This window comes from Sporolactobacillus shoreae (assembly GCF_004684935.1).
In the GTDB taxonomy this organism is placed as follows: domain Bacteria; phylum Bacillota; class Bacilli; order Bacillales; family Sporolactobacillaceae; genus Sporolactobacillus; species Sporolactobacillus shoreae.
In genome coordinates, this window is sequence record NZ_SRJD01000004.1 from 173,015 (window position 1) to 222,271 (window position 49,257).

At 47.5% G+C, this 49,257-nt stretch carries 45 protein-coding genes, 1 pseudogene and 1 other annotated feature (1 of these 47 running past the window's edge); of the genes and pseudogenes, 44 read left to right on the forward strand and 2 right to left on the reverse strand.

Features of this window, described 5'->3' with window-relative positions; all coding sequences use genetic code 11:
• The 12 genes from E4665_RS05535 to E4665_RS05590 form a co-directional block, all read left to right on the forward strand.
• On the forward strand, nucleotides 1–558 hold the end of the coding sequence (locus E4665_RS05535; RefSeq protein ID WP_135347797.1) for an ATP phosphoribosyltransferase regulatory subunit. The gene continues 642 nt to the left of window position 1, outside the view; the window shows 558 of its 1,200 coding nt (coding positions 643–1,200); its start codon lies off the left edge, out of view; its stop codon occupies nucleotides 556–558.
• A complete protein-coding gene (gene hisG, locus E4665_RS05540) occupies nucleotides 558–1,208 on the forward strand; it encodes an ATP phosphoribosyltransferase (protein WP_135347798.1) in 651 nt (216 codons plus the stop codon). The genes E4665_RS05535 and hisG overlap by 1 nt, the downstream gene beginning before the upstream one ends.
• Nucleotides 1,189–2,478 (forward strand): histidinol dehydrogenase, encoded by a 1,290-nt coding sequence (hisD, locus tag E4665_RS05545; protein ID WP_422067243.1) that lies wholly within the window; start codon nucleotides 1,189–1,191, stop codon nucleotides 2,476–2,478. Before hisG ends, hisD begins: the two co-directional genes overlap by 20 nt.
• Entirely contained in the window at nucleotides 2,471–3,064 is a 594-nt protein-coding gene (hisB, locus tag E4665_RS05550) for an imidazoleglycerol-phosphate dehydratase HisB (RefSeq protein WP_135347800.1), read from the forward strand. Before hisD ends, hisB begins: the two co-directional genes overlap by 8 nt.
• Complete coding sequence (hisH, locus tag E4665_RS05555; RefSeq protein WP_135347801.1) at nucleotides 3,061–3,726, forward strand: imidazole glycerol phosphate synthase subunit HisH; 666 nt, start codon at nucleotides 3,061–3,063, stop codon at nucleotides 3,724–3,726. The genes hisB and hisH overlap by 4 nt, the downstream gene beginning before the upstream one ends.
• Nucleotides 3,726–4,484: a 1-(5-phosphoribosyl)-5-[(5-phosphoribosylamino)methylideneamino]imidazole-4-carboxamide isomerase gene (gene hisA, locus E4665_RS05560; protein ID WP_135347802.1), complete on the forward strand. Its 759-nt coding sequence runs from the start codon at nucleotides 3,726–3,728 to the stop codon at nucleotides 4,482–4,484. Before hisH ends, hisA begins: the two co-directional genes overlap by 1 nt.
• Nucleotides 4,453–5,211, forward strand: coding sequence for an imidazole glycerol phosphate synthase subunit HisF (gene hisF / locus E4665_RS05565; protein ID WP_135347803.1), 759 nt, complete (start codon nucleotides 4,453–4,455; stop codon nucleotides 5,209–5,211). The genes hisA and hisF overlap by 32 nt, the downstream gene beginning before the upstream one ends.
• A complete protein-coding gene (gene hisIE, locus E4665_RS05570; protein ID WP_135347804.1) occupies nucleotides 5,208–5,879 on the forward strand; it encodes a bifunctional phosphoribosyl-AMP cyclohydrolase/phosphoribosyl-ATP diphosphatase HisIE in 672 nt (223 codons plus the stop codon). Before hisF ends, hisIE begins: the two co-directional genes overlap by 4 nt.
• Nucleotides 5,880–6,062: 183 nt before the next feature.
• Nucleotides 6,063–6,752: a DUF2953 domain-containing protein gene (locus tag E4665_RS05575; RefSeq protein ID WP_167815121.1), complete on the forward strand. Its 690-nt coding sequence runs from the start codon at nucleotides 6,063–6,065 to the stop codon at nucleotides 6,750–6,752.
• The gene (ytfJ, locus tag E4665_RS05580; RefSeq protein WP_135347806.1) at nucleotides 6,667–7,146 is read left to right on the forward strand and encodes a GerW family sporulation protein; all 480 of its coding nucleotides are present in this window, start codon (nucleotides 6,667–6,669) and stop codon (nucleotides 7,144–7,146) included. Before E4665_RS05575 ends, ytfJ begins: the two co-directional genes overlap by 86 nt.
• Before the next feature lie 534 nt (nucleotides 7,147–7,680).
• On the forward strand, nucleotides 7,681–8,655 hold the full coding sequence (locus E4665_RS05585; RefSeq protein ID WP_135347807.1) for a class I SAM-dependent methyltransferase: 975 nt from the start codon (nucleotides 7,681–7,683) through the stop codon (nucleotides 8,653–8,655).
• 21 nt (nucleotides 8,656–8,676) lie between these two features.
• Complete coding sequence (locus E4665_RS05590; protein WP_135347808.1) at nucleotides 8,677–9,879, forward strand: acetate kinase; 1,203 nt, start codon at nucleotides 8,677–8,679, stop codon at nucleotides 9,877–9,879.
• 149 nt (nucleotides 9,880–10,028) lie between these two features.
• Here E4665_RS05590 and E4665_RS05595 read toward each other — a convergent pair whose 3' ends face one another.
• Complete coding sequence (locus E4665_RS05595) at nucleotides 10,029–11,126, reverse strand: M24 family metallopeptidase (protein ID WP_135347809.1); 1,098 nt, start codon at nucleotides 11,124–11,126, stop codon at nucleotides 10,029–10,031.
• 263 nt (nucleotides 11,127–11,389) lie between these two features.
• On the opposite strand from E4665_RS05595, the gene E4665_RS05600 reads away from it, so the two are divergent.
• From E4665_RS05600 to E4665_RS05645, 10 genes and pseudogenes are all read left to right on the forward strand, one after another.
• Entirely contained in the window at nucleotides 11,390–12,073 is a 684-nt protein-coding gene (locus E4665_RS05600) for a metal-dependent hydrolase (protein WP_135347810.1), read from the forward strand.
• 33 nt (nucleotides 12,074–12,106) lie between these two features.
• Entirely contained in the window at nucleotides 12,107–13,426 is a 1,320-nt protein-coding gene (locus tag E4665_RS05605; RefSeq protein ID WP_135347811.1) for a DRTGG domain-containing protein, read from the forward strand.
• A gap of 53 nt (nucleotides 13,427–13,479) precedes the next feature.
• Complete coding sequence (locus E4665_RS05610) at nucleotides 13,480–14,412, forward strand: DHH family phosphoesterase (RefSeq protein WP_135347812.1); 933 nt, start codon at nucleotides 13,480–13,482, stop codon at nucleotides 14,410–14,412.
• A gap of 38 nt (nucleotides 14,413–14,450) precedes the next feature.
• On the forward strand, nucleotides 14,451–17,849 hold the full coding sequence (dnaE, locus tag E4665_RS05615) for a DNA polymerase III subunit alpha (RefSeq protein ID WP_135347813.1): 3,399 nt from the start codon (nucleotides 14,451–14,453) through the stop codon (nucleotides 17,847–17,849).
• A gap of 251 nt (nucleotides 17,850–18,100) precedes the next feature.
• The gene (gene accD, locus E4665_RS05620) at nucleotides 18,101–18,973 is read left to right on the forward strand and encodes an acetyl-CoA carboxylase, carboxyltransferase subunit beta (protein WP_135347814.1); all 873 of its coding nucleotides are present in this window, start codon (nucleotides 18,101–18,103) and stop codon (nucleotides 18,971–18,973) included.
• Nucleotides 18,958–19,965: an acetyl-CoA carboxylase carboxyltransferase subunit alpha gene (locus E4665_RS05625; protein WP_135347815.1), complete on the forward strand. Its 1,008-nt coding sequence runs from the start codon at nucleotides 18,958–18,960 to the stop codon at nucleotides 19,963–19,965. Before accD ends, E4665_RS05625 begins: the two co-directional genes overlap by 16 nt.
• Before the next feature lie 28 nt (nucleotides 19,966–19,993).
• A complete protein-coding gene (gene pfkA / locus E4665_RS05630) occupies nucleotides 19,994–20,953 on the forward strand; it encodes a 6-phosphofructokinase (RefSeq protein ID WP_135347816.1) in 960 nt (319 codons plus the stop codon).
• Between the two features lie 94 nt (nucleotides 20,954–21,047).
• A pseudogene (gene pyk, locus E4665_RS05635) lies at nucleotides 21,048–22,484 on the forward strand (pyruvate kinase); the annotation flags it as partial.
• A 157-nt stretch (nucleotides 22,485–22,641) separates the two neighbouring features.
• Nucleotides 22,642–23,064: an acyl-CoA thioesterase gene (locus E4665_RS05640; protein WP_135347818.1), complete on the forward strand. Its 423-nt coding sequence runs from the start codon at nucleotides 22,642–22,644 to the stop codon at nucleotides 23,062–23,064.
• The gene (locus E4665_RS05645) at nucleotides 23,061–23,486 is read left to right on the forward strand and encodes an FxsA family protein (RefSeq protein WP_135347819.1); all 426 of its coding nucleotides are present in this window, start codon (nucleotides 23,061–23,063) and stop codon (nucleotides 23,484–23,486) included. Before E4665_RS05640 ends, E4665_RS05645 begins: the two co-directional genes overlap by 4 nt.
• Here E4665_RS05645 and ytvI read toward each other — a convergent pair.
• Entirely contained in the window at nucleotides 23,483–24,625 is a 1,143-nt protein-coding gene (gene ytvI / locus E4665_RS05650; protein ID WP_135347820.1) for a sporulation integral membrane protein YtvI, read from the reverse strand. The genes E4665_RS05645 and ytvI overlap by 4 nt on opposite strands.
• Nucleotides 24,626–24,852: 227 nt before the next feature.
• Here ytvI and citZ point away from each other — a divergent pair, with 227 nt between their 5' ends.
• The 22 genes from citZ to rplT all read left to right on the forward strand — a co-directional run bounded on the left by citZ (nucleotide 24,853) and on the right by rplT (nucleotide 48,738).
• On the forward strand, nucleotides 24,853–25,968 hold the full coding sequence (gene citZ / locus E4665_RS05655) for a citrate synthase (protein WP_135347821.1): 1,116 nt from the start codon (nucleotides 24,853–24,855) through the stop codon (nucleotides 25,966–25,968).
• 99 nt (nucleotides 25,969–26,067) lie between these two features.
• The gene (gene icd, locus E4665_RS05660) at nucleotides 26,068–27,336 is read left to right on the forward strand and encodes an NADP-dependent isocitrate dehydrogenase (protein WP_135347822.1); all 1,269 of its coding nucleotides are present in this window, start codon (nucleotides 26,068–26,070) and stop codon (nucleotides 27,334–27,336) included.
• A gap of 243 nt (nucleotides 27,337–27,579) precedes the next feature.
• Nucleotides 27,580–28,515 carry a malate dehydrogenase gene (mdh, locus tag E4665_RS05665; protein ID WP_135347823.1) on the forward strand — a complete coding sequence of 312 codons (936 nt, stop codon included), beginning with the start codon at nucleotides 27,580–27,582 and terminating at the stop codon, nucleotides 28,513–28,515.
• Between the two features lie 256 nt (nucleotides 28,516–28,771).
• Nucleotides 28,772–29,707, forward strand: coding sequence for a phosphate ABC transporter substrate-binding protein (locus E4665_RS05670; RefSeq protein ID WP_135347824.1), 936 nt, complete (start codon nucleotides 28,772–28,774; stop codon nucleotides 29,705–29,707).
• A gap of 119 nt (nucleotides 29,708–29,826) precedes the next feature.
• Nucleotides 29,827–30,789 carry a phosphate ABC transporter permease subunit PstC gene (gene pstC / locus E4665_RS05675; protein ID WP_135347825.1) on the forward strand — a complete coding sequence of 321 codons (963 nt, stop codon included), beginning with the start codon at nucleotides 29,827–29,829 and terminating at the stop codon, nucleotides 30,787–30,789.
• Nucleotides 30,789–31,676, forward strand: coding sequence for a phosphate ABC transporter permease PstA (gene pstA / locus E4665_RS05680; protein ID WP_135347826.1), 888 nt, complete (start codon nucleotides 30,789–30,791; stop codon nucleotides 31,674–31,676). The genes pstC and pstA overlap by 1 nt, the downstream gene beginning before the upstream one ends.
• A 16-nt stretch (nucleotides 31,677–31,692) precedes the next feature.
• Nucleotides 31,693–32,502, forward strand: a complete 810-nt coding sequence (gene pstB, locus E4665_RS05685) for a phosphate ABC transporter ATP-binding protein PstB (protein WP_241654703.1) — start codon at nucleotides 31,693–31,695, stop codon at nucleotides 32,500–32,502.
• A 108-nt stretch (nucleotides 32,503–32,610) separates the two neighbouring features.
• On the forward strand, nucleotides 32,611–33,306 hold the full coding sequence (locus tag E4665_RS05690) for a response regulator transcription factor (protein ID WP_135347828.1): 696 nt from the start codon (nucleotides 32,611–32,613) through the stop codon (nucleotides 33,304–33,306).
• Entirely contained in the window at nucleotides 33,287–35,002 is a 1,716-nt protein-coding gene (pnpS, locus tag E4665_RS05695) for a two-component system histidine kinase PnpS (RefSeq protein WP_135347829.1), read from the forward strand. The genes E4665_RS05690 and pnpS overlap by 20 nt, the downstream gene beginning before the upstream one ends.
• A 66-nt stretch (nucleotides 35,003–35,068) precedes the next feature.
• Nucleotides 35,069–37,699, forward strand: a complete 2,631-nt coding sequence (polA, locus tag E4665_RS05700) for a DNA polymerase I (RefSeq protein WP_135347830.1) — start codon at nucleotides 35,069–35,071, stop codon at nucleotides 37,697–37,699.
• A 160-nt stretch (nucleotides 37,700–37,859) separates the two neighbouring features.
• The gene (gene mutM, locus E4665_RS05705; RefSeq protein WP_135347831.1) at nucleotides 37,860–38,696 is read left to right on the forward strand and encodes a DNA-formamidopyrimidine glycosylase; all 837 of its coding nucleotides are present in this window, start codon (nucleotides 37,860–37,862) and stop codon (nucleotides 38,694–38,696) included.
• Nucleotides 38,693–39,292, forward strand: a complete 600-nt coding sequence (gene coaE / locus E4665_RS05710; RefSeq protein WP_174845456.1) for a dephospho-CoA kinase — start codon at nucleotides 38,693–38,695, stop codon at nucleotides 39,290–39,292. The genes mutM and coaE overlap by 4 nt, the downstream gene beginning before the upstream one ends.
• Nucleotides 39,293–39,410: 118 nt before the next feature.
• Complete coding sequence (nrdR, locus tag E4665_RS05715; RefSeq protein WP_135347833.1) at nucleotides 39,411–39,902, forward strand: transcriptional regulator NrdR; 492 nt, start codon at nucleotides 39,411–39,413, stop codon at nucleotides 39,900–39,902.
• A gap of 192 nt (nucleotides 39,903–40,094) precedes the next feature.
• Nucleotides 40,095–41,462 carry a replication initiation and membrane attachment family protein gene (locus E4665_RS05720; RefSeq protein WP_135347834.1) on the forward strand — a complete coding sequence of 456 codons (1,368 nt, stop codon included), beginning with the start codon at nucleotides 40,095–40,097 and terminating at the stop codon, nucleotides 41,460–41,462.
• A 24-nt stretch (nucleotides 41,463–41,486) separates the two neighbouring features.
• Nucleotides 41,487–42,419, forward strand: a complete 933-nt coding sequence (gene dnaI, locus E4665_RS05725; protein WP_135347835.1) for a primosomal protein DnaI — start codon at nucleotides 41,487–41,489, stop codon at nucleotides 42,417–42,419.
• A 136-nt stretch (nucleotides 42,420–42,555) separates the two neighbouring features.
• Nucleotides 42,556–43,371: a putative sporulation protein YtxC gene (locus E4665_RS05730; RefSeq protein WP_241654704.1), complete on the forward strand. Its 816-nt coding sequence runs from the start codon at nucleotides 42,556–42,558 to the stop codon at nucleotides 43,369–43,371.
• A gap of 353 nt (nucleotides 43,372–43,724) precedes the next feature.
• On the forward strand, nucleotides 43,725–43,967 hold the full coding sequence (locus E4665_RS05735) for a hypothetical protein (RefSeq protein ID WP_135347837.1): 243 nt from the start codon (nucleotides 43,725–43,727) through the stop codon (nucleotides 43,965–43,967).
• A gap of 243 nt (nucleotides 43,968–44,210) precedes the next feature.
• Nucleotides 44,211–44,795, forward strand: coding sequence for a DJ-1 family glyoxalase III (locus E4665_RS05740; RefSeq protein ID WP_241654695.1), 585 nt, complete (start codon nucleotides 44,211–44,213; stop codon nucleotides 44,793–44,795).
• Between the two features lie 81 nt (nucleotides 44,796–44,876).
• Nucleotides 44,877–45,113 (forward strand) — a binding site (T-box leader).
• 101 nt (nucleotides 45,114–45,214) lie between these two features.
• Complete coding sequence (gene thrS / locus E4665_RS05750) at nucleotides 45,215–47,146, forward strand: threonine--tRNA ligase (protein WP_135347840.1); 1,932 nt, start codon at nucleotides 45,215–45,217, stop codon at nucleotides 47,144–47,146.
• 316 nt (nucleotides 47,147–47,462) lie between these two features.
• Entirely contained in the window at nucleotides 47,463–47,966 is a 504-nt protein-coding gene (gene infC, locus E4665_RS05755) for a translation initiation factor IF-3 (protein ID WP_135347841.1), read from the forward strand.
• Between the two features lie 73 nt (nucleotides 47,967–48,039).
• Nucleotides 48,040–48,234, forward strand: a complete 195-nt coding sequence (gene rpmI, locus E4665_RS05760; protein ID WP_135347842.1) for a 50S ribosomal protein L35 — start codon at nucleotides 48,040–48,042, stop codon at nucleotides 48,232–48,234.
• 150 nt (nucleotides 48,235–48,384) lie between these two features.
• Complete coding sequence (gene rplT, locus E4665_RS05765; protein WP_135347843.1) at nucleotides 48,385–48,738, forward strand: 50S ribosomal protein L20; 354 nt, start codon at nucleotides 48,385–48,387, stop codon at nucleotides 48,736–48,738.
• Nucleotides 48,739–49,257: the final 519 nt, after the last annotated feature.

The following is a 49,257-nucleotide window of genomic DNA, read 5'->3' on the forward strand; positions in this document are numbered from 1 at the left end:
AACGCATTTATTGACTCCAGAAGGCTTAATAATGATGAGACATTGGACTATCTGGAGTCACTGACGTCCGGATCGGCGATACCTGTGCATTCTTATTATCAAAATATTTTGGAACTTGTAGATCTCCTGAAAACAGATCACCTGGAAGGGAAAATTGATCTCGATATCACTCTTGTTCCGCATTTGAACTATTATACCGGGTTTGTTTTCCAGGGTTTCGGCGGAGGTCTTGGCTTTCCGGTAGCAAGCGGCGGGCGTTATGACGATCTGCTGGCTCAGTTCGACCGTCCGTGTCCGGCGACAGGATTCGGCATCAGGATGGATCGCCTGCTCAGTGCCGCCAGGCAGTCAGGAATTCAGACGGAACCGCGCAAAAAAGCCGTTATCTTTGATCGCGCGAATGCGGGTCGGGCACTGCTTTTTGCAAATCAGGAAAGAAATAAGGGGAACGCGGTTGTTCTGCAGCATGCCGATGGTATTGATGACGCGGCTGCCTTCGCTGAACAGTTCGAAACGATCAAAAGATTTTTATCTTCAGACAGAATGGAGACAGAATGATGAATGAATCGCGTATAACAGTGGCGATGCCGAAGGGACGCATCTTTGATGACGCCTGCCGCCTTCTGAGAAACGCGGGTTTTTCTCTTCCGGATACCTTTGAATCAACACGGAAGTTGATACTCGATCTGGATGACGAACCTTTTCGCTTTATACTCGCCAAACCGGTTGACGTTCCAACCTATGTGGAATATGGAGCTGTTGACATCGGGATTGCCGGTAAAGATGTGCTGCTTGAAAGCGGACGTGATGTCTACGAAATGGTGGATCTCGGCATCAGTAAGTGCCACATGGCTGTTGCAGGGCTGCCTCAGCATCGAAGCAGCAATCCTTATCTGAAAATCGCAACTAAATATCCGCATATCGCTTCCGATTACTACCGGAAGCGCGGTGAACAGGTCGATCTGATCGCACTGAACGGTTCGATTGAACTGGCGCCAATTGTCGGGCTGGCGGATGCGATCGTCGATATCGTTTCGACCGGACAGACTCTGAGGGAGAACGGTCTGGTTGAATTTGACCGGTTGATGGATATCAGCTCACGGTTAATCGTCAATCCGGTCAGCTACCGCCTGAAGAAAAAAGCTATTGATCAAATCGTGGAAAAAATGATTCGGGCAACGGAGGGGAATAAAGTTGGAATGGATTGAAGATGGGGACCTGGATTTTCTTAAGAAAAGGAAAGTTGAAGCGAAGGAAGCGGCACAGCAATCCGTTCAATTGATTATTGAAAAAGTAAAGGCAGAGGGCGATCAGGCGATCAGAGCTTTTACAAAAAAATTCGACGGAATCGAACTGACGGATCTTCGTGTCAGTGAGAAAGAGGTAGAGGAGGCTGCCGCCCGCGTTCCTCAGGAGGTGCGCCGGGCAATCAGCCAGGCGGCAGCAAATATCCGGGCCTTTCATGAGAAACAGATGCCGGAATCGTGGACGGAAACGGTTGAAGACGGTGTTCTGCTTGGTCAAAAAGTAACACCTCTGGATTCTGTAGGTATCTATGTTCCGGGCGGCACCGCCTGCTATCCTTCCTCCGTGCTGATGGGCGCGATTCCGGCACTGGTTGCTGGTGTTGGACGTGTTGTCCTGATATCCCCACCGCAGAAAAATGGATTAATAGCCGACGGTGTCCTTGCAGCTGCCCGTGAAATCGGCATCACCGAGATCTATCAGGCCGGCGGTGCCCAGGCTATTGCCGCGCTTGCTTACGGTACCGAAACGATCCGGCCAGTTGATAAAATTGTCGGGCCTGGGAACCTGTATGTTATGCTGGCAAAAAAACAAGTGTTCGGCGATGTGGCCATCGACAGCCTTGCCGGTCCTAGTGAGATCGCAGTTCTTGCCGATGATTCGGCCCATCCCTCCTGGGTTGCCGCTGATTTGCTGTCCCAGGCTGAGCATGACAAAATGTCGATGCCGGTATTGATTACCCCTTCGCGGTCTCTTGCAGAGGAGGTCGACAAGGAAGTGGAACGTCAGCTGGAAACATTGCCGCGTCGTGACATTGCGGAACCATCGATTGAAACAGTAGGGAAAATCGTGCTCGTAAAAGATCTGAAGGAAGCCGCCGAAGCGGTGAACAAAATTGCGCCAGAACATCTGGAGCTTGCGGTAGCCGATACTGAGTCCGTTTTGCCTCTGATACGCCATGCCGGGGCAATTTTTCTCGGAATGTACAGTTCGGAACCTGTCGGCGACTATTTTGCCGGCCCGAATCACATCATTCCGACAAACGGTTCCGCTCGCTACGCGAGCCCTCTCGGAGTAGATAGCTTTGTTAAACGCTCCAGCCTGATCAGATATACAGATGAAGCACTTCAGAAAAACGGATCAGCGATCGCAGCTTTCGCCCGATATGAGGGACTGGAAGGCCACGCGAGAGCGGTTGAAAAACGTCTGAAAGGAGCTGCGGTACATGACTGACCGATCAGGAACAATTGAACGCAATACATCTGAAACACAAATCAAGTTAAACTTCTCAGTTGATGGGGACGGAAATTCAAAGCTGGAAACCGGAGTGCCTTTTCTGACACACATGCTGACGCTGTTCGCCAAACACGGACAGTTCAGCCTCACAGTAGAGGCACATGGAGACACTGAGGTTGATGATCACCATACGACTGAAGATATTGCTATCTGTCTGGGGCAGGCGATCCGTCAGGCACTTGGGGACAAGGCGGGAATTAATCGATATGGCTACGCGATCGTTCCAATGGATGAGGCGCTTTCTGAAGTGGTGATTGATCTCAGCGATCGGCCCGCCTTCGTTTTCCACGGGACGCTGCCGGCGCAGAAAGTCGGCACGTTTGATACGGAACTGGTTACTGAATTTCTTGACAAGCTTTCGATCGAAGCGCGGATGAATCTTCACGTCAACGTCCGCTATGGAGAGAATGCGCATCACGTTATTGAATCCATTTTCAAGGCCCTGGGACGCGCCCTTGACGCCGCTACCCTTAAAAATTCAAGGATTCAAGGGGTCCTTTCAACGAAAGGAACATTAGGATGATCGGAATTGTCGATTACGGCATGGGAAACTTATACAGCCTCAGCCGTGCTCTAATCCGCCTTGATGAACCCTATTTCATCAGCGACAGCGCGGAGAAGCTGGACCAGGCGGATGGGCTGATCCTTCCCGGTGTCGGCGCGTTCAAGGATGCCATGGCGCTGCTGAATGAGAAAGAGTTGACTAGGTTCCTGCGTGATTATGCGGATAAAAAGCCTCTGCTCGGCATCTGTCTCGGCATGCAGCTTCTATTTGATGAGAGCGAGGAAGGCGGACTGAACCGCGGGCTTGGGCTTCTCCAGGGGCGCGTAGTGCGTTTCAGCGGAACCGTCGGCAGCAGTGAACACTATAAAGTCCCGCATATGGGATGGAATACGCTCGATTTTAAAAATTCGGATTCACCGCTTCTGAGGGGTCTGGATCCTGATTATGCTTATTTTGTCCATTCTTATTATGCTGTCACTGACAGCCCTTCTATTCTGATCGCAACCGCGGATTATCATGGGCAGGTGCCTGCCGTCGTGGGCAGCGGCCATATTTTTGGGACACAGTTTCATCCGGAGAAAAGCGGCCCTTTTGGACAGGTTCTACTGGAAAATTATCTTCGTTTTGTCAAAAGGGCGCAAGACTCGGAGCTACTTCATGACGGCAGGGGGAATGCCTGATGTTTACGATTTATCCCGCCATTGATTTACTCGACGGGAAATGTGTCCGACTCTATCAGGGGGATTACGGACAATCCACAGTTTACGATGATTCACCGGCAGCTGTCGCCCTCGCTTTTTATGAGCAGGGCGCGGAATGGCTTCACGTCGTTGACCTTGACGGAGCGAAAGCAGGGCATCCTCTGAATCATGAAGTCATCAGGGATATTGCTTCGAAGGTTCCGATTAGAATTGAAGTCGGCGGCGGTATCCGCAGCATGGATACCGTGGACTACTATCTGAAGAGTGGGATAAAAAGGGTCATTCTCGGCAGTTCAGCGATTGCCGATCCTAAATTTACGCGCGAGGCACTCAGAAAATATCCGGATTCGGTTGCAATAGGGCTAGATACAAAAAATGGCAGAGTCGCCGTAAAAGGTTGGCTGGAGGTATCTGACCTAAGCGCCGCTGAGCTGGCAAAAGAGCTGATCCGCGCGGGTGCCCGTCATTTTATTTATACGGATATCAGCAGGGACGGTGCGCTCCAGGGTGCGAATATTGCCGGGGCAGAAAAACTGGCTGCGGACGTTGGTGTTCCTGTGGTCATTTCCGGAGGCGTCACAACGATTGAAGAACTCACAAAAATGGCCGGTGATTCATCAGGTAAAATCAGCGGTGCCATTGTGGGCAAAGCGCTGTATACAAAACAGCTTCCCCTCGGAGAAGCCATAAGGGCGGTGAAAGCACTTGCTGGCAAAACGAATCATCCCATGTCTTGATGTCAAAGAGGGGCGCGTCGTCAAGGGAAAACAGTTTGTTCACTTGCGCGATGCAGGAGATCCGGTTGAACTCGCCATGTATTACAATAATGAGGGTGCCGATGAACTGGTGTTTCTTGATATTTCTGCGACGAATGAAGGAAGAAATACGATGGTTGAAGTTGTAAAGGCGGTTGCCGCCAAACTTGCCATTCCTTTTACTGTCGGCGGTGGCATTCATTCATTGGAAAATATCAAAGCCTTGCTCCGTGCGGGGGCGGATAAAATATCACTCAACAGCTCAGCAGTCGCGAACCCGGCTCTCATCACGGCCGGTGCGGACTTTTTCGGCTGCCAGTGCATTGTCTGCGCCATTGATGCCAAGTTTGACCCTGAAACAGGTACATATCGTGTCTACACTCACGGCGGCCGTAAGAAAACGGATCTGGATGCTGTTGAATGGGCAAAGAAAGCTGTTTCTCTGGGAGCCGGAGAAATTCTACTGACCAGTATGGACAGGGACGGCGAGCAAAGCGGCTTTGAATTGAATCTGACCCGCAAGATCAGTGAGGCAGTCGATGTGCCGGTTATCGCTTCGGGCGGAGCCGGAAGAGCTTCGGACTTTTTAGACGCGTTTCGCGAAGGGAAGGCGGACGCCGCACTAGCAGCATCAATTTTTCATTATAAGGAAACTTCGGTAGCACAGGTTAAAAATTATTTAAAAAGTAAAGGAGTGCCGATCCGATGAAAGTGGAAGACGTTAAATTTGATGAAAAAGGGCTCGTCCCGGCAATTGTCCAGGATGCTCAGAGTAAAGAAATATTAATGCTGGCCTATATGAATAAGGAATCCGTAGAGAAATCACTTGAAACGGGAGAAACTTGGTTTTACAGCCGGTCGCGCCAGGAACTCTGGCACAAAGGGGAAACCTCCGGTAATACGCAAAAAATAATCGACTGGGCCGTTGATTGCGACTCGGATACACTTCTTGTCAAGGTCAATCCCGCAGGACCTGCGTGCCATACAGGAAGCTACAGCTGCTTTAAAGAAGAGAAAAGCGACAAACAGGAGGCGATTCAAAGCGGAAGCGACCGCTATAGTATCTTTGCTGAACTGGAGCATGTCATTGCCGAACGTGAAGCCGAGCGGCCTGAAGGCACCTATACAACCTATCTGTTCAACGAAGGCATCGACAAAATTCTGAAAAAAATCGGAGAAGAGACTTCCGAAGTCATCATCGCTGCGAAGAACCGGTCGGTTGCCGAGCTGGAGTGGGAAGTGTCGGACGTGATTTACCACACGCTGGTCATGCTCCGTGAGCAGAAGGTCGGCTTTGACCGAGTGCTCCGTGTCCTTGAAAAGCGCCATCGTGATAAAAGTGAATTTCAGCGGGAAAAAGCGAAAGATCTGCAGTAAACTAAGGAGATCTGCCCAAGCCCTGAAGAGCCCGATTTTGGTTCTTCAGGGCTTTGTTGTGCTTTATGTAATAAAAACGCCCGCACCGTCGTCGCAAGGATAGTTTTTGTGATCCGGCAGACAATAAAATCAGATTGAAGATCCTGATGCATAATTTGCATCCAGGAAAGGAAAATGGGACGGATGCTTATTTTCACAGTCGTATTATGCCTGGCAGCAGCCATTTTCATTATGATCGTTATCTTTCTGAAGAGCACGCTGACAATCCTTTTGTCCGGTTTTGTAAGTACGGGAAAGGTGGTACTGGAAATCAAAATTTATTTTTTGGGAAAAGAATTTTTTACATTTAAGATGGATGAAAAAAAACTCGCGGGGCTGATCGAAAGCCTGCCGGATTTTGCAGTTTCTGCTGAAATGCCCGGCTCGGGAAAAGGTGTGACACCTTTTCTTCGTGATTGGCGTCCACTCTGTTTCAAACTGGTGTCCTCTATAAAATCGCTTCACCTCACGGAAAAAATTCGTATGAGCCATTTTGTCTGGAAGACATCTTTCGGATCGGGTGACGCGGGAGATACAGCTGTTCTTTGCGGATTGATCTGGTCGACAAAGTCGATGGTCATGCCGCTGATTGGGAAAATGACATCTGATCAGCCGCGTATTGAAGTCGTCCCCCTTTTTCAGGAAAAACGCTTTACATCACAATTTTCATGCATGATGTCGCTAAAAGCGGGGGAAGCTATACGTACAATGAGAGAAATCAGAAGGCAGCTGAAAGAAGGAGAAAGAGATGGCGGATCATCCGATACAGGGTCTCATGAAAACGGCTTTGGAAAGCCTTCAGTCCATGATCGACGTCAAAACGGTCATCGGTGATCCGATTGAGACTGAAGATGGGCATATGATTATTACAATCTCCAGGGTCGGCTTCGGTTTTGTGGCTGGCGGGAGTGAATTTAATACACAGAATGAAAATTCGGATGAGCAGTCCGGGGAGGAAACTGAAGCCTATCTTCCGTTTGGTGGAGGAACGGGCGGAGGCGTGTCGATCACACCCATCGCTTTTCTCATTGTCGGGCCGAAAGGCGTGAAGACCATTCATCTGGATAATAGCACCCATATTTACGAGCGGATGATTGATCTCGCTCCACAGACCATTGAGAAGATCAAAGAGATTCTGGAAAAAACCGGTGGCGACGAAACTGAAATAAAGCCGCGCCAGTTCAGAAAAAAGCACAGAAACGACTGGCCGGATGAAGAAGAATTCTAAAATGATCCTCAGCACACTTTATTTCCCGGCAAACAGAATCGAAGTGAACCCTTCACTTCGATTCTGTTTTTATTTTGTTACTCCGCCGACTGGAGCGGAAGGGGCGCGGGTGAGCGTCTGGAGCAAAAAACAACAGACAAGCCATTTTAATTAATCCTCGGTGAAACCTATTTGAGTTTCAGTACGTAAATAAGAGCATGTTTTTTTCAAAACTTAATCATGGGAGACACGCCGTTCAAGTGCTGCTTGCGTTCTTATGGCTCTGTCGCTAAAATTAAAGTGTAAAGTTCTTAAGTGTTCCGTAAGTAACGGAATGTAATCCATGTTCCATCGATTTTGCCGGCCGGGGGTTGTCAGGAAGATGAACTTGTCATTGATAAAAGAAAAAATTGAAGGATTATCTGAACCAGTTCTTGTTTTTTTTCTGAAACCATTCGCGTCCGGTCTGCTACTAACTGAAGCGGCAACAAATCCATAACGGAATTTTTAATATGTATTTTTTGTTGTAAGCGCTTTATTCATGGGGGAATTCTTGTGCAAACAACTCTAGTGAGCGATTTGTTTTCAGTTCTTGATCGGTCTGCTTTGCTAATTAAAAATAAGGGCCACATTTCTTATCTGGAAGCGCTCTGTAAGGCCGGGCAAGATATATATAATGATAAAATAAGTGAAGCAGACTTGATCGACAGGCTCAGGCCGCTTTACGATTCTTTTTTTCATGAACAGATGACGGCGGAAGATGTCAGGCGGGCGTTCCAGCTTGCCGCACTTAAAGGCATGAAGGCCGATCCGAAACCAGGTCATGACATGACCCCGGATACTTTAGTTATTCTGATCGGACATATGGTCATGCTTCTTGCCGGGGAAAAGCCATTTTCTATTCTTGATCCCGCAGTCGGAACAGCGAATCTTCTGACCGGCATATTGAATCAGGCGAAAACGGACCATGTGGAAGCCTATGGCGCGGATACCGATGATCTGCTGATTAAGCTGGCTTATACAAATGCTAATTTACAGCAGAAGGATATTCATCTTTTCCATCAGGACGGACTTAAGCCGATACTTGCAGAACCCGCGGACTTCGCTGTCTGCGATGTTCCGGTCGGCTTTTATCCAGACCAGGAAACGGCGGAGAGCTACAAACTAAACGCGATTAACGGAAAAGCATATACGCATTTTCTTTTTATAGAACAGGGCCTGAATCATTTAAAGGAAGCGGGCTATCTTCTTTATCTGATTCCAAACCGTTTGTTTGCGGATGACAAGGATCATCGTTTCCATGACTATCTGCAGAAAAACGCGGTCGTCCGGGCGCTTCTCCAGTTGCCCATGGCTCTTTTCAAAGATGAAAAGGCGGCGAAGAGCATCCTCCTCCTTCAGAAGAAGGGGAAGGGTGTCACTAACCGCGGGCAGGCTCTGCTGGCTGAGATGCCTGATTTTATGAATGAAGTGGCAATGCGTGGATTTATGGGGCAGCTGGATCGCTGGTTTACAAGCCGCTCTGTCTGAAAGAGTGAGGGGGTGAAAGGCATGGCATTAATTCTGGCCATTAATGCAGGCAGTTCTTCGTTGAAGTTCCAGCTTCTGGATATGCCTGCTGAAAAATTGGTGACAAAAGGTTCGGTAGAGCGGATCGGTCTGTCGGATTCTATTTTCACCATTAGTGTGGGAGGAGAAAAGGTTCAGGAGATTTCGTCAATCTCTGATCATGAGGAGGCCGTAAAGGGGCTTCTGGAAAAACTGACTTCTCTCAAAATTATCCACTCACTGAAAGAAATCGAAGGTGTCGGGCACCGGGTGGTTCATGGCGGTGAAACCTTTAATGATTCGGCTCTAGTTACAGAGGAAGTCATTGAAAAAATTGAGACTCTTTCTGAACTGGCCCCGCTGCACAATCCTGCCAATCTGGTCGGAATCAGAGCCTTCCGGGAGGTCATGCCGGACATTCCGGAAGTGGTCGTTTTTGATACTGCTTTTCACCAGACAATGGGAAGCGAAGCATATCTTTATAGCCTGCCCTATGAATATTATACGGAATATGGCATTAGGAAATATGGCTTTCACGGAACCAGCCACAAATACGTGACAGGAAGGGCCGCAGAACTGCTCGATCGTCCGATTGAAAAGCTGCGTTTTATATCCTGCCACCTTGGGAACGGTGCCAGTATCACTGCGGTCAAGGGGGGGAAATCCATTGACACGTCCATGGGGTTCACACCGCTTGCCGGACTGACGATGGGGACACGGTCTGGCGACATTGACCCTGCTCTGATCCCTTTTATTATGGACAAGACAGGATTGAACGCGACTGAAGTAGTGAATGTCCTGAATAAAAAAAGCGGGCTGCTGGGACTGACCGGATTTTCGAGCGATCTTCGGGATATTGACAAGGAAGCAAGAAGAGGAAACAGGCGAGCGAAACTTGCTATTGATGTGTTCATCGAACGGATTCAGAAGTATATAGGCTCTTATGCGGCAAAAATGTCGGGGGTTGACGCTATTATCTTTACCGCGGGAATTGGCGAGCACAGTCCAATGATCCGTGAAAGAGTAATGGAGGGCTTGGAGTTTATGGGCATCTATGGGGATCATGAACGAAATAAAGTGATCGGCGAAGAAGCGCTGATCAGCGCGCCACATTCTCCCGTCAAAGTGCTTGTCATTCCGACAAATGAAGAAGTCATGATCGCGAGAGATACGGTGCGTTTGTCCCAGCAGCACCAGAAGATATGAAAAAAGTTTTTTCGAGATTCTCTTGCAAATCCAGGCATAGGATGTATCTTTGATACCTTCTACATCATAAAAAGAGGTTGCTTCCGACCGGTTTTCCGGCAAGAGGCAGCCTCTATTTTATATCAAAGCGCTAAATTAATTGCTGCGCATCAGGAAATAATCTGAAGTTCTTTCGGATAGTGAGTCAGTGTCACCGGACCTTCCTCGCTCAGGTAAACATCATCTTCAATACGCACGCCACCGACACCCGGCAGATAAATACCGGGTTCAATAGTGAAGACCATGCCTGTCTGAAGGGTCTGGTCGTTATCCGCACTCATGGAAGGCTCTTCATGTTCACCAAGTCCAAGGCCATGCCCAACACGGTGCGTGAAATACTCGCCATAGCCGGCGTCGGTGATTGCTTTTCGGGCAACTCCGTCAAGGTCTCCGATACGAAGGCCTTCATGCACTGCTTTGATCGCCTCAAGGTTTGCGCGGAGCGTCGCCTCATATATTTTTTTCTGCTCGTCAGAAACATATTTGTAGCCTACAGTCCGGGTGATATCCGAGCAGTAGCCGTCAATGACAACGCCTAAATCAAACAGGACGAAATCGCCCTCCTTAATCTGGCGGCTGCCCGGATGGCCGTGCGGAGCGGCGCTGTTTTCTCCGGTGAGAACCATCGTGTCAAAGGCCATTTCCGAATAGCCGTGCTTCGCCAGCTCGTGTTCGATTTCGGCAATAATCGCCTGTTCAGTTCTGCCTTTTTTAATCGCTTCAACGCCTAATCTGACGGCGTCGTCCGCAATCTCACCGGCTTTTTTCATGGCGGCGAGTTCGGCAGAGTCTTTTATTTTTCTCATCGAGGCAAGAAAGGCCTCAATGGAGGAAAATGAAGCGTCAGGATAAAGCTCTTTTACGGCCATCGCTTTTTTGAAGGGCAAGGTACCTGGTTCGATAAATATTTTGCCGGAAGAGAGATTCCGGCCTTCCAGTGCCTTTCCGACAAAGGTCCATGGATCCTGATCGTCCCGATAACCGATAACTTCATGCCCGAACGCTGAAGCGCGGGCCTGTCCGACTTCGAGTTCCGGACAGATCATAAAGGGCTCGGCGTCAGGAAATATAAAAAGCCCCAGAAAACGTTCATGAGGATCACATTTAAATCCTGTAAGATAGAAGACATTGGTTGGATCAGCGATATAAGCAAATCTGCTGTCATGTTTCTGAAGCCATTCTTCAATTTTTACGATTTTATCTGTCAATGAAGTCACTCCAATGAATTAATAATATATTAAATGTATCACAATCAGATCGGCAGCGGTTGTCGAAAACCGCAACAATTTAAATAATTTCGATCTTCTTCACGTTGCGGCCGCTTTCTTACGAATTCCTCTAAGGGTAGTGTATAATAAATCTATTAATATTTGTGCCGCGGATTTTAGATAATTCCAGTAACAAACCATTTTCACGCAATGAATCCATTCAGATTGCCGTGGTTTGTCAAATCGGATAGGGGGTAAACTACATGCTGATCACTTATATCGGCCATTCAACCGTACTTATTCAGACCAAAGACTCAAATCTGCTGGTTGATCCATTCATTTCAGGTAACAGCCTGGCTAAGACAACGATTCATGATCTGCCGAAAATTGATGCCATTTTGCTGACGCACGGGCATGGCGACCATACTCTGGACGTGCAGTCCATCGCGGAGCGTGACGGTTCACTTATTGTCGCAGTTGCGGAGCTTGCCACCTATTTCAGCTGGAAGGGACTTAAAACGCATGGCATGTCCATCGGAGGTTCCTATCAATTTCCTTTCGGGAGAGTGAAACTGACACAGGCATTCCACGGTTCCAGCGTTACAGAATCGGATACCCGGCAAATTATTTATACAGGCATGCCTGCGGGACTGCTTCTTTATCTTGAGGGCAAAACGATTTACCATGCGGGGGATACGGCTCTGTTTTCAGATATGAAACTGATCGGCGGGCAGAATAACATCGATCTTGCGTTCCTGCCGATCGGCGATAATTTTACTATGGGACCTGATGAAGCACTTATCGCGGCGGAATGGATCAATGCCGTTAAAGTGGTCCCCATTCATTACAATACATTTCCGGTTATCCGCCAGGATGCGGCGAAATTTGCGGACAAGTTGAGCGGAAGCGGGATTGTCCTTGACCCCGGGCAGACCCTGAAGCTTTGAAACAGTCATGCGCTGGAAAGATGGGTGAATGAAGTGGCGACGGAAACGAAACACGACCAGATCATGAAATATATACGGAGCCTGGAGACCGGGAGCCGGATATCAGTCCGGCAGACAGCGAAAAGTCTGAATGTCAGTGAGGGAACAGCTTACCGCGCGATTAAAGATGCGGAAGTGCAGGGCTTTGTCAGCACGGTCGAGCGCGTAGGGACCATTCGAATCGAAAAAAAGCAGAGACAAAATATAGAAAAACTGACCTTTGATTCGGTTGTCAAAATTGTGGACGGCCAGGTTCTGGGTGGGAAAAACGGCCTGTCGAAAACATTGAATCATTTTGTCATTGGGGCCATGGAAATCGACGCAATGAAAAGGTATATTGGTCCTAATGATCTGATGATTGCGGGAAACAGAGGAATAGTGCACCGCTACGCGTTGAACGAGGGCGCGGCTGTATTGATTACGGGGGGGTTTGAAACCGGCGATGAAATTCGCGCACTGGCCGACAAACTGCAGCTGCCCGTTATATCGACGTCCTATGATACCTTTACAGTGGCCGCAAAAATAAACCGTGCGATTTACGATCAGCTGATCAAGAAGGAGATTGTGCACGTTTCAGATATATTGATTCCGCTTTCCAGGACGCATTTTCTCCTGGGTGAAGATTCACCGGCTAGGTGGATTGAACTGAATCGGACGACATCGCACAGCAGGTTTCCCGTTGTTGATAAAAAAATGAAGGTGACCGGGATTGTCGCGATGCAGGATGTCATGGCCCATCCCGAGGCTGAATTTATTTCTGAAGTAATGACCCCGGATCCTCTGACCGTCAGCCCGACGACATCTGTTGCGGCCGCCGCGCATCGCATGATCTGGGAGGGGATTGAATGTCTTCCCGTTGTCGACGTTCAGACACACTTGCTCGGAATTATCACCCGACGCGATGTTTTGAAAGCCCTGCAGATGATTCAGCAGCAGCCTCAGATGGGTGAGACTATTGAAGATCTTGTTTCCGCAAGCCTGGAGGATCTGTCTGAAGATGAGAACGATGCCTTCCGTTTTTCAGTGACGCCCCAGATGACGGATTATCTTGGATTTCTGTCATACGGGATCATGACCTCAATGATCATCGCGGCCGGCAGACGTGTTCTGAGTCATCTGAAAAAAGGGGATCTGGTCGCAGACAATCTTTCTTTCTATTTTTTTAAACCCGTGCAGATCGAGCAGACTGTGACTGTGCTGCCCAAGGTTCTGGAAAAGACACGGCGTAATGCGAAGCTGGATATTGAACTATATGTTGACGGTCAGCTTTGCGGAAAAGCTTTGCTCACGGTTCAGTTCATTGACCGATTTTAGTTGATCGGGAAATCCTGGTTCAGAAAAAATTTTATTGCTTGGGGGAGCATCGATTGATCGATCAGATTCTTGAAGAAATTCGCCGTTATGAGACTATTATTATTCACCGCCATGTCAGACCCGACCCGGATGCACTTGGATCCCAGGGGGGGCTGGCTTCCTTGATCAGGGACAATTTTCCCGGAAAACGGGTTTATATTGTCGGCGAAGAAACAGAGGATCTGCGGTTTCTCGTGCGAATGGACGAGATCGCTGATTCTGCGTATGCAGGCGCGTTGGTGATCGTCTGTGATACGGCAAACCAAGAACGAGTATCCGATAGCCGTTATTCCTGCGGAGCACGTATCATTAAAATTGACCACCATCCGCTTGTCGACTCTTACGGGGAGCCTCAATGGGTTGAAACGAGTGCCAGTTCAACAAGCGAAATGATTACTTCCATCTATAGAAATCATCCCGAGCTTGTTCTGACCGGACAGGCAGCGAGACTGCTTTTTGCCGGTATTGTCGGGGATACAGGACGGTTCCAGTTCAGCAACGTGACGGAAGAAACTTTTCTCTCAGCCGCCGAATTAATGAAAAAGCCGTTTGACCGACAAAAATTCTTCGATACGCTTTACCAGAGAAAACTTGCAGTAGTCCGTTTGAACGGGTATGTGCTGCAGCATTTCACACTGACAGATGAAGGTGTCGGATTTATAAAACTTCCACTTGATCTGATCCATTCCTTCCATCTGCAATCGTCTGATGCATCGACACTGGTTAATTGCTTTTCAACGACCGAAGGATTAAAAGCATGGGTTCTTTTTTCAGAAGAAGAGGGGCTGATACGCGCGCGGATACGGTCAAAAGGTCCGGAGATCAATCAGCTTGCCGCTCGCTATCATGGAGGCGGCCATCCTCTGGCATCCGGTGCGACAGTGTATAGCTGGGACGAAGCAGACGGGCTGATCGCTGATTTGAAAGTTTTGTGCAGCCGAACATAAAGCTATCTTGAAAAAACCGATAGAGAGGAGCGCGCGGCATGCCTTTTGCGCATTTGCATGTTCACAGTGAATACAGCCTTCTGGGCAGCACTTGCCGAATCGGCAGTCTCGTTGAACGGGCCGCAAGTATTGGGCAGACGGCACTGGCTCTCACGGATAAAAATGTCCTGTATGGCGTGATTCCATTCTACAACGCATGTAAAAAAGCCGGCATTCATCCGGTAATCGGACTGGAACTGTCCATTGATCCCGGTTTGGGTGACGAAAACTCAGAACGAAGCGGGCAGGAGCCCGGGATTCTGATCGTGCTTGCGGAAAACCGGACCGGATATGTGCACCTTGTCAAGCTTGCGTCACTTGTTCAATGTCGGAAGGACAAGCGGGTCGGATTGAGCGCTCTTGCCGGTTATGCGGAAGGCCTGATCGTTTTATCCGGCGGCGAGGCAGGCACTGTCGATCTTCTTCTTTCCAGGGGGAAAGTAGAACAGGCAGAACTCTTTATAAAAAAATTAAGCACTATTTTTCCTAATCGATTTTATCTCGAATGTCAGCGACGGGGATCAGTCAGAGGGAGTCAGGCGGAGCAGGCAAAAATTGCATTGAGTCGGACATTGTCAGTCCCGCTAGTTGCAACAAACGGGATTCGTTATCTGGACGGCAGTGACGCCCGAGCATATTCCTGCCTGAGGTGCATTGATAAGGGCACGAAACTCGGAGACGAATGGACAGTTGAAACATCCGACAATGATTTCAAATCCACAGAAGAAATGAGCCGCAGGTTCTCCGATATGCCCGAAGCCGTTGAAGCCAGCGGACAAATTGCTGCCCGCTGTCACGTTGATTTTTCATTTGGACGAATGAGGCTTCCGGCTTTTCCCGTGCCCGAGGGAAGCACATCGGAACAAGTGCTGAGGGATCAATGTGAGCTCGGGCTACGCCGGAAGTATTCAGGGGTTACGGAACAAATCCGGATGCGTCTGGAGAAAGAATTGGCAATTATCAACCAGATGGGGTTTAATGATTATTTTCTGATTGTCAGCGATCTGATCCGTCATGCCAAAAATTCAGGCTTTACACCAGGTCCGGGCAGGGGTTCTGCAGCTGGATCGCTTGTCGCATACATATTGGATATTACAGAGGTAGACCCACTGAAATACCATTTGCTTTTTGAACGCTTTCTGAATCCGGAACGTGTTACAATGCCGGATATTGATATGGATTTTCCTGACGTGGACAGAGATAAAATGATTATTTATGCTTGCAGAAAATATGGGAAAGACCATGTTGCCCAGATCATTACCTTCGGGACGCTTGCCGCTAAAGCGGCGATCCGCGATGTCGGCCGCGCTCTCGATTCAGATCCGCGTCTTGCCGACAGAATGGCACGGCTGATTCCATCATTTCCCAAGATGACGCTTGAGAAGGCTGTAAAAGAATCGCCAAAACTGCGAGCGATGCTTCGTGAGTCCAGTGAGGCGGCTGCCCTTTTCACTCTCGCGAAACAGATCGAAGGCCTGCCCCGGCATTCTTCCATACATGCCGCGGGTGTTATATTCAGCGACAGCTCGTTGACGGACATTGTCCCGGTTCAGGAAGGACATGATGGTATTTTCGTTACTCAGTATCCGATGGAAGTCCTGGAATCGCTGGGATTGCTCAAAATTGATTTTCTCGGCCTCCGCAATCTCACTTTTCTCAGAGAAGTGATCCGCAGAGTTTCCGGAATCATCGGGAAAGAATTAACTGCAGAAGCGATTCCGGCGGATGATCCCGCAACTTTTCAGATGCTGGGAAAGGGTGACACAACCGGCATTTTTCAGCTTGAATCGGATGGAATGCGCCAGGTTTTGCGGAAACTGAAACCGACCGACTTCGAGGACATCGTTGCCGTTCTTTCTCTGTATCGCCCGGGTCCGGCTCAGTTTATCGATCTTTACATCAAACGGAAACACGGCGATGATCCGGTCGTCTATCCTCATTCTGATCTTGAAGAGATTCTCGCGCCGACTTTCGGTGTGATTGTCTATCAGGAACAGATCATGCAGATTGCAGTGAAAATGGCCGGATATTCACTGGGTCAGGCTGATATTCTGCGTCGCGCGGTTTCAAAGAAGAAGCTGGGAATGCTGGAGGACCAGAAAAAAGATTTTCTCAGCGGGAGCCTGAATCATCACTACAGCCTGGAAACCGCGGAAAGGATTTTTGATTTGATTGTCCGGTTTGCGAATTACGGATTTAACCGGTCACATGCTGTCGCCTACGGTTTTGTCTCCTATCGCCTGGCTTATTTGAAAGCCCACTATCCCCAGGCCTTTATGGCCTGCCATCTTTCAAGTGTGTCCGGTAATGCCGAAAAGGTGAATGCGTCCGTGCAGGAAATCCGCAGAACAGGAATGGCACTGTTTCCCCCGTCAGTCAATCGGAGTGAATTGACTTTTGAGCCCGAGGGGCAGGGGATACGTTTTGGTCTCATCGCTATTAAAAACCTGGGTGGGGGCGCGATTAATGAGATTGTTAATGAACGTGCAAAGGCAGGTGCGTATCGCAGCCTCTTTGATTTTTGTCGGCGTGTGTCACTGCGCCGGGTAAACCGAAAAGCTATTGAATCGATCATCTTTTCCGGAGCAATGGATGAATTAGGCGCAGACCGGGCGATTTTGCTGGCTTCACTGGATCAGGCCATCCGTTCCGGAGAAGAGGAGCAGAAAAATATTGCCGGCCAGGAGACATTCCGGTTGCCTGAAAGCGACGCAGAGGACTATACGGATGTCCCCCCACTGACTTCCAGGGAGAAACTTCATTACGAACGGGAAGCACTGGGCATGTATCTGTCCTCACATCCGTTAGAGAGATTCAGAAAAAATTTTCCACCTGGCTTTTTGACGATTGCTCAGATGAATCAGATAAATTTGTCTCATCAGGCTCAATCGGTGTTTCTGGCCGTACTGGTTGAAGAATCAAAAAATATCAGGACAAAATCAGGTCAATCGATGGCTTTTCTTTCACTGAGTGATGAGTCCGGATCGGCAGAGGCCGTCTGCTTCCCGGCACAGTTTGATAAAAGCCGTGATCTCCTCCAGAATGATCGGTTATTAGTGGTTGAGGCGCGACTGTCAGAAAAAAAAAGCGGCCGGGGCAATCAGCTTAATATTGAACGGGCGGAACCATTAAACGACTACTTTCAGAAAAAGAACGCGGTTCTGTTTGTAAAAATTGACAAAGCACACCATCATCCAGAAGTGCTGGCACGACTAAAAACAGTCATCCGGAAATTTTCAGGGACCCACAGGGTTGTTCTGCACTATGAACAGAACGGGAAAACACTTGCGCTCGCACCGGATTTTGCAGTTTCATTGAATCAAGGATTTTTAGAGGATATACGGAAACTTCTCGGATCTGAAAACGTGACAGTCAGGCCCGGCAGGATTTTTTCTTAATATTTGCGGATCCCTCTGTTATAATAATGAAGTTTGGAAGCTTTTCGATATGCAGCCGGATAGAGTGAGACCGCGATTAAAAAGCTCCCCTGGTTCATAATGCGCTCTTGCAGTCATCGATTGATTGTTGCGAAAATAGGCGAAGTGCGCAGAAAACAATCGACGATTCAATGAATAAACAGTGACTAAAAGATGAATTGTTGATCATGATGCCCGGGTTTTTGCTTTGAACAAGATAGAGGGTGATATACTTGATAAAGGATTTTTTTGTTAAAAAGAAAAAATATGCGACGGTCCCTTCGGTGCGTGCCAGACAGGATGTTCCCGAAGGTATTGTTATGAAATGCCCGAAGTGCAAGAAAATCATGTACGTCAAAGAACTGAAGAAGCACCTGTATGTCTGCCAGTCATGCGACTATCATTATCCCCTAGGGGCCTTTGACCGTGCGGAAATGATTTTCGATGACGGTACTTTTGAAGAATTTGATAAAGACATGATATCGAAAAATCCGCTTCAGTTTCCAAACTATATGAACAAGCTTGAAAAAGACAGGCTTAAAACCAAACTGAACGAAGCGGTTATGACGGGCAGGGGCAAGATCGAAGGGCTGGCTACTGCAGTTGCCATTATGGATAAAGGATTCCGCATGGGCAGCATGGGTTCCGTCGTGGGCGAAAAAATCACACGTATGATTGAGTATGCGGACAAGGAAGGACTCCCGGTGATCATTTTCTCCGCATCGGGAGGAGCGCGTATGCAGGAAGGTATGCTCAGCCTGATGCAGATGGCCAAAACGAGCGCTGCTCTGAAGACATTCAGTGAAAACGGCGGCCTTTACATCTCGGTGATGACCCATCCGACGACAGGCGGCGTCTCAGCAAGTTTTGCTTCACTTGGAGACTTTAATTTTGCTGAACCTGGGGCGCTGATCGGCTTTGCCGGGCGAAGAATTATTGAACAGACGATTGGCGAGAAACTGCCGGAAGACTTTCAAACTGCCGAGTTTCTTCTGAAGCACGGACAGCTGGATCAGGTAGTGCCGCGAAGCGAGCTGAGACAGGTTCTTTCAAAGGTATTGTCGATACATGACCAGGGAGGTGCTGCCGGTTGGGACCGGAATTAGAGTTTGAAAAGCCCGTCAATGAACTGAAGGATAAAATCTCTGAATTGAAGCAGTTCATGGATGAGAAAGATATTGACCTGTCGGATGAACTCAGCCGTCTCCAGAATCGCCTTGCAGCACTTGAAAAGGAGACTTACAGCCATCTGACCCCCTGGCAGCGTGTACAGATCGCCAGGGATCTGAAGCGGCCGACAACGCTGGATTACATTCCGCTTCTTTTTGAAAGTTTCATTGAGTGTCATGGTGACCGGCTATACGGTGATGACGCAGCAATCGTCGCCGGTATCGCAAAATTCCACGGCCGTCCAGTGACTGTGATCGGTGAACAGCGCGGACGCAACACCAAAGAGAACATCATGAGGAATTTTGGCAGCCCGAATCCTGAAGGTTACCGGAAAGCTTTACGTTTAATGAAACAGGCGGACAAGTTCCATCGCCCGATTATTACGTTTATCGACACAAAAGGAGCTTTTCCCGGGAAAACTGCCGAAGAACACGGGCAAAGCGAGGCAATCGCCCGCAACCTTTTTGAAATGTCAGGGCTGACAGTCCCGCTCATCAGTGTGGTTATCGGTGAAGGGGCGAGCGGCGGCGCACTGGCGATCGGTGTCGGAAATAAAATTCTGATGCTCGAAAATTCATGGTATTCGGTGATCTCTCCGGAAGGAGCAGCGGCGCTTCTCTGGAAGGATTCAGGCCTGGCTGAGAAAGCAGCCGAAACAATGAAAATTACCGGATCGGATTTGAAAAAACTCGGTATTATTGATAAACTAATCCCGGAGGTTTTGGGTGGTGCACATCATGACCCGAAAAAACAGTCGGAGCTAATCGGTGACGCTTTGGAAGAGACCCTGTCGGAACTTGATCATCTGACTGGGGGGCAGGTGCGTGAACAGCGTCTGGCTAAATACCGGGCGATCGGCGATTTCGACACCATTCATGGTCATGCGGCAAATCATTCAGCTTTTTCATATTCAACAATAAAACAATAAATGGGACAAAAATGAGGTGACTGTTTTGATGAAGAAGATTGGCGTTCTGACGAGCGGAGGAGACGCTCCGGGTATGAACGCGGCCATTCGTGCCGTTGTCCGTTCAGGAATTTACCGTGGCGTCGAAGTTTACGGTATTTATCACGGCTACAAAGGGTTGATCACCGGCAATATTAAGAAACTCGATGTTGCAGATGTCGGCGATATTGTGCAGCGCGGCGGGACAATCCTGTATACTGCACGCTGTGAAGAATTTAAAACAGAAGAAGGCCGTGCGATCGCGATCCAGCAGCTGAAAAAGTTTGGCATTGAAGGCCTCGTCGTGATTGGCGGCGATGGGTCTTTTATGGGCGGTGTCAAGCTGACTCAGCTGGGGTTCCCGACCATCGGCATTCCGGGAACGATCGATAACGATATTCCTGAAACAGACTTCACTCTGGGCTTTGACACGGCGCTGAACACGATTATCGATGCAATTGACAAAATCCGCGATACAGCAACTTCCCACGAGCGCCAGTTCATCGTTGAGGTCATGGGCCGCGGATGCGGGGATCTGGCTTTGTGGTCTGGTCTGGCCGATGGTGCCGAAACAATTATGCTTCCTGAGAAGAAGGAGGATCTCGACACTATTGTTGAACGATTGAACCGAGGCATCGAGCGCGGCAAAAAACATAGCATTATCGTTGTTGCAGAAGGAGTCGGCAGCGCCTACGATGTGGCAAAGGAGATAAAATCCAAAGCGAACATGGACACGCGTGTCACCGTGCTCGGACATGTCCAGAGGGGCGGGTCTCCGACGGCTTTTGATCGTGTTTTGGCAAGCCGGATGGGAAGCAAGGCTGTCGAATTGCTGCTTAATGGTGACAAGGGAAAGATGATTGCCATTCAGAATAATAAAATTGTTGCGCATGACATTCTTGATCTGTTAACCAAAAAGCATGGGTTTGATGAAAATCTTTATACGTTGGCAAAGGAATTATCCATATAAGAGAAAGTTCGGAAAGAATAAGGAGGCCGGTAACCCGGCTGCTCGTACTTGTGATATTTTGAACAATCTCAAAAAATTAGCTGGGGGTATTATGATGAGAAAAACCAAGATTGTCTGCACACTGGGCCCTGCAAGTGATTCAGTTGAAGTTCTCGTTAAATTGATCAATGCGGGAATGAATGTTGCACGTTTCAACTTTTCACACGGAGATCATGAGGAACATCATCAGAAGGTTGTCAACCTGCGTGAAGCGATGAAGATCACTGGCAAGACGATTGGTATCCTGCTTGACACAAAGGGACCGGAAATCCGCACGCATGACATGGCGACTCCCGAAGTTCTGCTGGAAGAAGGCAAATCTGTTGATATTTCGACAACCGAAGTTGCAGGCACAGCAGAAAAATTTTCGATCACCTATGCAGAATTGATCAACGATGTCAGCGTTGGATCGCGCATTCTGATTGATGACGGCCTTGTTGAACTGGTTGTAACAGGCATTGACAAGGAACAGGGACTCATTCATAACAAGATTATGAATACAGGCGTCCTGAAGAGCAAGAAAGGAATTATCGTCCCTAACGTCAGCATTAATCTTCCGGGCATGACAGAAAAAGATGCCAATGATATCGTATTCGGAATCGGCGAAGGCATTGATTTCATTGCTGCTTCGTTTGTCCGCCACGCGTCGGATGTTCTTGCTATCCGCAAACTGTGCAAGGAAAACGGTGCTGAAGATGTCCATATCTTCCCTAAGATTGAAAGCCAGGAAGCTGTAGACAACATCGATGAGATCCTTGAAGTTTCCGACGGCATCATGGTTGCCCGTGGCGACCTGGGTGTTGAAATTCCGCCGGAAGATGTTCCACTCGTTCAGAAGAGATTGATCAAGATGTGCAATAAAGTCAGCAAGACAGTTATTACAGCAACTCAGATGCTCGATTCCATGATCAGAAACCCTCGCTGTACGCGTGCCGAAGCCAGTGACGTTGCGAACGCCATCTTTGACGGTACGGACGCGATTATGCTTTCAGGCGAAACGGCTTCTGGTAAATGGCCGGTTGAGGCTGTTACGACAATGAACAACATTGCGTCGAAAACAGAAACAGCGCTTGATTATCACTCGATTCTCAGCAAACTGAGCGAATCCAGTGATGCTACAGTTACCGCCGCAATTGGCGAAGCGGTTGCGCATACGGCACTCAGTCTTGATGTGGATGCCATCATCTCGTCAACGGTCAGCGGCTATACGGCGCGCGTCGTTTCCCACTATCGTCCGAAGGCTCCGATCATTGCTGTCACGAATTCAGAACGTGTCGCTCATAAAATGTGCCTCGCATGGGGTGTGACACCGGTCTTGGCAGAACTTGCTACAACGACTGATGAAATGTTCGAAATTGCCGTTGACAGTGGCGTTAAATCAGGACTTGTCAACAATGGAGACTTGGTTGTTATCACAGCCGGACTCCCAGTTGCCGCAAAGGGCAAGACAAATGTTCTCAGAGTACACCGTGTAGGCGAAAGCCTGACGGAAGCCTAAACACTCAGATATCCCTGAAAAGTGTTTTAGGTGTTTGTCCGAGTTCAGTATAAAAATCTTTTGATTTTTCTTCATGAATAGCATGGTTTATGATAAGAGAAGGTGCGATATCGTACCTTCTCTTAAATTTTAAGGATCGGAGTGCTTTTTTTTGGAAACTTCCAGGACACGAATTGTAGCAAGATATAATGAAACAGATAAAATGGGCATCATTCATCACAGCCAGTATGTGAACTGGTTCGAGGTGGCCCGAACGGATTGGATCAGGCAGTCTGGACTTTCCTTTCGCCAGATTGAGGAAAGAGGGCTGATGATGCCAGTCATCGGTATTGAAGCGCACTACCATTTACCGGCAAAATATGACGACGCAGTGATTGTAGAAACGTCAATTCAGAGCTATGACAGTATTAAAATGAGTTTCAATTATAGGGTCATTAGAGAATCTGATGGCGCATTGCTCGTCGATGGCGTCAGCTCACATTGCTTTACAGATGATCGGATGCACCCCGTTTCCCTGAAAAAGAAAGATCCTGAACTGAACAGGCTGATCGCCGGCGAGGTTGGCCTGTTATGAATCGATATTGGGTAGAATGGTCCCGAAAATTCTGGATCTGGTTCCTGATCTATGTTCTTGCAGAAATCAGTTTGCTTATTTGGGTGGGGCGGCAGTTCGGCGTATTGAATACCCTACTGCTGCTCCTGATCAGCGCAATTTTAGGAATCTGGACCGTTCGAAAACAAGGCTTTTCAATTCTTCAGAAAATCAGGGATGATCTCAGCGAGCGCAGGATTCCCGGAAACCCGCTTCTGGACGGCCTTTGTCTGATTCTCGGAGGATTTCTGTTCGTGATTCCCGGCTTTATCAGTGACGCGGCGGGTCTGCTTCTGCTGATCCCGAGACTGAGAGTCTGTATGAGGAAAAAATTTATAATTTGGATCCAAAACAGGATCAGCCAGGGAAACGATACGTTCATTTTCTTCAGAAAAAGAATTTAGCTTGCCTTTTTTCCGATAATATAATTCCATAGGAGGCGCCACGCGCCCACCTGGTGGAGGATCCTGATCATGATCAGGACAAGAGGGCCAATGACCAGTCCGGCGAAACCGAGCCATCTGAAACCGAAGTAAAGCGCAATCAATATGACGAGAGGATCCAGCCCGATACCCGACGAAAGTATTTTCGGTTCAATAAGCTGGCGCTGGACCACTGATACAGCGTATAGTACCGTCAGAGCGATTGTCAAAAAATAGTGATGAGTCAAATATTGATACAGAATCCATGGGATAAAAATAATTCCCGTTCCGAGATATGGGATCAGATCGACGAGCGCTGAGATGAAAGCGATCGTAAACGCATATTTCGTCCGCAGAACAAGTAGTCCAATATAGATAAGTATCATCGTTAATGAAACGAGAATAATCTGAGCTCGTACAAATCCGGCACATGTTTTTTTTAGTTCCTGCCACATTTTTTTTGCAGGCCTTCTTAACGTTGAAAAAAAGGGAAGCATGGCCAGCCTTTTCTTGATTTGTTCTGAGTCCTTGGAAAGAAAAAAAGCAGCGAGAAAAACAAACACTGTTGAAAAAAGTGTATCAGGCAAGGAGGAAACAAACTGTGTCAGGCTTGAAAGCAGCCGGACGGCTATGTCATTCAGAAAATTAATCAATGTCCCAGCCATACCTTCGAAATTAACCTGAAGCATGTGCTGCTGTTCTTTTGTAAGTCCGGAAAAAATGTTGACGGTTTTTTCCCATGAAGGGAGCAAATGGGCAAAAAAGTAAGTCTGCAGGTCGCCGAGCAGTGATTCGAGCTGGCCGGGAACGGTCTTCGAGAATGAGGCAATGCCCCTTATCAGTGCGGCGGCGATAATAAGAAGCAGGCTGACTGCGATGGAAAACAGAATGAAGAGAGTGAGAAATGAAGCGAGGCCTCTTGAAAGTCCTGTTTTCTTTGCGATAAACGACACAATAGGATTTAGAAAGAGGGACAGGATGCACGCAATCAGGAATGGAAGGGCCGTTCGGACGGCAAAGTACAGAGCAGCAAGAAGTAGCACGATCATTCCAAAAACGATCACGGCGCGCAACAGTATAAGCAAATAGTTTCTGAGTGGCCCTTCTTTGCGATCGTTCATTAGCCAATCCCACCTTATTCTTTACGCTATGCTTAAAGATTCAAGATATGTCCGGGCACTCGACTTTGATTTTAATGGTCAAATCATAGAAAAGTGTTTTTTGTTCACAATATTGACCTAAACAGATATAATCTAAATAAAAGGCTGGCTATTTTGGGCCAGTAATTATTAAGCGCTTACAGTGTCAGTGATTAACAATTTAGAATTCGCTTAAGGAGGGGATTCCTTTGACAACGACCAAGGGTTTGGAAGGCGTTGTTGCAACGACCTCAGCTATCAGTTCGATCAATAATGACGTGCTAACTTATCGTGGTTACAGCATTCAGGATCTTGCTGAACATTCTAATTTTGAAGAGAGTGTTTATCTGCTTTGGAATGGCGAATTGCCCACAGAGGATCAGCTTGGTATTTTCAGGAAGAAACTTGCCGAGAATGCGGTTGTTCCAAGTGAGATTTTTGAAGTGATTAAGGCCTACCCGCTGCATACAGTCCATCCAATGGCTGTTCTCAGGACTGCTGTATCGGCTCTGGGTGTTCTCGATCCCGATGCAGACCTGATGGACGTTATGTCGAATAAGGAGAAAGCGATTCGGCTTCAGGCAAAAATTGCAACAATCGTCGCGGGGTTTGCTCGGATCCGGCAGGGTGCTGAACCCGTTGCTCCAAAAAAGGACCTTGGACTTGCTGCGAATTTTCTTTATATGCTTAAAGGCCGGATTCCCACGGACGTGGAGACCAAAGCGTTTGATACGGCGCTTGTTCTTCACGCCGACCACGAACTGAATGCTTCGACGTTTACGGCAAGGGTCTGCGTGGCGACTCTGTCCGATATTTATTCCGGTGTGACATCGGCAATCAGTGCGCTCAAGGGGCCGCTACATGGCGGGGCAAACGAGCAGGTCATGAACATGCTGGAGGAAATAAAATCCCCTGAAGATGTAGACTATTATATTGAAAACGCGCTGGCGAGCAGAAAAAAAATTATGGGTTTTGGTCATCGGGTTTATAAAAATGGAGATCCACGTGCGCGTATTCTTAAAAAAATGGCTGGTGAACTGACGAAGATGGGGGAAGATACGCGCTATTATGAAATGTCGTTGCGTATTGAAGAACTTCTCAAGGAGAGAAAGGGCCTGCTTCCAAACACGGATTTTTATTCGGCGACACTGTACCACACTCTGGGAATTGAAAAAGATCTGTTCACCCCTGTCTTCGCGATCAGCCGGACATCCGGATGGGTTGCCCATATTCTGGAACAATACAGCGATAACAGGCTGATCCGGCCCAGGGCTGAATATAACGGTCCCGGACTTCGTCCGTATTTGCCTGTGGCTGAGCGCTGAGCGTCTGGCTGCCTGATACAAATGACATCAGTGGCCTGGGACTTCAATGAAAATGTTATAATAATTAGGGAAGAGAGTCCGATGCTGGGAGGTACCGATGTGACACAAGGAGAACAAATTACAGTAGAAAACGGTGTTTTACATGTTCCTGATCATCCGATTATTCCTTTTATAGAAGGTGACGGAATCGGACCTGATATTTGGAGAGCGGCCTCAAGGGTTTTTAACGCCGCGGTGGAGAAGGCTTATGGCGATAAAAAGAAGATTGCATGGAAAGAGGTGCTGACCGGGCAGAAAGCTTTCGATCTGACCGGTGAGTGGCTTCCTCAGGAGACGCTTGACGCGATCAAAAAGTATGTGATTGCTATCAAGGGGCCGCTGACCACTCCGGTAGGAGGCGGAATCCGTTCGCTGAATGTGGCGCTCCGCCAGCAGCTGGACCTTTTCACATGCCTGAGGCCCGTCCGGTATTTTCAGGGGGTTCCCTCACCCGTAAAACATCCGGAACGCGTGGATATGGTTATCTTCCGTGAGAATACTGAAGATATATACGCAGGAATCGAGTTTGAATCCGGAACACCGGAAGCGCAGAAAGTCATAAATTTTCTGCAAAACGACATGGGCGTCCGAAAAATTAGATTTCCTGAGACTTCCGGGATCGGTATTAAACCAGTATCGAAAGAAGGAACAGACAGGCTGGTACGCGCGGCGATCCGTTACGCGATTAGTGAAGGCCGTAAAAGTGTGACTCTTGTCCACAAGGGAAATATTATGAAATTCACAGAAGGCGCTTTTAAAAACTGGGGTTACGACCTCGCGGAAAAAGAATTCCCGGACCAGACCTTTACATGGAAACAATTCGACGCGATCGCGGCAGAAAAAGGAAAACAGGCAGCCGTCGAAGCTCAGAAAGAGGCTGAATCTGAAGGGCGAATTATTGTTAAGGACGCAATCGCCGATAATTTTCTTCAGCAGATCCTGACGCGGCCTTCTGAATATGATGTGGTGGCCACAATGAATCTTGATGGAGATTATATTTCCGATGCGTTGGCCGCCCAGGTTGGAGGAATCGGCATCGCACCGGGTGCCAACATTAATTACGAAACCGGGATTGCCATATTTGAAGCGACTCACGGCACAGCTCCGAAGTACGCGGGTATGGACAAGGTCAATCCTTCATCCGTCATCCTTTCGGGTGTTCTGATGTTTGAGCACCTGAAATGGTATGAACCGGCTAAGCTCATCACTCAGGCGATTGAAAAGACGATCGAATCGAAAGTAGTAACTTACGATTTTGCCCGGCTCATGGACGGAGCGAAAGAAGTAAAATGTTCAGAGTTTGCGGATGAGTTAATTAGCCATTTGTAAAGAATCTTATAGTCACACCCGCTTTTCAAATCATATGCTATGTTAAAGTTCAATGTTGATCTTGCTCCTTTGTTGAGTGAAAAACAACAGACAAATTTTACAGAGCCAAATCATAAAATGGAAGAACGAGCCGCGCAGGCAATCCCCAGGCGGGAGTTGGCCTGCATTAGGCTTTTGAAAAGATGAAAGCGTATCCAATTTCAGAAGTGGAGTGTTGAGTCAATAATAAAGGGGGTATTTAAAATGTCGGTTAGTCGCAGAAAAGTCACTGTCGTAGGCGCAGGCTATACAGGGGCAACAACCGCTTTTCTTATCGCCCAGAATGAATTGGCTGATGTGGTGCTTGTGGATATTCCGAAGATGGACGGACCGGCCAGGGGGAAGGCGCTGGACATGCTTGAATCTGCACCGATTCTCGGTTTTGACTCAAAAATCACCGGGACTTCTGAATATGCTGAAACAGCGGATTCAGAAGTTGTGATCATCACAGCGGGAATCGCTCGAAAACCGGGAATGAGCCGGGACGATCTGGTCTCTATCAATGTGGGAATTATGAAAGAAGTGACACGAAATATTGTTAAATACTCTCCAGATTCCACTATTATCGTACTGAGCAATCCGGTGGATGCCATGACCTATACGGTTTACAGAGAATCAGGATTCCCCAGGAACCGTGTGATCGGTCAGTCCGGTGTGCTCGACTCAGCACGTTTCAGGACGTTCATTGCGGAAGAGCTGAAACTTTCTGTTCGTGATGTCACGGGATTTGTCCTTGGCGGTCATGGAGATTCAATGGTTCCTTTGGTCCGCTACTCATACGCGGGCGGCATCCCAGTCGATCGGCTGATTTCTAAAGAGCGAATAGAGGCCATCGTTGACAGAACGAGGAAGGGTGGTGGGGAAATTGTTTCTTTACTCGGGAATGGCAGCGCTTATTATGCCCCGGCGGCAGCTCTTTTCCAGATGGCGGAAGCCATACTGAATGATCAACAGCGTGTTTTGCCCGCCATCGCCTACCTTGATGGCGAATACGGCTATAGCAGCATTTATCTTGGAGTGCCTGTTGTCCTTGGAAAGAACGGAATTGAAAAGATCATAGAGCTAAGCCTGACTAAGGAGGAGAAAGCCGCCTTGGATCGATCGGTGGAGTCGGTTAAAGCGGTACTTGAACTAATTTGACAGAACGCGCAGGTGGCTGATGATTTTCACTAGATGAAAATCATCAGTTTTTTTTTGCGCAAAACCCAAGGTACACGCTATTACTTTCAAAAGGCCTATAGTAGATAAAATGTTTTTCTATTAAATCATATGAATTATTACAACGTTCTCACGCCTTTACAAAAAATTTACATTAGGTTTATATGCCTTTAAAAGTACCGCCTTATTATAAATAGTGCAATAAGGGTACGTTAAAACTGAGGGGGAAAAATTTCTTATGAAAAAGAAAAGTTTGCTTACGATCGGCCTGCTTCTCGCTTTATCTGTCATCCTGGTTCTAGGAGCATGCGGAAGCGGTAGCGCAAGCAGCTCAAGCAGTTCAAGCAGCAGTTCATCAAGCGCGTCTTCAAGTTCAGCCGCACTTTCAGGCAAGCTTACACTTGGTGGCTCCACAGCTCTCCAGCCATTGGCAGCAGAAGCCGCAAAAGAATTTATGGCACAGAATCCTAACGTTCAGATTGATGTCCAGGGCGGGGGTAGCGGTACCGGGCTGAGCCAGGTACAGGCTGGAAACTTTGACATTGGTAACTCTGATATTTTTGCTGAAAAAGGAAAGAACATTGACGCAAAATCACTTACAGACTTTAAAGTTGCTGTTGTTGCTATGACTGCTGCTGTTAACCCTAAAGCAGGTGTAACGAATCTTTCAAAAGCAGATCTTCAGAAAGTTTTCACCGGAAAAGTTACAAACTGGAGCCAGGTTGGCGGAAAAAATGTTAAAATAACATTGGTAAACCGTTCCGCAACTTCAGGTACATTTAAAACGTTTGTTCAGTTCGCTCTGGACGGCAAGACACCAGCTAACGGTATTACACAGGATTCTTCAAACACGGTTAAGAAAATTGTTGCTCAGACTCCTGGCGCTATCGGCTATCTGGCTCTGTCTTACTTCACTCCGAATGATAAATCGGTTGTTGCACTTTCTCTTGATGGTGTACAGGCAACTGAAGCCAATGTCGCTAATGGCAAGTTCCCGGTTTGGGCTTATGAACACATGTATACAAAGGGTACTCCCTCACCACTTGCTAAAGCATTCCTTGACTACATGATGGGCAGCACAGTTCAGAATAAAGACCTTCCGGCTCAGGGTTACATCGCTGTGGACAAGTTGAGTGTTCAGCGCGATGCAACTGGAAAACTGACAACAAAGTAATTAGTGAAAGCTGACTACTTGAAACAACAATAATATGTATAAAACGGCGAAGCGGGATTTGTATTTTACATCCCGCTTACCGTCGTATATATAAGCTAGTAATAAAATGAGGTGCAGAAATGAAAATCGACAAGGCGGTAATCGCTCAAACGCCGGAAAGTTCCCCAAAATCTTCATTACTAAGAGAGAAAGGGTTAATGAAAGGTTTCATTGACCATTATAGTGAGACACGAGGGAAAACAATCATCTACAGTAGCGCTCTTCTTATGATTATTGCGGTGGTAGCGATTACGCTCTTCCTGACAGTGCAAGGATTACGTTCCTTTTTTGTTGACCACATTAACTTTTGGTCGTTTATTACAGGAACGAAATGGAGTTTAGATCAGACCAATGGCGCTTCTTACGGAGCATTCCCCTTTATTTTCGGCTCACTTTCTGTAACACTTCTTGCTGCGGTTTTCGCAACACCTGTTGCAGTGGGGTGTGCCTTGTTTATGGCAGAGATTGCTAAAAAATGGGGTCAGAGAGTTTTACAGCCCATAATAGAAATACTTGTCGGAATACCTTCCGTTGTTTACGGACTCATCGGTTTGTCTGTTATTGTGCCTTTTATGAGAGTCCATTTTGGCGGATCAGGATTTAATCTGCTTGCCGGTTCGCTGGTTGTCGGCATTATGATCTTGCCGACGGTCGCGAGTATTGCTGCTGACAGTCTGCGTGCGGTTCCCGACTCATTGCGTGAAGCATCCTTTGCCATTGGCGGGACGAAATGGCAGACCATCTGGAGGGTGGTCATTCCGGCGGCTGGTTCGAGTATTGTTACGGCAATCATCCTGGGTATGTCAAGAGCCTTCGGTGAAGCTCTTGCGGTTCAAATGGTCATTGGAAATACTTTTCAAATGCCGCACTCGATTTTCGCACCCGCGGCAACTTTGACGACGGTTATTACCGGGAGCATGGGTGATACAACCACAGGAAGTGTATCGAACGATGTTCTTTGGTCACTCGGATTGATTCTGCTTGTCATTTCCTATATATTTATTTTGATTATTCGAATGCTTGCTAAAAGGAGGAATGCGTGATGAGCAGCAAGGTGACTAATAGAATTGCTCTATCACTCATTGTTCTCTGCGCCATTATTATGGCCGGCATACTTGCTGCACTGCTCGGCTACATCTTAGTCAATGGTGTGACAAGTATTTCCTGGCATTTTCTGACTTCAGAATCTGATCCGTTTCTAGCTGGAGGAGGAATCAAGGATCAGCTCTGGAATTCATTTTATGTGCTGATCATCACGATGATTCTGACCGTCCCGATTGGAACGAGCGGCGGTATCTATCTTGCGGAGTACGCCAAGCCTGGCAAACTGACTTCTTTCATCCGTTCCTGCGTGGAAGTACTTGCTTCTCTGCCTTCCATTGTCGTAGGTATGTTCGGCATGCTGATTTTTGTCAATTATTTTCAGTTTAGATTTTCTGTCCTTTCAGGTGCACTTGCACTTACCGTATTCAACCTTCCTGTCATTGTGCGTGTAACGGAAGATGGTTTCCATTCCCTGTCTTCCCATCAGAAAGAAGGGGGTCTCGCCCTCGGCCTTACTCATTGGCATACGATTAAAACGATTCTTCTTCCAGCAGCTTTTCCAAGCATACTAACAGGGATCATCCTTTCTGCAGGCAGGGTTTTCGGTGAATCGGCAGCTTTACTGTTCACTGCCGGTATGTCTACTCCAAATCTGAATTTTACAAACTGGAATCCTGCTTCACCGACTTCACCACTGAACATGTTTCGCTCGGCCGAGACACTTTCAGTGCACATTTGGGCGGTGAATACTTCAGGTATTATTCCGGATATTCAGACAGTCGCCAACGGATCGGCAGCTGTCCTTGTCATCTGCGTCCTGCTTTTCAACTTGCTCGCACGCGGCCTTGGAAAAGTAATAAACAATAAATTATCAGGTAAATCATAAGGGGGAGAATTGAATGATGATTCAACTGGACACCAATATCGCAAACTTTACCAATGATAAAGGCGAAGAGACTCCGGTACAGATAGAAGTTAAGGACGTTAATATTTTTTACGGCAGCAACCACGCAGTTAAAGATGTGAACATGCCGATACATGAAAAATCGATTACGGCACTAATTGGACCTTCTGGCTGTGGCAAATCAACGTTTATACGCACAATTAATCGGATGAACGATCTGATACCTATTGCTAGATGTGAAGGAAACATTCTTTATCGTGATAATAATATTTTAAATCCAAAAATCGATGTCGTTCAGCTTCGCAAAGAAATCGGAATGGTTTTTCAGCAACCGAATCCGTTTCCAAAATCGATCAGTGAAAATATTCAGCTTCCTTTGAAATTTGCAGGCATGCGTAATAAAAAGATTCTGAAAGAAACAACTGAGAATTGTCTGAAAGAGGTAGGCCTCTGGGATGAAGTGAAAGACAGGCTCGACCATTCGGCGACAGGGCTGTCTGGAGGCCAGCAGCAGCGCTTGTGCATTGCAAGAGCTCTTGCGCTGAAACCCAGCGTGATCCTTCTCGATGAACCGACATCAGCACTTGACCCTGTTTCTACTTCGAAGATTGAAGAGTTGCTTCTCAGACTGAAGAAAGATTATACGATTGTTATCGTCACGCACAATATGCAGCAGGCTGCCCGAATTGCCGATTATACAGCTTTCTTCTATCAGGGCGAGCTTGTTGAATTCGGGCTGACAAGAAATCTATTTACTCATCCCGAGAAAAAGAGCACCGCTGACTATATTTCTGGCCGGTTTGGATAATCCGAGCCTCGTCAAAGAGTTCGGATAAGCTGGAGACCGCAGCTTTGGCCTGCCAGCATGATTTTGAAGAACAGCGATGATTTCAGGAAACAGGCATGGAGGCGTATTATGGCAAAAAAGATTCTAGTCGTTGATGATGAACCGTCCATCGTAACATTGCTTTCCTTTAACCTGAAGAAGGCGGGTTATGATGTGATCTCGGCAGGAACGGGAACGGAAGTCCTGCCGATTGTCCAGGAACAGCATCCGGATTTAATTGTGCTGGACCTGATGCTTCCGGAGATGGATGGCATGGATGTGTGCAAAAAGCTTCGACAGGAGTTTATTTATATACCGATAATTATGCTGACAGCCCGCGATGATGAACTCGACAAAGTTCTGGGCCTGGAACTGGGCGCTGATGACTACATGACAAAACCATTTAGTCCGCGTGAAGTTGTGGCGCGTGTCAAAGCAATATTCAGACGATCGGAACTGGGTCATCAGGAGCAGAATGAGGTACTCGTGTCAGGGGATTTAAAAGTATACCCCAATAAATTTGAGGCGATGTTCAAGGACAAGGAAATGCTTCTGACGCCTAAGGAGTTTGAATTGCTCGTCTACATGATGAAGCACAAGGGCAGAGTGCTGACGCGTGAACAGCTGCTCAATGCCGTCTGGAATTATGACTTTGCCGGTGACACACGTATCGTTGATGTCCATGTCAGCCATCTGAGAGAGAAAATTGAAGACGTGACACGAAAACCACTCTATATTAAGACAGTACGAGGGTTGGGTTATAAACTTGAAGAACCAAAGGCTTGAAGTCAGACAGTGGATCCGTTGGGGTTTTGTTATTTTTTGCCTGCTTTTCACGATTTATGTTTCGGACCAGGTAATACAGGTTGCCTGTGCACAGCAGGACCGTCAGCAGATGAATGACCGTTCGGAATGGATTAAAGCCATAGCGGTCCGCAATGACAGCCTGGATTTATCCTTAATTCGCGGCGCGTTAAGTCAGTATGCAGAAAAAGAAAAACTCAGAATAGCGATTTACGGCTCGGATCATCAATTGAAGTATTCTAATGTTAGCAGCAAGAGTGCCAATTTACCTGACAAATGGAAAACGTTCAGACTGACGGAACATTCCGCGGGTTACATAACGCCAATCAAAGCAGGGCAGAAAACAATCGGTTATCTGGAGCTCGAGGGTTCCAGGACTGTTATTGTCGGTTTGAACCTGCTCTATTGGTTTCTCTTTCTTTTTGGTGTCGGGATGCTTTTCTACAGGGACTTTCTTGTGCTTTCCTATAGAAATCCCGTCCGGTTCGCTGCGAGAATGGCTGAGAACATTCTGGATGGCAAATACAATATGATTGCTTCAAACAGTGAGCGACATGAAAGCGTGCTTCGGCTGAATCTCGCCATGAACAGGCTTTCCGAGTCTCTGCATGAAATCAGTCGTTCCTATGCCAATCAGAGGGACAGTATGGAAACTCTGATTGAAAATATCGGAAATGGCCTGATTTTCATTGATGGGAATGGCAGGATTGAGTACGTCAATCAGACGTTTAAGGAAGACTTTAAAACGGACGCGGGCCACTGGGAACTGGCGGATTATCATGAGGTCATTCCTTATGATGAAGTCAATGTAATGATCTCTGAGGTATTCCGGTCAAGGGAAAGGATGACGCGTCAGATCCAGCTGCCCATCCATATTGAGCGGAAACATTTCGACGTTTCCTGTGCACCGATTCTGGATAAACGCAAAAAGGTCAGAGGCATTGTTGTTGTTTTTCATGACATCACAGGTATCAAAAAGCTTGAGAATATGCGCAAGGATTTTGTAGCTAATGTTTCACATGAACTCAAAACACCGATTACCTCTCTGATTGGTTTTACTGAAACCCTTCTTGACGGCGCAAAAGATGATAAACAGATGGAAGAACAATTTCTTAATATCATGCTCCATGAGGCGAGGCGGCTTCAGAGTCTGGTCAAGGATCTGCTTGAACTCTCCAAGATTGAGCGTGAACATTTTACAATTGACTGGCAGACAGTCTCTCTTTCCAGATTGCTGGACGCAGTTCTGCTGATTTTCAAAGAAAAAGCGCGGGAGAAAAAGATTGACATAAGAAGAACCCGGGGAGAGGAAGGCTGGGCTCTGGGCGATCCATATCGGATCCGCCAGATTATGATCAATTTAATAACTAATGCTATTGTCTATACACCGGAAAAAGGCACAATCACTCTATCTGTGAAAGAAATAGCTAACTATTCACAGTTTATTATTTCAGATAATGGCATTGGAATTGAAAAGGACCAGATTCCCAGAGTGTTCGAGCGTTTTTATCGGGTGGACAAAGCCAGAAGTAGGGATTCAGGCGGAACAGGGTTGGGCCTTGCCATTGTAAAACATCTTGTTGAAGTGCATGAAGGCCATATTGATGTTGAAAGCGAGCCGGGAAATGGCACGACGTTTGTGATCTCATTCAGGAAAACAACACCGCCGATTGGATAATTCATACTCCATGCTATAGAATATAAGTAAAGAACGGTGCGTTGTTCGTGTCCCGGGAGGTCAGTCATGAAGAAACTCGTCTTAATTGATGGCAATAATGTGGTTTATCGCGCTTTTTTCGCACTCCCTTTGCTAAGCAACAATCAGGGAATGTATACGAACGCTGTTTATGGATTTACGACAATGCTTATGAAAATCATTGCCGAGGAGAAGCCGACGCATATTTTGGTAGCTTTTGATGCGGGAAAAACGACTTTCAGGCATGAAACTTATAAAGAATATAAGGGCGGGAGGCAAAAAACGCCTCCCGAGCTCTCTCAGCAGTTTCCTTTTGTTTATGAACTGCTGGATACGATGGGCATCAAACGTTATGATCTGGAGAATTATGAAGCGGATGATATCGTCGGTACTCTGTCTCAAAGAGCGCAACAGGAAGGATTCACTGTCAGAATTGTAACGGGGGATAAGGATTATCTCCAGCTGGTTGGTGATCATGTCAATGTATCCCTGATTAAAAAAGGGATTACTGATACGGTCGACTATGATTCGGATCAGGTAAGAGAGCGCTATGGCATTGAGCCTGCGGGTGTCATTGACTTAAAAGGACTGATGGGCGACGCCTCCGACAATATTCCCGGTGTTCCCGGTGTCGGTGAAAAGACCGCAATCAAATTGTTGAGCCAGTTTGGAAGCGTTGAGGGCGTTTATGAGCACATTGACGATGTCTCAGGTAAGAAGCTCAAAGAAAACCTGGAAAATAATCAGGATCAGGCTCTGATGAGCAAAAAGATTGCTACCATTGATCGCGATTCGCCGATCAGCATTACGGCTCAGGACTGTGTTTTTGAAAATCAAGTAACACCTGAACTAATCGATCTTCTGCATGAACTGGGGTTCCAGTCCCTTCTGGACAAGTTGGATATTCCGCAGAAGGAGCATGACGAGGCGCGGGTGGCCGAAGTTCAGGTCATTGCCGTGAGCAAATTTCGTCCGGGACAGCTGGTTTCGCCGAGTTCATTGATCGTCGGCATGCTTGATGAAAATTATCACTATGGAAAAATTATCGGTTTCGCCGTTTCAAATGCAACCGGAACCTATTTTATACAGACGGAAAAAGGACTTCAGGATCCTTGTTTCAGGGAATGGCTTTCCGATGACAAAAGAGAAAAGATTGTCCTTGACAGCAAGCAGGCGGAAGTAGCCCTCAGATGGCAGGGGATTCAGCTTAATGGCGTGACATTTGACACCCGTCTCGCATTCTATCTGATCGACCCTTCGGAAGCAGGTGAGGATCTGGCGATTCTCGCCGGAAAACGCGGCATTTCAAATATGGAAACAAATGAAGCCTTTTATGGAAAGGGTGCCAAACGTCAGGTGCCGGAAGGGGATGCCCAGGCGCAGCATCTTGGTGAACGTGCGGAAGCACTGCTGAGGCTGAAACCAAAACTGATTGAAGAGCTTAAAAATAACCAACAGGAACAGTTGCTTTTTGATCTGGAAATGCCTTTGGCCCGAGTTTTGTCAAAAATGGAATTTACCGGGGTTAAAACAAGCGGTGAAACATTAACCTCAATGGGTGCAGAGCTTGATCGCACGCTCAGCGAGATTGAGAAGGACATATACCAGATGGCGGGCGTCACCTTTAATATCAACTCACCGAAACAGCTCGGGGAAATCCTCTTTGAAAAGCTTCAGCTTCCCGCCGTGAAAAAAACGAAAACCGGTTATTCCACGGCAGCAGATGTGCTGGAGAAGCTTCGAGGACGTCATGAAATCATTGATCGGATTCTGGATTTCCGGCAGCTTGGCAAGCTAAAATCGACATATGTCGAGGGCCTTCTGAAAGTGATTCACCCGCATACGGGGAAAATTCATACCATTTATAATCAGGCCCTGACCCAGACTGGCCGTCTAAGTTCAACCGATCCTAACCTGCAGAATATTCCGATCCGCCTTGAAGAAGGGCGGAAAATACGCAAAGCTTTTTTACCCTCGGAACCGGGATGGCAGATGTTTTCTGCCGATTATTCTCAGATTGAACTGCGTGTACTCGCGCATATAGCAGGTGACGCAAACCTGCAGCAGGCGTTTATTGAAGGGATGGACATTCATACAAAAACAGCGATGGATGTTTTTGGTGTTTCGAAAGAGGATGTGACACCACTGATGCGCCGGCATGCGAAAGCGGTCAACTTTGGCATTATCTACGGAATCAGTGATTATGGACTGTCCCAGAATATCGGGATTACACGGAAGGAAGCCGGGCGTTTTATTGAAACTTATTTGAAGAGCTATCCAGGCGTTAGGCAGTACATGGAGAATATTGTGAAAAAAGCCAGGGATGAAGGATTTGTGACGACGCTTCTGAATCGCCGTCGCTATCTTCCGGATATCAAAAGCCATAATTTCAATACCCGCAGTTTTGCCGAACGCACCGCGATGAACACACCGATTCAGGGCAGCGCCGCGGATGTGATCAAGCTGGCAATGATCCAGATGAACCGCCGCCTTCAAGAGGAACAACTAGATTCAAGGATGCTGCTTCAGGTTCACGATGAATTGATTTTCGAAGTTCCTGAAGATGAGATTGCCGTGATGAAAAGAATCGTTCCTGAGGTGATGGAGAATGCCATACAGCTCAGAGTGCCACTGAAAGTAGAATGTGCCTTCGGGCCAACCTGGTATGATGCTAAATAATGGACGGATCTTGTAAAAACAGGGAAATAGCTGCTATCCGCTTGCGGCTTTTCTCTGTTTGTATCTAATCTGTAATACGGTGACCCTGAAAAGCTTCAGTAAGCAGAAACAGGGGACTGCTGTAGATTAAAAAGAAATAATTTTAAAGGGGAAATTTTTCGTGCCGGAATTACCTGAAGTAGAAACGGTCAGGCGGACGCTGAGTGAGCTGGTGATCGGGAAAAAAGTTAAAAGTGTCGAGATAAGGTGGCCGAATATCATTCGCCGCCCGAGCGATGTCCGTCAATTTGCCGATTTGCTGAGTGGAGAGACCATTCGGCAAATCGGACGGAGGGGAAAATTCCTGCTTCTTTGTTTTGACGATGAAGTCCTTGTTTCCCATCTGAGGATGGAAGGGAGGTACCGACTGGACCCCGAAGAGGTACCTGTCGATCCTTACACCCATGTGCTTTTTCATTTTACAGACGGTACGGCGCTTCGCTATCGCGATGTCCGTAAGTTCGGCACGATGCACTTATTTCGAAAGGGCGAGGAATGGAACAGCCTTCCGCTGAAACGACTCGGTCCGGAACCTTTTTCTCCGGAGTTCACAGTAAAGGCACTCGCTTTAGCTTGCCAAAGCACGAAGAGGGCCATTAAGTCTCTCTTGCTGGATCAGTCGGCAGTTGTCGGGCTTGGTAATATTTATGTTGACGAGACCCTTTTCCGTGCCCGCATCCATCCATTGACGCCAGCAGATGAATTGACAAATTACAAAATTACTGCGCTGCGTCAGGCCATAATCGCCACATTAAGTGAAGCTGTGGAACTGGGTGGAAGCAGTGTGAGGACCTTTGTGAACAGTCAGGGACACATGGGTCTTTTTCAGCAAAAGCTGCAGGTGTACGGGCGGGAGGGGCTGCCTTGTGTCCGGTGCGGAAATCCTATTGAAAAAATAAAGGTAGGCGGCCGCGGGACGCACTTCTGCCCGAACTGCCAGAAGAGAAGGAAGAAATAATGCTGAGGATCGGACTGACGGGTGGGATTGCCAGCGGCAAAAGCACTGTGTCGGACTGGCTGAGAAACAACCACTTTCCCTTGGTAGATGCCGACCGGATCGCTCGCGAGGTGGTCGCCCCCGGAGAACCGGGGTTGCAGAAAATTGTCGAAGCCTTCGGCAGAAGAATATTGCTTGAGGATGGGTCATTGGACCGGGCACAGCTGGGTGAATTGATTTTTCATCATGAAGACCTGAGACAAAGCCTTAATTCGATCATTCATCCATTGATCCGTTCACGGATGCGCAAACAGTTGGAAACTTTTGAGAAAGAAGGTGCTCCTGTTGTCTTCCTGGATGTACCGCTTTTTTTCGAAGGTTCGTTTGAAGGCTGGACAGACAAGACGATTGTCGTTTACGTTACGGAAAGCAACCAGCTCAGGAGGCTGATGGCGAGAAACAACCTGACAGAGGCGGAAGCAATGGCGCGGATCAAGTCTCAGATGCCACTTGAGGAAAAGAAAAAACGGGCGAGCGCTGTGATCAATAATAACGGAACGATCCGGGAATCAGAAGATCAGCTGATCAGGATATTAAAGCAATGGGGAATCAAATGACTTTGAATTCAATTATCGTGAAGCTTTGAGAAATTCCGGATCAGGCGACTGCTTTTCATCCGCTCTCTGTTAGGATAAAATAGAGCTATCATCGAAAACTGCGATTGAGGTGGGTAATATGCGCTGTCCAAGCTGTAAAAAAGATGGGACCAAGGTGCTGGACTCTCGTCCTGTGAACAGCGGAAGGGCGATCCGCAGGCGTAGAGAATGTGAGTTCTGCCACTATCGCTTTACCACATTTGAAAAAGTTGAAGAAATTCCGCTTGTCGTTGTTAAAAAAGAAGATGCCCGCGAAGCTTTCAGCCGGGATAAAATTCTGCGCGGCTTAATCAAAGCTTGTGAAAAGCGCCCCGTCCCGCTAGAGGAACTGGAACGCATCGCTAATCGAGTTGAGAAGGCACTTCGTGATGACGGACGTTCTGAAGTCAACAGCCATGAAATCGGCGAGCTGGTGATGAATGAACTGGCAAAAGTGGACGAGGTCGCTTACGTCCGCTTTGCGTCCGTTTACAGGCAATTCAAAGACATCAATGTCTTTGCGCGGGAAATTCAGGAACTCAAGGATCAGCTCGAAACGGAAAAAAACAATAGAAAAAGTTCTAAGGAATAGGCTAAGTTTAAATTTAATGTTGTTTTTGCCCCTCCGTTGTTGGAGCGAACGACTGGAGCGAAAAACGACAGACTGTTTAACAAAGCCAAGAAATAAGATAAACGAAACCCTATAGAGAGTAAAATGTATTTCAAAACGAATAATCTTTGCATGGTCTAGTATGTGACGGAGATGAGGGAGGAGGAGACGGGCATGATCCAATCCTGGAAGGAAGTTTTGCCGGGCGACAGATACGAAGTCAGGATGGCGGGACTGCTTTATTTTTATGATCAGAAAATCATCACCTGTCTCTATCAGCCGCTCATCGGCATTGAGGCAACCAGCCTTTATTTTACTTTCTGGCAGGAGAAAGATTCCCGGGAAGGGAATTTTTCGGCGACACATCATCAGTTGATGGGATTCATGAATCTTTCACTAGACCGGATATTGAAAGCCAGAAAGAAACTTGAAGCCGTCGGGCTGCTCCGTTCGCTGAAGAAGAGGCACTCGGATCCCGGCTTTTTTATTTACCGGATCTTTCCTCCGCTGAAACCAGATGAGTTTTTTCATGATGCCCTTCTCAGTCCTTTTCTCTTCCATCAGGTCGGTTCCCGAGACTTTGAAAGGCTCAGCAGCCTTTTTGCGGATCACAGCTCGTCTGAAGTAGATTTTGAAGATCTTTCCGTTACTTTCGACGATGTATTTGAGTCCGTGCCGGCGGGTGAAATCAAAGAGGAGGAGCAGCTTGATCCCGGAGAAAAAAAATGGGAAAAGCGTGCCCAATCTGGGTCTTTGCGGTTCAGAAAACCTTTTGATTTCAAAGCACTTAAAAGATATCTCTCAGAGGCCATTCTTCCGGCAGATGCGCTTAACGACGATGTCCGAGCCGACATTGAAAAGCTCGCTTTTGTGTACAATACTGACCCTTTTGATATGAGTCGCGCGGTTGAAACGGCATCGCTTCATACGGGGACGGTTGACAGAGACGCGCTGAGAAAGGAAGTGCGTGATTTCTACCGTCTGGAACACGGAGCGGATGAAATGCCTGCTCTGTATGACCGGACTCAACCGGAGGAGGACCGTGAAATGGCCGGAAGAGAGCTGCAGAGTGAAGAGGAAAGGCTGATCGCCTGGTATGAGACTAGCTCTCCGTATCAGCTTCTGGAGCAACTGGGGCATGGGAGCAAACCTCAGCCACCAGACCTGCGCTTGATTGAGAATCTGATGTTCAGCACGAAACTGAATCCGGGTGTCATCAACGTGCTCATTGACTATATCGTGCAAGTCAACCATAACAATTTAAATAAATCATTTGTTGAAAAAATTGCGGCTCAATGGTCGAGAATGAATGTCCGTACGGTGCGTCAGGCGATGTCGATTGCCCGTGAAGAGAGACGCAAACGGCAGGAACCGGTTTCCAGCAAAAACGATGCACCCAGGCGAAGAGTTTCTGAACGCGGGCATCAGGAAATCGTTCCGGAGTGGATGAATGGAGACGGCCATGTTAATCGTACGGAGGCGCCTGATGAAGAAGCAAAGAAAAGAGCAAAATGGCTGGATGATTATTTAAACAGTATCTGATCGGAACATTAGGGGGGTGAGACAATGGAGCCGATTAAATCGCTGATTCAGGATATGGCAGGCCGACGCGACGTACGGGCTGAACATGACCGTATCATGGCGGGACTGAAGGAAAATTCAAGAATCCGCAGCTTTTCCGAAAAAAATCCGCAGATTGGGATTGAAGAGTGGGAAAGGCATCTTCCCAGACTCTATCAGTTTGCCGAGGAATGGGAGCATTGCGATCACTGCCCGGGCCTTGAAAATTGTCCGAATATGATGGCAGGTTACAGGCCCGTCCTGATGAATGACAAGGGAAGCCTGACGCTGACATTCTCCCCCTGTCCCTTGTTGCTGGATCGGGAAGTAAAAAAACGGCAGAGTGAACTGATCAGAAGTTATTATGTTCCTAAGGACATTCTCCGCGCGACATTTAAAAACATCGATAAACTGGAAAAGGGGCGCCAGCTTGCATTGAAAGCTGCGGGCGACTTCGTCCGCTCTTATTTGAACAAACCTGAAGAGGCTAAGGGGCTTTATCTCTGCGGACAGTTTGGTGTTGGAAAGACCTACCTGATGGGGGCTGTCATGAACAGTCTGGCTGAAAGCCGGCACGCTGGCTCACTGATTGTCTACACGCCCGATTTTTTCAGAGAAATCAAAGGCGCCATTCAGGATAATACGGTAGATCAGAAACTGGATGTCCTGAAGAAGGTGCCGATACTGATTCTGGATGATATCGGCGCCGAGACGATGACGCCATGGATCCGCGATGAAGTGCTGGGCAGCATTTTGCAATATCGGATGATGGAGCATCTCCCGACTTTATATACTTCCAATTTTAATTATGATGAGCTAGAAGACCATTTCGCTTATTCTCAGAAAAGCGGTGTCGAGAAAGTAAAAGCGAAGCGGCTTATGGAACGGATCCGCCATTTCACAACGCTTGTTAAAATGGACGGAACAAACCGCAGATAACTGATCATACATATCAGCCGCAGATCTGTTGCGGTTCTTTTTTTTGCCTAAGACGATGATTCGCCGCATGATCCGCAGCTTTCCCCCATATAGTGGTTATAAAGAATAGGACGGGGAGGATAAGCGATTGGAGATCGTGTTCGAAACGGCACAGGAAGCAGTAGATCTTTATCGGGAATTGCCTGCTGTTTTCAGGCAGGAGGCTGGCGTTCTCCTGATCAACAGCCGATTGGTGATATTTCCTGCGACAGAAGCGGATTTCGGAGAACTGGCTTTTTTAATATCCCGCTTTATCATTGAAAAGTTTGAAAGAAAATGGCTGCTTGATATTATTGAAAATCAATATTTTTTTTCAGAACCTGAGGAGAAAATCGAGATTCTCAGCATCATTACGGCGATCTTCGCTGGTGAGAAAAATGATCTTCCGCAGACGGGCACCCTTCCGGACAAACGGCAACTGATTATTGAATCGCTGGATGGCATTCTCTCAGAACACAGCACGTTTACTTTTCAGTCCATCCTTCGGTTCCGGCTGACGGCCTATCGGGAAGTGCTCCGCCAATTTGTGGAGATCGCGATTGACGAGTATAAGCTTGAACAGGAATATCAGGTCTTTATTGATAAGCTGCGGCGGATCATCCGCGCTTACCGGCCACTTTGCGAAAAGATCGAAGTACTTGACGAGCAGCCTTTCAGACTCTATGATGACAGGCACCGGCTGATCAGGAATGTGCAGTCTGTACGCTCTTTTTACCCACTGTTAAAACAATGGGGCATTGAAGCGGAGCCTTCAATCATACTGACCCTGATTGCTCTGGCACCCAAACAGGTGATTGTTTACACAGATCGTCCGGAACACAGTATCATGCGGACACTTCATCAGGTCTTTGAAGACCGGGTATGTTTTCTCCCAGGGGACTTTCATGCTGAAAACGAGGCCGGCCTTCAGTAAAATGGGCTGATTTAAGGGTTTACAAAGAAAGTTTTTCCATGTATACTTTAAAAGTACGATTTAGAACTTTAAGGAGGTCATCAGGATATGTTGATGATTCAAAGAACAGCTTATTCAGCAATTGCATATCGCTTTATGATGGCCTCGGCAATGACAGGTTCATTTCGTTAATTTTGCAATCCCAAATATGAACTGAAACCAGCCGTAGGTCGAGAACTGACTGCGGTCTTTTTGTGCCCTTTTTTAAAAAGACCGTTCAGACAGATTGCCCTGCGGTTTTTTTGTGCATATAAAGCCCGCCCCGTTGCGGAGCGCTTTTATATAAATATGACATTGAATTGGAGGAGAAAAAAATGCAGACATTGCTTGCAAAGGAGAACCAAAGTTTTGCAGGAAAGGGATTTTTGAAAGAAACAATCCCGCGACAGAAAGGAGGGATACGTATGCTAAGTATTAACTTTTTTGCGCTGAACCTGACTGTTTCAGTCCGGCAGCATAAACCATCACCAAGCCGCTATGAAGATATGCGCCGAATCGACTCGCTCAAGGACGACATGCTGACCAGGCGTGTGGCTTACTCCCGACATATCCGCTGACAGATTCAAAAAAATTCACACCAACAGGAGGAGAAGAATATGTTGATCAACATATTTGCAACATCTAAATCAAATGGGAACGAGCAGGAGCAGAGTATCCTTAACCGGTAATTGCCGGCAGTCATTAGGCTGCCGGCTTTTTTTTGCATTGGGATACGCGATTTGCCGCGATATCTGACCTTTGTCACGCCACTTCTTATTATGCTACGATAGGGATAACGAAATTTTTTACAACAGGAGGCGATGGGCTTGAAGAGAATTCTGGTCCTGCTTGCGGAAGGTTTTGAAGAAACTGAAGCGGTTACCGTGATTGATGTATTGAGAAGAGGCGGTGTCGAAGTCGTACTCTGTTCGCTTGGCGATGCGCTTGTTGAGGGGTCGCGGCATATCGTGATTCAGGCGGATACAACAATTGATAGTGATGGGCTGACTGACTTTGACGGTATTTATCTTCCCGGCGGTGCAAAAGGCGCGGCCACATTGCGGGACGATGAGAGGGTCCAAAAACTGATCCGTTTTTATAAAGACAACATGAAAAAGGTTGCGGCAATTTGTGCGGCTCCGATCGCTCTTGAACGTGCCGGAATATTGAAGGGCGAGAAAGTAACAAGTAATCCGGATTTCCGCAGTCACATTAAAGATGCGGATTACTCTGAGGATCCTGTTGTTGTCTCCGGGAATATTATTACTTCGCGTGCGGCGGGAACAGCGCTTCCGATCGGGCTGGAGATTCTTCGCCAGATGGGTCTGGAAGAAGAAGCGGCTCAGGTCAGCCGTGACATGCTTTTTGACTTTCTGATGGAAAACCGGGATAAAGTCAAGGCTTAAAATAGATCGCACGTGGGCGGGATCCTGAAGCACTTGATTTTCATCTGTAGGCGTCCTATAATCGGAATATACTTTGATAGAAGATCGGTGAGGATGAGGACATGGATCTTCCAGTGCTGTTTGCAGAGAGGGAACGCTGGTGCGAGTTCCTGGCGGCACGGAGGATTTACCACCTCTGAACTTTGGCGGAGAACTCGAAGTACCTGCCAACGGGTTTTTCCCGTTATAAAAAATCTTGAGCTGTTTCAGCATGGTACGATGAATGGATTGCTGAAGCAGGAACAAGGGTGGAACCACGAGAAAGCACTCGTCCCTTTTTTAGGGACGGATGCTTTTTTTATTGCCGGATTTAGCCTTCCATCAATCACCCATTCTTTCGAAGAATTCGTTGCACGATTCATAAAAAAGGAGTGTTTTAAATGTCGGAGATTCACATTACGTTTCCGGACCAGAGTGTTAAAGCGTTTGAGTCCGGCGTTACAACTGAGGACATTGCCGGCTCGATCAGCACAGGATTGAAGAAACAGGCGCTCGCCGGAAAGTTCAATGATCAGCTTATTGATCTCAGGCGTCCGCTGAAGGAGGATGGCACGCTGGAAATCTTAAAAGCAGGCGATCCGGATATTCTTCAGATGATGCGGCATACGACAGCACATGTGATGGCCCAGGCGATCCGCAGAATATACGGGAAAGTCCGGTTTGGCGTCGGTCCCGCGATCAAGGACGGTTTCTACTATGACATTGATCTGGATCAGAATCTGACTCCTGAAGATCTGCTGAAAATTGAGAAGGAAATGAAGAAAATCATTTCGGAAAATCTGGAGATCAAGCGGGAAGAGGTCAGTCGTGAAGAGGCAATTCGCCGATTTAAAGAAGCCGGAGACGAATTGAAGGTTGAACTGATCGGTGATATTCCGGAAGGTGAAAAGATTACGATTTATTCACAGGGCGAATACTTTGACCTGTGCCGTGGTCCACATCTTCCGTCAACAGGAAAAATAAAAGCTTTCAAGCTGATGACCATATCCGGTGCATACTGGCGCGGCAACAGCGACAACGAGATGCTGCAACGTATCTATGGAACAGCGTTTCCAAGCCAGAAAGATCTGGAGGATTATCTCCATTTTCGTGAAGAGGCGCAGAAAAGGGATCACCGCAAACTCGGTAAACAACTCGGCCTTTTTATGTTTTCTGAAGAAGCGCCGGGCATGCCTTTCTATCTGGCGAATGGGCAGATTATCCGCACAGAACTGGAAGATTTCTCTCGCGAACTGCAGCGTCAGGTTGATTATGAAGAAGTGCGCACGCCTCTGATGATGAATCAGAGATTGTGGGAGAATTCCGGACACTGGGACCACTATCATGAAAACATGTATTTCACGAAAGTGGACGACGTCAACTACGCGTTGAAACCAATGAACTGTCCGGGGCACATGCTCATCTATAAAGACACACTGCATTCTTACCGCGATCTGCCGATACGGATTGCCGAATTCGGCCAAGTTCACCGCCATGAACTCAGCGGCGCGCTGAACGGTATGCTGCGTGTCCGCACATTTTGCCAGGATGACGCACACATTTTTGTCCGTCCGGATCAGATTGAAAGTGAAATCAAGAACATCTTCCAGCTGATCAGCAAGATTTACAGTACATTTGGTTTCGAGTATACGGTTGAACTTTCGACACGCCCTGAAGACCACATGGGAAGCATTGAAATGTGGGATCAGGCGGAAGCCGCTCTAAGCCGCGTCCTGAAGTCGATCGACATGCCGTACACCATTAACGAAGGCGACGGCGCGTTCTACGGCCCGAAGATTGATTTCCACATTAAGGATGCAATCGGACGGAGTCACCAGTGTGCGACGATCCAGCTTGATTATCAGATGCCAGAGAAGTTTGATCTGACCTATATTGATGAAAATAACGAAAAGGTACGCCCGGTCGTTATTCACCGCGCGATCTACGGCTCACTCGACCGGTTCTTCGCGATATTGATTGAGCACTTTGCGGGCGCATTTCCGACCTGGCTGGCTCCCGTACAGGTTGAACTGATCCCGGTTGCGGACGTTCATCTGGATTATATTGCTAAGCTGGAACATGATCTGAAGATGGCCGGTATCCGGGCTCATTCGGACCGTCGCGCGGAAAAACTTAATTATAAGATCCGGGATGCCCAGACACACAAGATCCCATATACGCTGGTGATCGGCGATCATGAAATCGAAAGCAACGCCGTCAATGTTCGTAAATATGGAGAGAAAGAGACGAGCACCATTCCTTACGAAACATTCAAAGCCGGGATTTTGGAAGAAATTAAGAATCGGGTAACGAAAAAACCTGTTGTAAAATAAGGAGTTTGCAGAGGATGGCGTGAAATTAATTTCACATGCCTTCTTTACAAACACAGATTTATTCTCTACAATTAAATATGCTGATTGATCCTTGCAATATGAGCAGTGACATGCTATAGTGAATAGGTTAATGAATAATGAGTAAAAGCAGAGGCGCCCGGCTTCTCACCTGAACGATGCAGAGATGTTGTTGTCAGGTTTGAATATTTGACTGAATTAGCGATGCGGGCGTTTATGCGCCCGCATTTTTATTATGCTTTTATAGCCAAAGGCTTTGCTCAAATTATTCTGGAGGTGGCTCAATATTAGCAAAGACATGATTGTCAACGAGGGAATCCGTGCTCAGCAGGTCCGTCTGATTGATCAGAATGGGGAACAGCTCGGCATTAAGACCAAGGCGGAAGCATTGGTTATTGCTCAGAATGTCGGCCTTGACTTAGTTATGGTGGCGCCCGGCGCGAAACCGCCAGTATGCCGCGTTATGGACTATGGCAAGTTCCGCTTCGAACAGCAGAAGAAGGATCGGGAAGCCCGCAAAAATCAGAAAGTAATCAGCATCAAAGAAATTCGTTTAAGCCCAAGCATCGAGGATCACGATTTTAATACCAAGATGCGGAACGCAAAGAAGTTTCTTGAAAAAGGCGACAAAGTCAAAGTGTCGGTTCGGTTCAGAGGCCGTGCGATTACGCACTCCGATCTTGGCCGCCAGGTTCTTGAAAAACTTGCTGAAGAATGTGCAGAAGTCAGTGTCGTTGAGGCCAGGCCGAAGATGGAAGGCCGTAGCATGTTCCTTGTGCTGGCCCCAAAAGCCGAGAAGTAAAGAAGTAATCATTGGAGCAAGAGGCAAAGGTTAATCGGCTGCTTTTCGCCGGCTCCGTCGGGAGGAATTTTTCATGCCAAAAATGAAAACACACAAAGGTGCCGCAAAACGCTTCAAGAAAACGGGTACCGGCAAAATGAAACGGAATCACTCATATACAAGCCATATGATGATTCACAAGTCTCAGAAACAAAAGCGCGGACTTCGCAAGAGCACCATCGCAACACCTACTTTAGCGAAAAAAGTCAAGAAAATGATCAACGCTTAATCAGAAGAACGCACCAGGGTTTGATATATTTTTTACGTTTGTCCGATTATTTGGATGAAAAGAGCCGGAAAAAGCAGACAAGCTGATGCCTGAACCTGGCAGTAATTTTTCCCGGATCGTTCGGACGACCTATTTTAGGAGGTTTTTACAATGGCAAGAGTTAAAGGCGGATATGTGACTCGGCGCAGACGCAAAAGAGTGCTCAAACTTGCGAAGGGTTATTTCGGCGCAAAACATAAATTATTTAAGGTAGCACAAGAACAGGTCTTCAAATCACTGACATATGCTTATCGTGACCGCCGTCAGACGAAACGTAATTTCCGCAGACTGTGGATCGCACGTATCAACGCTGCGGCACGTATCAATGGCCTGTCCTACAGCAAACTGATCAATGGCCTGAAAACAGCCGGCATCGAAGTTAACCGCAAGATGCTGGCCGACCTGGCTGTACATGATGAAAAAGCATTTGCGACACTCGCTGAAAAAGCCAAGGCCGCAAAATAATTGAATTTGATAATAAAGAGCGCCTGCTTGAGTCTAAGCAGGCGCTCTTTTTGGTGCGCCCGGCATGGACGACAGCTTGGCGGTGAAAGTCCGCTACAGGCTTGGCAGTAGGAACTGTTAGCCAAGGGCAAGGGTGTCCATCGTGAGGTGGAATCTGAAGGAAGCCGGAGGCAAACTTCTGGGCTGATGAACAAGAACTGCATACTAAGGCTGACTTGAGACGGATAAGCCTGCCAAACAAGGTGAAATCCTATACTGCCCGAACCTCAACCAGTAAATGCAGCAGTCACATGGAAGGAAAGCGGTCGTTCTTACCCGGGGAGATCTTACAGGGGCTTCCGACAAGAGGAAAGCAACTTTCCACAGAAGCAACTGAGCCAGTGATGATTCGGTGAACTGTAAGAAGTCAGCAGATGCCATAGTAGTCCATCAGGACGAAGGGCTGAACAATAGTACTCTCGAAAACAGAGGAGGTGTGAGCGATGCGACAATCACAGACAACATCAAACGATGACTCTC

What these genes read in the sequence shown, in the direction of transcription:
- hisG (WP_135347798.1), top strand. Translation starts at nt 558, where the DNA reads ATGAATGAATCGCGTATAACAGTGGCGATGCCGAAGGGACGCATCTTT.
- hisB (WP_135347800.1), top strand. Translation starts at nt 2,471, where the DNA reads ATGACTGACCGATCAGGAACAATTGAACGCAATACATCTGAAACACAA.
- hisH (WP_135347801.1), top strand. Translation starts at nt 3,061, where the DNA reads ATGATCGGAATTGTCGATTACGGCATGGGAAACTTATACAGCCTCAGC.
- hisA (WP_135347802.1), top strand. Translation starts at nt 3,726, where the DNA reads ATGTTTACGATTTATCCCGCCATTGATTTACTCGACGGGAAATGTGTC.
- hisIE (WP_135347804.1), top strand. Translation starts at nt 5,208, where the DNA reads ATGAAAGTGGAAGACGTTAAATTTGATGAAAAAGGGCTCGTCCCGGCA.
- E4665_RS05575 (WP_167815121.1), top strand. Translation starts at nt 6,063, where the DNA reads ATGCTTATTTTCACAGTCGTATTATGCCTGGCAGCAGCCATTTTCATT.
- ytfJ (WP_135347806.1), top strand. Translation starts at nt 6,667, where the DNA reads ATGGCGGATCATCCGATACAGGGTCTCATGAAAACGGCTTTGGAAAGC.
- E4665_RS05590 (WP_135347808.1), top strand. Translation starts at nt 8,677, where the DNA reads ATGGCATTAATTCTGGCCATTAATGCAGGCAGTTCTTCGTTGAAGTTC.
- E4665_RS05600 (WP_135347810.1), top strand. Translation starts at nt 11,390, where the DNA reads ATGCTGATCACTTATATCGGCCATTCAACCGTACTTATTCAGACCAAA.
- dnaE (WP_135347813.1), top strand. Translation starts at nt 14,451, where the DNA reads ATGCCTTTTGCGCATTTGCATGTTCACAGTGAATACAGCCTTCTGGGC.
- pfkA (WP_135347816.1), top strand. Translation starts at nt 19,994, where the DNA reads ATGAAGAAGATTGGCGTTCTGACGAGCGGAGGAGACGCTCCGGGTATG.
- E4665_RS05645 (WP_135347819.1), top strand. Translation starts at nt 23,061, where the DNA reads ATGAATCGATATTGGGTAGAATGGTCCCGAAAATTCTGGATCTGGTTC.
- ytvI (WP_135347820.1), bottom strand. Translation starts at nt 24,625, where the DNA reads ATGAACGATCGCAAAGAAGGGCCACTCAGAAACTATTTGCTTATACTG.
- mdh (WP_135347823.1), top strand. Translation starts at nt 27,580, where the DNA reads ATGTCGGTTAGTCGCAGAAAAGTCACTGTCGTAGGCGCAGGCTATACA.
- E4665_RS05670 (WP_135347824.1), top strand. Translation starts at nt 28,772, where the DNA reads ATGAAAAAGAAAAGTTTGCTTACGATCGGCCTGCTTCTCGCTTTATCT.
- pstC (WP_135347825.1), top strand. Translation starts at nt 29,827, where the DNA reads ATGAAAATCGACAAGGCGGTAATCGCTCAAACGCCGGAAAGTTCCCCA.
- pstA (WP_135347826.1), top strand. Translation starts at nt 30,789, where the DNA reads ATGAGCAGCAAGGTGACTAATAGAATTGCTCTATCACTCATTGTTCTC.
- pstB (WP_241654703.1), top strand. Translation starts at nt 31,693, where the DNA reads ATGATTCAACTGGACACCAATATCGCAAACTTTACCAATGATAAAGGC.
- E4665_RS05690 (WP_135347828.1), top strand. Translation starts at nt 32,611, where the DNA reads ATGGCAAAAAAGATTCTAGTCGTTGATGATGAACCGTCCATCGTAACA.
- polA (WP_135347830.1), top strand. Translation starts at nt 35,069, where the DNA reads ATGAAGAAACTCGTCTTAATTGATGGCAATAATGTGGTTTATCGCGCT.
- nrdR (WP_135347833.1), top strand. Translation starts at nt 39,411, where the DNA reads ATGCGCTGTCCAAGCTGTAAAAAAGATGGGACCAAGGTGCTGGACTCT.
- E4665_RS05720 (WP_135347834.1), top strand. Translation starts at nt 40,095, where the DNA reads ATGATCCAATCCTGGAAGGAAGTTTTGCCGGGCGACAGATACGAAGTC.
- dnaI (WP_135347835.1), top strand. Translation starts at nt 41,487, where the DNA reads ATGGAGCCGATTAAATCGCTGATTCAGGATATGGCAGGCCGACGCGAC.
- E4665_RS05735 (WP_135347837.1), top strand. Translation starts at nt 43,725, where the DNA reads ATGCAGACATTGCTTGCAAAGGAGAACCAAAGTTTTGCAGGAAAGGGA.
- E4665_RS05740 (WP_241654695.1), top strand. Translation starts at nt 44,211, where the DNA reads ATGGGCTTGAAGAGAATTCTGGTCCTGCTTGCGGAAGGTTTTGAAGAA.
- thrS (WP_135347840.1), top strand. Translation starts at nt 45,215, where the DNA reads ATGTCGGAGATTCACATTACGTTTCCGGACCAGAGTGTTAAAGCGTTT.
- infC (WP_135347841.1), top strand. Translation starts at nt 47,463, where the DNA reads ATGATTGTCAACGAGGGAATCCGTGCTCAGCAGGTCCGTCTGATTGAT.
- rpmI (WP_135347842.1), top strand. Translation starts at nt 48,040, where the DNA reads ATGCCAAAAATGAAAACACACAAAGGTGCCGCAAAACGCTTCAAGAAA.
- rplT (WP_135347843.1), top strand. Translation starts at nt 48,385, where the DNA reads ATGGCAAGAGTTAAAGGCGGATATGTGACTCGGCGCAGACGCAAAAGA.